The organism is Saccharomonospora sp. NPDC046836 (assembly GCF_040645195.1).
In the GTDB taxonomy this organism is placed as follows: Bacteria; Actinomycetota; Actinomycetes; order Mycobacteriales; family Pseudonocardiaceae; genus Prauserella_A.
In genome coordinates this window covers 1-48,599 of the sequence record NZ_JBEYXW010000042.1, presented here as the reverse complement: position 1 = coordinate 48,599, position 48,599 = coordinate 1, and the positions used below count along the sequence as shown (strand labels likewise).

The following is a 48,599-nucleotide window of genomic DNA, read 5'->3' as shown; positions in this document are numbered from 1 at the left end:
TCACGTAAGGTGCCCGCGACCACCGGCAGTTCCGCCGGCATCGGCGCACCAGAGGTACTGACCGAGGGAGTAAGCGCCCGGGCGTGGGCGACCATCCGACGAGCGTCGACCGGATTGAGGTTGAACATCTCCCGCACCAGCCCACCCACGCCGACATATCCCAGTGTCCCGGCCACGCCACGGGCATCGATCTCCGCGATGAACGCCAACTCCCGGGCATAGCTCTCCCGACGGCCCTGCTCCAACTCCCGCAGGCCGTCGACAAGTTCCTTATCCCCCAACGAAGACTCGGGGATCGCGTTCCCGATCACGCATCCAGTGTAGCACAGGACTCGAACATGTGTTCGACAAATCTGCCATGGTGTGCGTCAGACTTTGTGGCAGGGTCCGCGATTGGGGTCACGGAGGGTGCCAGGGTGAGCAGACAGCGCAAACCGTCCCGGCAGGTGCAGGTGGACGAGCAGATCCAGGTCGTGTTGGCGGTGTTGAGGGCGAGCTGTCGCTGGCCGATCGAGGTGGACACCGACAGCGGCCCGTGCTTCCGCGGCGGCACCTTCTTCGAGGCGTTCACCGGTGACGACCCGCTGCTCCGACACGTCCGTACCAGGGTGAGGAGGCCGCAGACCAACGGCGTGGTCGAGCGGTTCTTCGGCACCCTGAAGTACGAACACCTCTACCGCGCGATCATCGGCGACGGCAATGCCCTCGCCGTCGAGATCAACCAGTTCCGCTCGGAACACAGCGCTACGAGATCCTTGGGTGGCCCGAAGCCCGGGCCGATCCGAGGTTGGGGTACTCAGCGCCTGGTCTGGTACCTGGTCAGGAGCACGCCGCCGGGGAATGTCCGGGTCTCCAGCAGGGTTAGGTTCACCCAGTTGTCCAGGGCTGTGAAGAACGGCGTGCCGCCGCCCACCAGGACCGGATGGGTGACGATCGCGTACTCGTCGATCAGCCCGGCCCGCATCGCCGCTGCGGCGAGTGTGGCGCCGGCGATGTCCATGGGGCCGCCGTCGTCGGCTTTGAGCCTGGTGATCTCGGTGACCGCGTCGCCGGTGACCAGGCGGGTGTTCCAGTCGACCGTGCTGATCGTGGAGGAGAACACCACCTTCGGCATGTCCCGCCAGCGGCGGGCGTACTCGATCGTCGCCGGTGTGGCACCCGGCTGCTGGTCGGCGGTCGGCCAGTGGGAGCTCATCCCCTCCCACAGTTTGCGCCCGTACAGCGCCAGGCCCGTCGCCCCCACCCGGTCGGACCACCACTGGAACCACTCGTCGCTCGGCACACTCCAGCCGAGGTCGTCGCCGGGCGCGGCGATGTAGCCGTCCAGGCTCATGTTCATGCCAAAGGTCAGTTTCCGCATGGCGTCAGCCTCCCGTGAGTCGGTATTCGGCGTACAGACCAGCACGGCGCGCAAAACTCATCGGTCAGGCCACACTCATGTCATGCGAGACCTCGACCCGTTCGGCTGGCAACAATGATGAATCCGGAGTCCCGGTGAACAGCACGCGCCACTATCGTGGACCGATGGCGTCGGTCAAGCAGGTCCAAGTCACCTTCGACTGCGCAGAACCTGAGCGCGTCGCTCGTTTCTGGTGCGAGGTGTTGGGGTACGTCGTACCGCCGCCACCGAAGGGTTTTGCTACCTGGGACGATTTCGATCGCTCCCTGCCGCCCGAGCATCAGGGTTCGGCGTTCGCCTGCATTGATCCCTCAGGTGTGGGCCCGCGACTGTTCTTCCAGCGTGTTCCCGAAGGCAAGGTCGTCAAGAATCGGCTGCATCTTGACGTGCGGGTCGGCACCGGGCTCGTGGGTGAAGAGCGCCTCGCCACACTCGAGGCCGAGTGCGCACGACTGGTCGCGCTCGGCGCGGTACGCGTGCGACTGCTGCGTGCCGATGGCGTCAACGAGTCGTGCATCGTGATGCAGGACATCGAGGGCAACGAGTTCTGTCTCGACTGAGGGGCCGCGAACGCGTCCTCGCTGGCGAGAGCGGTGTCGCGGCGCTGGCCAGGGTGGCGCGCCGGGACGGCGGCACCGGACCCGACACAGTGCGTCCCGCCGATCAGATCTGGACGCCGGGCCGGTGCTGGGGTCCGCGTGGGCCGTAGTCGACCTCCGCCATTCCGTGGCCGGCGTCGATGACGGCCTGCGGGGCGTCGTATTTGTCCATGACCGCCTCGATGAAGATCATGCTGTCGTGCGGGGCTGCCAGCGCTTCCTGTAGTTCGGCCGTGGTCCTCACGACGAATGTCCTGGCGGTCGTCCCCGGGTGCAGGACCTTCGGCAGTTCGGCATAGGCCCAGTTGGCGACGTCGTTGAAGTGCCCGTCCTTACCGCAGATGGTGCGCTCGACCGTGTAGCCGCCGTTGTTGATCAGGAAGATGATGGGCTTCAGGTCGTGCCTCAGCATCGTCGACACTTCCTGGGCCGTGAGCTGGAACGACCCGTCGCCCACGAAGAGCAGGTGGCGCCGCTCCGGCGCGGCCAGGAGCGTGCCCAGTACCGATCCGACCGTGTAGCCGATCGAGCCCCAGACGGCCTGGGTGATGAAGGAGCAGCGTGGCGGGAGCTGCAGCCCCCAGCCGCCCGCCTCGGAGGTGCCGTCCTCGGCGATGAGCACATCGCCCTCGCGAACGAAGTCCTGGATCATGGCCCAGTACGCGGCCTGCGTGAGTGGGCCGGACGGCACCGTCGTGGTCGGTTCGTGGGTCTCGTCAGCCATGCGGCGGGATACCGGTTGACGTGATGGGACGCTGTCGGCGACCCGGCGGAGCAGTTCCTTCAGGTAGACGGCTTGGTAGTTGTCCGGGCCGATGTCAACGGAGTCACCACGGGCGTCGATCCGTTCCGCGGGAAGAGCGTCGTTGAACCCGCCTGAGGTCGTGTCGACCCGCCGCACACCGACCGCCAGGAGGCCGTCGCTGGTCTCCACCGCGTCGCGGACGTCGGGCTTGCTGCCTACCCCCGCGTACAGGCCGAGGAAGTGCGGGTTGGTCTCGTCGATGACTCCCTTGGCGGTATTGATGGCGGCGATGGGGATCTGCAGCTTGCCGGCTATCTCCTCCAGTTCACCGCTCACACCGAAGCGGTCCGCGTCGAGGTCCATGAGGATCGCGGGCGAACGCGCGCTGGCGAGCCGGGCCACGATGGAGTCGGCGCACGTGCGCAGCCGTTCGGGATCGCTCGGCGGCATCGCGAGTTCCAGCGGCTCCGCCGGAACCTCGACATTCAGGTAGGCGATATCTGAGGGCAGTTCCAGGTAGACCGGCAACTTGCGTTGCCAGGCGGTGAGGATGAGCCGGTCGATCTCGGCCGCTGCGTTCCGTGGCGTCAACCGAGTCTGTGCCGCCGTGACCTGGGCGTAACCGCGCAGGACAGAGTCGTAGTCGGTGTCGGCGGTCGTGTGGTGCATCAGCAGGCCGCGGTCCAGCGACTTCAGCGGAAGCGACCCGCAGACGCAGACGACGGGGACGTGCTCGCTGTAGGCGCCGGCAACGCCGTTGATGGCGCTCCATGCTCCGACACCTTGAGTCACGACGAGACCCGAGAGGCCGTTGAGGCGCGCGTACCCGTCGGCCGCGTAAGCGGCGTTCAACTCGTTGCAGTTGCCGACCCAGACGAAATCGCCGCCGTCTTCCATCTGCAGCAGGAACTCGAGGTTGAAATCGCCGGCGACCCCGAACAGGTGCGCGATACCCGCCTCACGCAACCGCCGCAGCAGGAAGTCCCCGACGGTCTGGCTGGTCACTGTCGAGTGCGCGGTCGTAGTAGTCACGATTCCTCCTCTCACTCCCGCTCCCTGGGGGCAGGGTGGCATCGGCCACCGGACGTGACTCCACCTCTTCAGGGTGAGATACGGCTGGCCAAAAAAAACTTCGGCCGGCGATGTCGAGAACCCGCGACCGGCTCCGTCCCCGTGGTGAATGCGACCAGAATGGGTCGCACCAGCATCGAGGAGAAACACGATGGCCAAGTACTTGCTGCTCAAGCACTACCGCGGCGCCCCGGCTCCGGCCAACGACGTGCCGATGGACCAGTGGACGCCGGAGGAGATCTCGGCGCACGTGCAGTACATGAACGACTTCGCGGCCCGGCTCGAGAAGACAGGCGAGTTCGTAGACGGTCAGGCGCTCGCGCCCGAGGGGACGTGGGTCCGGTACGACGGCGAGGGGCGCCCGCCGGTCACCGACGGGCCGTTCGCCGAGACCAAGGACCTCATCGCCGGTTGGATGGTGATCGACGTCGACAGCTACGAGCGCGCTGTCGAGCTGGCCGGGGAGCTGTCGGCCGCCCCTGGGGCGGGTGGGGAGCCGATCCACGAGTGGCTCGAGCTGCGCCCGTTCTACGGCGTGTCGCCCACCATCACGGAGTGACCTCACCGATGGACGAGGCCCTGCTCCGAAGCCTCACGCCGAGCGTGCTCGGAATCCTCGTCCGCCGCGGAGCCGACTTCGCGGCGGCCGAGGACGCCGTGCAGGACGCGCTGGTGGAGGCGGTCCGCGCCTGGCAGGCCGACCCACCGCGAGACCCGAAGGGCTGGCTGGTCACCGTGGCCTGGCGCCGGTTCCTCGACGCGACCCGGGCGGACACTGCCCGCCGCCGGCGTGAGGACCTTGTCGACGCGGAGCGAGGCTCGCCGAGCGACCATGACGCCGAGCCGGCACCGACACCCGCGGTGGACGACACGCTCCAGCTCTACTTCCTGTGCGCCCACCCGTCGCTGACGCCGTCGTCCGCGGTCGCGCTCACGCTGCGCGCCGTCGGCGGGCTGACCACCCGCCAGATCGCGCAGGCCTACCTGGTGCCCGAGGCGACCATGGCGCAGCGCATCAGCCGTGCCAAGCGCACCGTCTCGGGCGTGCGGTTCGACCAGCCCGGCGACGTCGCCACCGTGCTGCGCGTCCTCTACCTGGTCTTCAACGAGGGCTACTCCGACAGGGCCGATCACGTCAACCTCGCCGCAGAGGCCATCCGGCTCACCCGGCAGCTCACGGCCGCGATCGACCACCCCGAGGTCGCCGGGCTGCTCGCCCTCATGCTGCTCCACCACGCCCGGCGCGCCACCCGGACCGCACCCGACGGCAGCGTGGTACCGCTCGTCGAGCAGGACCGCGGCCGGTGGGACACCGACTTGATCGCCGAGGGCGTCGAGATCCTGCAGGCGGCCCTCGCCCGCGACCGGCTGGGCGAGTTCCAGGCCCAGGCCGCCATCGCGGCACTCCACGCTGACGCGCCCACCGCCGAGGAGACCGACTGGGTGCAGATCGTCGAGTGGTACGACGAGCTCGAACGACTGACCGACAGCCCGGTCGTCCGGCTCAACCGCGCGGTAGCCGTCGGCGAGGCCGACGGACCGCGCGCCGGGCTGGCGGCACTCGCGGCGCTGAATGACTCACTGCCCCGCCACACCGCGGTGGCGGCGTACCTCCACGAGCGCGACGGCGACCTGGCGACGGCGGCACGGCTCTACGCCGAGGCGGCCGACAAGGCACCCAACCTCGCCGAGCGTCACCACCTGACGCGCCAAGCCGCCCGGCTCAACGCCCGCCGGTGACGTTGGCGGGTTCGGCGCCGCAGGCGACGTCGCGCCGCGGACGCTGCCCGGTGACCAGGAAGTTCGTGGCGGCGTCATTGGCGCACCGGTTGTCCAGGAACAGGTACGCGAGGTGGCCGCCCTGGTCGGCGGTGACCATCCGGGCCCGGTCGCCGAAGGCCTTGTGCAGCTCCCCGGCACCGGCGCCGGGTTGCCGGTGTCGAGCGCGCGCCAGATCTCGGCCAGCTGCGGCATGTTCCGGTCGTAGTAGAGGCTGGAGAACGTGACGAAGCGGAACGCCTGACCGTTGTAACCGTCCGGGTGTGGCTTCGCGTCCAGCCGCGCGGCGAGCTCGAAGTACTTCGCCCGCACCTGTCGCGGTGTCCGGCCGAGGCCGTACTCGGGGTGGGCGGCGGCGAACTTCGCGAAGTCCGGGAACCTGTCCTCGACGCCCTGCCCGAACATCCCCGCGAACGAGGAGTCCCAGCCGCGGGGGCCCGTCGCGAGCCCAGCCCCGCCCGGTCCGCCGGTGTTGGTCAGCAGCACGCCCCGGCGCTTGTCCGGGTTGGTGCTGGCCAGGCGGGACACCGCGATCTCGATCGTCTGTCCGTCGGGGTTGCGGTAGTCCAGTGGGACATCGAGTGTCGCGCACTCCAGACCGGGCTTGGCGACGTCCGCCGGGCACGCCCCCCAACTGAGCGTGCCCGGCGTCGTCGCCGCCGACGCGCTCGGCGGGGTCACCGTCGCCACCACAGCGGCGGCGAGAACGGCCAGGACCGGTTTGCGCATCGGTGCTCCTCCCGGGGCAATCGTGCTCAGCGGCGAGGTTCCCAGCGGAAGAGGCGGGAGGCGAAGACGACGGCGACGAGGACCCAGGCCAGGGTGGGCGCAAGCAGGAGCAGGGAGTCGGCGAGGGCGATGCCGCCGTTCCAGGCGTTCATGACGAGTTCGGTGGCCGAGCCACCGGGGAGCAGGCGCTTGAGCAGGGTGAGTTCCTCGGTGCCGGTGATGCCGATCCAACTGGCCACGGCGATGACGCCGAGGCTGACGGGCAGCGTGGTGACCTGGGCGTGCTCGGGGGAGTTGGTCAGCCCCGCGGTGGCCAGGCCCAGGCCGATCATCATGGCGACGGTGGCGACGACGGCCAGCGCCAGGAGCGCGATGTTGTCCGGCATGCCGGTGACCACGCCCAGCACGGTCATGATCACGGCCACCTGGATCAGCGCGATGACGGTGACCGGCAGCACCAGCCCGGTCAGGATGCCGGCATCCCCGGCGGCGGTGGAGCGCAGCCGCTTGAGGAACAGGTTCTGCCTGCGCGAGGCCAGCGTGGTGACCGCGCTGGTGTAGAGCCCGAAGGCGCTGACCGTGAACATCACGATCGCGGCGATGTAGCCGAGGCTGCCGATCTGGGCGAAGAGCTCGTGTTGGTAGACGAAGAACGCGCAGATCGCGATGGGCATCACGAAACTGGTGATGAGCACCGAGCGGTTCCGGAAGATCTGGATCAGCTCGCTCAGAGCGATCGAAAGCATGACTGAGGTCCCCCTTGTGGGAAGAATGCGATGGGCTAGCTGTTGTCGATGGCGCGGAACACGTCGTCGAGCCGGGTCGGGCCCGCCTCGAGCTCTCGCAGCTCCACTGCGTGGTCCTGCGCCCATCGGAGCAGGGTGAACAGGTCCTTCTGCAGGTGATGGGTCTCGATCAGAAACTTTTCGTCGGTCTCCCGCCTGCCCTGCAACGGCAGCGCCGGAGCCGACGGCGGAAGAACGAACTTGATCATCGCGGGCAGCGTCTGCGTCAGCTCGGCGACGGTGCCCTCCTGGTGGAAGGTTCCCCGGTGCATCAGGCCGATCCGGTCGGCGCGTTGCTGCGCCTCCTCCAGATAGTGCGTGGTGAGCACGATCGTGGAGCCGTCCTCCCGCAGCTTGTCCACCGCGTCCCACACCGCGTCCCGGGACTGGATGTCCAAACCGGTCGTCGGCTCGTCCAGGAACACCAGCTCCGGCGTGCCGTACACCGCCGTGGCGAAGTCCAGCCGCCGCTTCTCCCCACCGGAGAGCTGCGACACCTTCGTGTTCGCCTTGCGCGTGAGATCCACGACGCTGAGCACCCGCTCCACCCGGTCGGTGCGCTGGGTGAGCTTGCCGATCAGGCGGACCGACTCCTTCACCGTCAGATCCGGCGAGAAGCCGCTCTCCTGCAACATGATGCCCATCTTCGGGCGCACGGCAGCCCGGTCCTGCGGGCTCTTCCCCAGCACCCGTACCGTGCCCGACGTCGGAGCACGGTGCCCTTCGATGGTCTCCAAGGTCGAGGTCTTACCCGCCCCGTTCGTGCCCAGCAGGGCGTAGAACTCGCCCCGCCGCACCTGAAAGGACAGATCCTTCACGGCATGAAAGTCGCCATACTTGAGATTCAACCGGTCAACGTCGATCACTGGTGTGGAGTTCATGTCTAGATCTCAATGGCACCAGCCCACATCTGCCAGTGCAACCACGTCATCACTTCCCCATGACATTCCTTGGGGTGAACATATGACGCAGCGTCACTGGTGGCCACCGCAGATCGGAACAATACTGGGGAGGCTGACCGTGGACCTGGCTGATGTGGACAGTCGCGGTCCGACTGCGCAACCCGACCGCTCGGCAACCAGGTGAGGAACAGTGAGCCCGACACATGCGGTGTCCGAGGACACCGAGCCGGCGCAGGGACAGCTACGCAAACTCAACCTCACCTTGTTTATCCCGCTGCTTGCCGTCGTCGGGGTGCTGGTGGTGGCCGTCGACGCCCGGTCCTGGTGGGAAGCCCTCGTCCTGGGTGCGGGCGTGGTGGCGGCCCTGGTGGCCTTCGTGCGGTGGGCGGCAGGCGAGGTCTTGCGCGTCGCGCTCCCGTGCCTGGCCGTCACCGCGGTGATGTGGGTCTTCGGAGTGCTGGCCGCCGACAGTACGGCGGCGTTCTACGGCCTCGTCGTCGTGGGCCCCCTCGTCATCCCCCAACTGCCGCGCCACCGAGGCGCGGCAGCCTTTGCGCTGGCTGGCTTCGTCGCCGCAGTAGGTGCGGCTGGGTTGCTGGTGTCGGAGGAGGACTTTCCCGGTGGTCTGATCCAGTACGTTCTCATCCCCACCGGTGTCACGGCGGTGGGGACCGGACTCATGTTCCCCAACAAGCGTTTCTACGACGTCGTCGCGGAGCTGGAGGAGACGAGGCAGCGGGAAGCGGAGCTGGCGGTCATCCGCGAACGCGTCCGGTTCGCCAGCGACCTGCACGACATCCAGGGCCACACCCTCCACGTGGTGAAGCTGAAAACGGCGCTCGCCCAGAAACTGGTGGACAGCGATACCGAGCGAGCCAAACAGGAGCTGCGGGAGATCCACGCCCTGGTCAGCGACACCATCACGCAGACAAAGGAGCTCGCCTACGCACAGCGGCGGCTCAATCTCTCCGCCGAGCTGGAGAACGCGAGGAACCTCTTCGAGGCCGCGGGCATTCAGGTGCGCATCAACCGCGAAGCAGACGTCGACCCAGGCGCGAGCGAACTGCTCGGCCAGGTCCTGCGCGAGACGACGACCAACATCCTGCGTCACGCCCAGGCGACGCGGGTGCGGATCACCCTGTCGGAGTCGAGCATCACCATCGTCAACGACGGAGCTCAGGAAGCGCCGCTGCCCGAGCTGCGGGGACTGGCCGCCCTCGAACAACGCGTCGCCGCCGACGGAGGTGAACTGACAGTCGAACAGGACAACGGAAAGTTCCTGACAGCCGCGGCCTTCTGTGTCAACCGCAAGGTCAAGTCAGGCCGAGTGCTTCGCAACCGCACCTCAGGGGAACGTGACGCGAGCCAGCCACAAGTACGTGACCAGACAGAACCTCCGTCTCCCAAAGCAACCAACACATTGAATTCCGGGGAGGCGGAACAGTGACCACTGTGGTGCTCGCCGACGACGAAGCCTTGCTCCGCAAGGCAATGGCCGCGCTGCTCCCGCTGGAGGGTGAGGTCACCGTGCTCGCCGAAGCGGAGAACGGCGAGCAGGCCGTCGATGCCACCCTGCGGCACCAACCCGACGTGCTCGTCATCGATCTCGAGATGCCGGGTGTGGACGGTCTCGGCGCCGTCGCGGAGATCCGCCGCACCAGGCCGAACCAGGTCATCCTCATGCTGACCCGCCACGCCAAACCCGGAGTGCTCCGCAAGGCCCTCAAGCTCGGGGTACAGGGCTTCGTCAGCAAGTCCGCCGAACCCGCGCACATCACCGCGGTCATCACCGCACTGCACGAAGGCAAGCGCTGGATCGACCCGGATGTTTCCGCGCTCGCCGTCGTCGACGACTGCCCGCTCACCGACCGGGAGATCGACGTGCTGCGCGCGACCAGCGAGGGCTACTCGGTCGCCGACATCGCCACCCAGCTCCACCTCGCACAGGGCACGGTGCGCAACTACCTCTCCAACGCCATGCAGAAGACCCAGACCCAGACCCGGCACGAAGCGGCCCGGTACGCACGCCAACAGGACTGGTTGTAAGACCGAGAAAACGGGGGAGAACATGCAGAACGACATGCTGCTCGTCGAGGACCTGATGATGCTGCTGCTCGACGACGAGACGGGGACCCCTGCCGCGGCGGGCACCCTGCACTACACCCTCGGCGGCGCCGTGCTCGTCGAGCTGGCGCTCCGCGGCAGGGTCGAGACCGAAGGCGGCGAGGGCCTGAACGGCCCCAAAGTCCTCGCGGTCGGGGATGGTTCACTCTCGGACCCGCTGCTCCAGTCCGCCTACGAGAAGGTCGCCGAGCGACCTCGGCGCGTCCAGCCACTCCTGCTCCACATCGGGGGCGGCCTCCGGAAGCCGGTGATCGACCGGCTGATCGAGCGTGGCCTCATCCGTCGCGAGAAGAAGCGGGTACTGGGCGTGTTCCCCATGACCATGCTGCCTGCCGAGGACACTGGGCATGAGGCGGAGCTCCGGCGGAAGATCCGTGCCGTGCTGGAAGACGGCGAGAGCCCTGACACCCGCACCGGGGCGCTGATCGCGCTGCTCTCCTCGAGTGGCGCCCTGCCCGCTCTGCGGCCTCCGATCAAGTGGTCGGGCAAGGTCTACAAGCGAGCGAAGGAAATCGAGAAGGGCCACTGGGGTGCCGAGGGTGTGAGCACCGCGGTGACCCGGACCGCCGTGGCGATCGCAGTGTCGACCGCTGCGGTCAGCATCTCCGTGGTCACGTCAGCGTCAACACAGTAGGGGTGGGCGCTCGCGATCAGGTGTCCTAACGCGACAGACGCGGCGATCACGAGCAACTATTTAGATTCCTTCGATGGCCGGGGCCGAGCGCGCTGCTGGGCTGAACCTGTCACCCGGCAGGAAGTTCACCGACGTCCTGGAATTCCGGGTCGTCGAGCAGCGCTAGCAAACTGATCGAGTTGGCCCTTCATACTTTCGCCTCGTTCTTTCTCCCGAGTACGGCGACGACGAACCCGGCGGCCAGTATCACGATGGCCCCACCGACGCCGGCAAAGGTCTGTAGTCCGTGGGCGGCGGCGTCCTGGACTGTCCGAAGGAGTTCCGGCAGGTTCTCGCCGGCTGCGATTCCTTCGTGAATGCTTGATTGAGCCGCTGCCGCAGCTGTCTCCGGGGCGTCCGCGGGGAGATTGCTGGTCAACGAGGCGCGGTAGGCCAACATTCCGACCGCTCCGCCTACGGCGACGCCGAGTGCGCTGCCGAGTTCGCCCCCGACTTCCTGGGCTGCCGCCGCGGAGCCGGTTTTTTCCGCTGGGGCACTGGAGATGATGAGGTCGCTGATCAGTGCCATGGCCCCGCCCTGACCGAAGCCGATGAGCGAGATGGCTCCCACCAGCACTGGAAGCGCCGCTCCGGTGCCGGCCAACAACGCGAGAGCCCCGGCTCCGATGGCGGCGATGACGATCCCGCCTGTCACGACCGTGGCCGTGCGCAGCCGGTTGGCGAGCACTGGCGCCAGCATCGCTCCGGCGATGTTGAGCACGATGTAGGGCAGGGTCCACAGTCCGGCGTGCAGTGGGGACAGGCCGGCAACCCATTGCAGGTACTGGGTGAACAGGTAGAAGATGCCGACCACGCCGACACCCACCAACAACAGGGTCGCCAGCGATACCGTCATGCCGGGGTTGCGCAGGAGCGCCAGGTCGAACAGCGGGTTGTCGAGGCGGCGCTGGCGGCGCGCGAACAGGGCGAGGATGCAGACACCGAGGAAAGCGATGGCGAGGTAGGACCACGCGGAGCCGGTACCGGTCTCGTGTCCGGCTGCGAGTTCCTGAAGCCCATAGACAACCGCAAGCATCCCGGACACGGAGAGGAAGACGCTGATGAGGTCGATGCGTGCGGGGTTGCCGTCCTGACGCTCGGGCAGCAGCCTCGGCCCCGCGATCAGGAGCAGGACCAGTGGTGGGACGTTGATGAGGAACACCGATCCCCACCAGAAGTACGCCAGCAACGCCCCGCCCAACAACGGACCCACCGCGCCGCCGACCGAGAAGGCGCTGAACAGGATGGCGATGGCGAATCGTCGCTGGGTGTCATCGCGGAACATGGTGCGCAGGAGGGAGAACAGTGACGGCATCAGTGTCGCGCCCGCAATGCCGAGTGCGGCGCGGGCCGCGATGAGCATGCCTGCGCTGGTGGAGTACGCGGCCACCACGGAGAGGGTGGCGAAAGCCGCAGAGCCGATCAGCATGAGGCGACGGGGACCGATGCGGTCGCCGAGCCGTCCTGCGGCGACGAGGAAGCCGGCGATCAGGAAGCCGTAAATGTGAACGATCCACAACGCCTGGGTCGCGCTGGGTTGCAGGTCGGCGGAAAGCGTTGGCATGGCGAAGAAGAGCACCGTGACGTCGGCCGCCACCGCCAGCATCGGCAGCACCAGTAGTGCGAGCCCTGCCCACTCCCGCCCGGTCGCCCTGGTCGGCGCTTGGTGAGTTCGGTCTGTGCCTGGTTCGCTCATCGTGCTGACCTCCCAGAGAAACGTTCCGTATCGATACGTAACGGTACAGGATTACGGAACGACCCGTAACATTGACTTCATGGCCGATCCGAGCGACACGAACGCGCGCCCGGGAGGGCGACCCCGTGATCCGCACATCGACGCGGCCGTGCTGGCCGCCACCCTGGGGTTACTCGACGAGGTCGGCTACACGAACGTGAGTCTTGAAGAAGTCGCGCGCCGCGCGGGAACCTCGCGTCCGGCGATCTACCGACGTTGGTCGAACCGGCCCGCGCTGGTTCTGGCAGCGATCGGCAGCCGCCTCGACGTGCCGACAGCTCCCGACACGGGGTGCACGCTGTGCGACATCGGCGACAGCTTCAACATCTTCCTCGCGGCCTATCGAACCATTCGCCCGGATGCCTACATCGCGCTGTACTCCGAGTGCGTCCGGGATCCAGAACTCCAGCAACGCTATGTGCAGACCGTGGTCGAACCATCTCGCGACGCCGTGCGGGAAACCCTGCGCCGCGCCGTCGACCGTGGCGACTTACGTGATGACGTCGATGTCGAGCAACTCCTCGACGTCATCGCCTCGCTCGCGCACTACCGTGTGCTGTTCGGCCAGCACCTGAGCGACGACGAGGCAGAGAAGGTCATCGAGACGCTCCTCCAGGGTGCCGCCGTTGACTACGCTGCTCTGCTGGCGCACAGCGAAGCACTGGAACGCGAGCATTTCGACAGTTCCGGAGCCCACCACGTGAGCACCACGCACACTTGACGCTCCAGCCCCGCTCGGCTTTCGCAAGAAAGGTCCAACCTTCTACGGAACCATTGACGGCACCCGTGCGTCGTGGTGAATGTTAGTGCTCAACTGAGCAGTATGTTGTGGACGATTCACCAACGAGGTTGACGAGGGGGCTCGGGCAGGTGACGGGTTTCGGTGCGGTTCCCGATGAGCTGCGGGAGACGGCGGGCAGGATCGGCGAGGCTGTCGGTGGCGTGGCGAGCATGGTCTGGAGAGGACCGAGCGGCGACTACGGCCACCCCGGGGTTCAGACCGGCTGGGAGCAGTTCGTCGAGCAGCTGAAGGCACAGGTCGAGGCGTTGCGTGACCAGGCCGAGGAGTTCGGCAGCAACCTCGGCGTAGCCGCTGGCCGGTACCAGGAGACCGAGGCCGGGACCGGCGCCACACTGGCCGGGTTCGGGGACATGATCGCGGACTACGGCGGTCCGGCCGTCGGCGGCGCCATTGGTGGCGCGGCGGGTGCGGCAACGAGCGGCGCGATCGGGAGTGTCCTTGGCGGAAACGCCGACGGCGACGCGAACTCCGGGAACGAAGGAACTGTGTGATGGTTGAACTGGGGCAGACCAACAATCCCAAGGACCTCATCCCGGGCGAACCCGAGGTGATAACCAGCGACCTGCGGGAGCTGATCGGCACCATCACCACGGCCGACGAGATCGGCGGAAGCCTGGGCCGGATCGATCCCGTGCAGTGGGTGGGCGAGGCCAGCAACGCGTTCCGGTCGGCATTCGGCAACGAACCTCCGAAGTGGATACGGGCGGTGGAGGCCGCAGGCCAGGGCGGGCAGTCGCTGTGCGACTTCGGCGATGTGCTGACCTGGGGCCAGGGCGAGGCGCAGCGCGCGATCGAGCTGTACCACCAGGCGCAGGCCGCGAGCCGGGCCGCGGCGGCACGGTACGACGCACTGGCCCAGGTCGCGCAGTCGGTCGGCGAGGCCATCGGCATTTTCCAGGATCCGGGCCAGGCCGCCGCGCAGGAGGCACAGGCCATTTTGGACGCTGCGCGTCAGCAGGTCGAGCAGGCAGGCGGTCTTGTCGCGCGGGCGCTCGGGTTCGAGTCGGACGGTGAGGGCGGGTACACGCGCCCGTTCGGGGAGAACGAGTGGGGCGCCGGTCAGCGGCAGACGCAGCGTCGCTGGGACCCGGAGACCGGGCAGTGGGTCGAGGAGGATCCCGGCGGCTGGCAGCAGAACCAGCACGGACGCAGCTACCAGCGCGAATGGGGTAGCCAGGCTGACGGCCTGCTGCACGACGAACTCCGCGACACGCTCGCCGAGTTCGGCATCGAGATCCCATTCTCCGAGATGCTCGGCCTCGAGGAGGGGCGCTGGGAGAACGGAACCGGCATCGAATGGATGGGCGGCTCCGCCGAGGGTGACTTCGATGCCGGCTGGCTCTCCGGCCGTGGCAAGGCGGAGGGCTCGCTGCTGGGAGCCAATGCCGGTAACTACTACGAAGTCACCGCGGATGGGATCAACGCGGGTGCCAACGCCGAGGCATACCTGGCCAGGGGCAGCGCCGAGGGAGAACTGGACTTCGGCGGCGGAGTCACCGCGGAGGGACGTGCCGAGGGCATGGTCGGCGCGTCGGCAGGGGCCGAGGGCAGCGTCGATGCGTTCGGTGCGCAAGGCAGCGCGGAGGCCTTCGTCGGCGCACGTGCCGAGGCGGGCGGCGAGATGAACTTCGGCGATCACGGCAGCGTGTCGGCCAGCGGCGAGGCGATGGCCGGTGCCGAGGCGTCCGGCCAGGCCAGTATCGGCCTGACCGGTGTCGAGGCCGGTGGTGAGGCGTTCGCCGGGGCGCGGGCCAGCGGGGAGGTCGGCGCCGAGGTGGCCGGTGTCGGTGCCGGTGTGAACGGTGAGGCGTGGGCCGGTGTCGGTATCCAGGGCAGCGCACAGTTCGGTATGGGCGATGACGGCAAGTTCCACATCGGCGCCTCGGGTGGCGCGGCCCTTGGTGTGGGTGGCAAGGTCGGCTTCGATGTGACCATCGATCCCGGCGGGGTCGTCGACGCGGTCGGCGATGCTGCCGGCGCGGTCGGCGACGTCGCCTCGGGTGTTCGCGATGCTGCCGGCGCAGTGGGCAATTTCCTCGGCTTCTGAGCCATTGCCAGAGATTGACGAGAGAGGCGAACAATGGCCACGACACTTCCGGTTCCGATCGAGTTCTCCCTGCCGGAGGGCTGGAGATCGGTCGATCCGGACGAGATCGGTACCCCCGAGGCGGCCTTTGTCGCGCTGCACCCGGCATCCGGCGGTGGCGGGTTCACGCCGAACGTCACGATCACCGGTGAGCTGCGTGAGGCCGATGTCCCGCTGTCGGTGGTCGCGGAGGAGTCCGTCGAGCGGTTGCGGCTGGGCGCGCGCGAGGTGAAGGTCGGCCGCACCAGCGAAGGCGGCACGGCGGAGAACCCCGTTCACACGCAGGCGGTCCGCCTTGAGGTGACTCTGTCCGGACAGCAGCAGTACCTGGTGCAGTACCAGGTCTTCATGGGTTTCGGTGACGTCGCGGGCACCGCGAGGCGGGCGGTGCTGCAGACCGTGCTGACCTCGCGGCTCGACCAGTTCCCGCAGGTGATCGACGACTTCCAGAAGTTCATCGAGACGATCAGGCCAGAGCAGGGCGGGACAGCACCGGGAGGCGTGTCATGAGTGAGACGGCCAAGAGGCTGGTGCGGCGCATCGAGGCGATCGACACCGCGGCCGCGGACAACCGCGCGCGTGCGGAGACCTACCAGCGGATGACCGAGGAACTGAGCGATGTCACGGGTACCGCGACGTCGCCGGACGGCGTGGTGACCGTGGTCGCCGGGCCGGATGGTGCGGTCAAGCGGGTCACCTTCTCCGACCAGGTGCGGGCGGTGCAGCCCACGGCTCTGTCCACCAGCGTGGAGCAGACGATCGCGCAGGCACGCGTCGCCGCGACCACGGCGCAGGCGGAGGTGGTGCGCCGCGCGATGGGCGACACCGACCTGCTGGACAGGGTGCTGGCAGAGGACGCGCGGATGTTCGGTGATCAGCGGCCGGTCGCGGTTTCACCAGCCCGTCCACAACGGACGGATGACGACGACTTCGAGGACTTCCGGGTACTGGGCCGGTAAGCCACAGGGCAGCGGCGGAAGGGGAAAGGTGAGTACGGGCGTCGTTCTCGCGATCGTGATCGGTGGCACCGTGCTGGTGTTGGGTGCGGTGGCAGCACTGGTGATCTGGATCAGACGGTCCTTTGTGAACAACTCCAGGGCGTCCCTCGACCGGTTGTACCAAACGGCCGTGAGTCGCGGTTGGACATTCGCCGAGCGGGACGACTCCTATGTGGCGCTCTACGACCGGCAGTACGACCGGCGCAGCCGGTGGGAGCCGCTCACCCATCCGCCGCGCGCGAAAAGCGCGCGTGACGTGGTGACAGGGACGCACAGGGGCCGACCGTTCGTCGCGGCCACGTTCGACACCGTCTACCAGGGCAGGCACCTGCCGGAGCGGGCGATCTGGGTGGCGGCCCCCGCGGCGCATCCGATGCTCAGCATCCAGCGCGTGGTGGCGGCGCAGAACGTGGTCAACCGCGCGCTCGGTCTCGGCGGCATAGTGACCGGGAACCCCGAGTTCGACCGGCGGTTCGAGGTGCTCACCGAGGACGACCGGTTCGGCCATGCGGTGCTGGGCACCGCGCTCGTGGAGTTCCTGCTCACCGACCCTCGCGAGTTCCGTGGTGTCTACCTGCGCGGCGAGTACCTGGACGTGCTCGACCCCGTTCAGGACCACCGCGACCCGGATGAGTTGGTGCCGGCGCTGGACCTGCGTTGCGACATCCTGGACCGCATGCCCGCGTGGTCGTGACTCAACCGTCACGGCGAAGCCCGCCTCCGCGGGAGCGGAGGCGGGCTGACAGTTACGGCGCGCCGCGCCGTGAGGAAAGGGCGCGCCGCTTTTCAGTCCTCAGATGACGCGCACGCCCTGAGCCTGCGGTCCCTTCTGACCCTGTCCCACCTCGAACTCAACGCGCTGGCCCTCATCGAGAGACTTGAAGCCGCTGCCCTGGATCTCCGAGTAGTGCACGAAGACGTCCGGACCGCCGCCATCCTGTGCGATGAAGCCGAAGCCCTTCTCGCCGTTGAACCACTTCACACTGCCTTGCGCCATGCCTACATCTCCCTGCGGCGCCGTCTTGTCCCCACGGTGAGGCCAGCCGACACCAGATTACGAAGGTACCAGCATGGCAGGCTTCTCTTCGGCCCGCTGGAGCGGGTTCACCGGAGCTTGCCGGACGCGGCATCCAAACCGAGCATGGCCAGCAGTTGAGAGCAGTCCTCCACGTCGGCCGCGTGATCGGCGACCGTCCTGGCCGCGCGGGCGTTCTGGATAGCGCTGTGGCGGTCTTCGACTGCTCTGGCCTGCGTGATCCGCGCCGGGGGCGGAGCGCTCGTGTGTCGAGCCAAGGTCATCCGGCACCTTCCCTGTTCCGCCACATTCACGTGGCTGTCATGACGGGAACTCGCCGTCGCGATCCGTCCCAATACCCATCGTGACAGGCGGAGGCCGCCTCCACTAGTCCTGTTGGATGTCGGTCACCGAAGATGTCAGCCTCGGTCACGTGCCAGTGAGGCCGCCCGATCGCGTCGTTCCTCGAACCGGCGCGCTTGGGTGTCCAGGGCGGTCAGGAAGTCGGCCAGCTCCTTGCGTGCTGCCTCTCCGGTAGCGCCCAGACCCTCGATGTCGAACACCCGCCAGTGCCGCAGCAACGGCCACACCACGTCGTCGTGATGGATCCGCAGGTCGTAGATGCCCGCCTTGGCGATCGTCACCGCCTTACGGGCGAAACTGGGAATGATACTGCCGGGCATCTGAAATCCGATGACCTCGTCGGTGATGGCGCGTAGCGTCGCATCCGGTGCGATCTCCAAGGCCGCCTTGACCAGGTTGCGGTAGAAGACCATGTGCAGATTCTCATCCATCGACACGCGGGTGAGCAGCTTGTCGGCCAGCGGGTCCTCGGTGAACCGCCCGGTGTTGCGATGTGAGATCCGGGTGGCCAGTTCCTGGAACGACACGTAGGCGAAAACGTTGAGCATCGGCTTGTCACCGCTGTCGTAGCCGGCCTGCATCGTCTGCATCCGGGCCCGCTCGAGCTCCTCGGGGTCGACGGCTCTGGTCACCACCAGATAGTCGCGAATACAGATGCCGTGGCGGCCCTCCTCCGCCGTCCACCGGTGCACCCATTCGCCCCACGCGCCGTCCCGCCCGAAAGCCCGCTCGATCTCGCGGTGATAGCTGGGCAGGTTGTCCTCGGTCAACAGGTTGACTTCCAATGCGACGCGCGCCTCCGGGGATACCCGGGACTGCTCCGGGTCCCACGCCTCGCCACCGAGGTCGGCGAAGTCGCGGCCCTGTCCCCATGGCACGTACTCGTGGGGCATCCAATCCTTGGCGACGCTCAGGTGCCGGTTGAGGTTCTCCTCCGCCGTCGACTCGAGATCCAGCAGCAGGCGAGTTGGGTCGGGATGAGTCATGGGCACTCCTTCGAAGAGACTCCAGCCTAACCTACGCAACCGTAGGTTAGTGTTAGGTGAGCGCGAGGCCGATCGTGAATCTGGCCCCGGTCGGAAGACGGAGCCGCTGAACATCCCGGCGCGAAGCCCGGGTGTTTTCGCATGCTCGGTGTGTTCGATGCAAATCGCAATTCGCCGGTATTACGGAATTCTTGTAACGGAAGAATCGCTTTCCGTGGCTGTCCGGCTTGTCGCAGCGAAGGGTGCGGCTTGCCGATCGCTGGCGCTCATGCCGCTTGTGCGTAACTGTCTGACCTTGGAAACGAGACCCGGGTACGGTTAGGCTACGGGAACGTGCCAGGCCCGTAGTTTGCGCTGTTTCGCTTCTTGGCTGTAAATAGCTCGATTTATGTCCGGGCTTGGTTGTTCGCGTAACGGAATCGAACGTGTGGTGGTCACCGGCGCGGGAGTCGTCGCGGCGAATGGAATCGGCACGCTCGAGTTCTGGGAGTCGCAGCTGGCCTCCCGCAGCGGTCTCGGGAAGCTGTCTCGATTCGAGCCGTATGGCCCCTTCACCCCTGTGGTGGCGGAGCTGGAGATTCCCCCTCGCCTTCGGCTCGCCGACGACGAGATCGCCCGGACCGACCGTTGCACCCAGCTGGCTGCGGCAGCCGCCCAGTTGGCCATTGACGACAGTGGTCTGAGTCAGGTCGACCCCGCCGCAGTCGGTGTGATGCTCGGCACAGCCTATGGCGGTATCGAGTCCCTGGAGGACAGTCACCGGGCACTGCTGGAAAGCGGACCGGGTGCCGTGCAGGCGCGCTTCGTCCCGATGTCAATGCCCAACAACGCGCCCGCGTGGATCGCGATCCACCATGGGTTCACCGGACCGACAGGCGTCACGACGAGTGCCTGTGCGTCCAGCGCCGACGCCCTCATCGCGGCGCGTCAGATGATCGTCTCCGGAGAGGCGGAGGTGGTGCTGGCCGGGGGAGCGGAAGCACCGATCGTGCCGCATGTGATGGCAGGCTTCGACCGCCTCAGTGTGATGTCCACCTGCGACGTTCCGGCGGAGGCGTTCCGGCCGTTCAGCCGGGACCGCTCGGGTTCTGTCCTTGGTGAGGGCGCCGCGCTGCTGGTGCTCGAGTCGGCTTCTCACGCCGCTGCCCGGGGTGCGGCCCCGGTGGCCGAGTTCGCCGGATACGGGCGCACCAGCGACGCCTATCACATGTGCCGGCTCGACCCGGCCGCGGTCGGCCCTGAACAGGCGATCGTCAAGGCGCTGCGTTCCGCGGGACTGCGGCCCGAGCAGGTCCAGCACGTCAACGCGCACGGTTCGGGCACGCGGCTCAACGACGCGGTGGAAGCACTCGCTCTGCGCAGGGTCTTCCGCGATCGAGACGCACGCCCGGCGGTCGTCGCGAGCAAGTCGCTGACCGGCCACACCCTGGGTGCGACGGCAGCGCTGGAGGCCGTGGCGACGGTGCAGGCGATCGCCAACGGCGTGGTTCCGCCAACGCTGGGCGCCGACCCGGTCGATCCCGAACTGGACATCGACGTGGTCACCGGGGCGCCAAGGGAGGTCGCCGTGCGCGCCGCACTCACCAACTCGTTCGGTTTCGGCGGCCACAATTCCGTGCTGGCGTTCACCGCACCATGAACCAGGATGTTCTCACCGAGCGACGCGGGCCGGTTCTCGTCATCACCCTCAACCGGCCGCGGACCGGTAACGCGTTCGACCGCGCGATGCTGGGCGAGCTGGCCCGCGCCTTTGACCTTCTGGAAACCGGTTCCGACCTCGCCGCAGGGGTCGTTACCGGGACCGGCCGGGACTTCTGCGTAGGAGCGGACCTGCGAGCGGGCGAGGAGGCCCTACGGGACATGGTGCTCGACGTCGGTTCCGGCGTGCTCGGTCGCGAAGTGTCCAAACCGCTGGTCGCCGCGGTGGAGGGCTATGCGCTGGGGGGCGGACTGGAACTGTGTCTGGCCTGCGACCTCGTCGTCGCGGCCCGTGACGCCAGGCTGGGGCTGCCCGAAGTCAGGCACGGTGGGATCGCGGCGGGCGGAGCGCTGCTGACGCTACCGCGCCGGGTGCCCTATCAGATCGCGGCCGAACTCGCTTTGACCGGCGATATCCGCCCGGCGGAGTTCTTCGCCCGCTGGGGTCTGGTGAATGAGGTCGTGGACCCTGGCACGAGCTTGACGCGAGCAATGGACGTGGCGGGGCGGATCTGCGGCAACAGTGCCATCGCGACGTCCGCGACCAAGCGGATTCTGCAGCAGTCCACCGCCTGGCCACCGGGCGAGGCGTGGGAGCGGCAGCGCGCTCACGTGGAGCCGGTTCTGCGCTCGGCCGGGTTCACCGAAGGCCTGCGGGCGTTCGTGGAGAAACGTGAAGGGATGTCGCCGGCATGAGACTCGACGGAACAGCCGCTGTGGTCACTGGTGGAACCTCCGGCCTCGGCTTGGCCACCGCGCAAAGGCTGTTGCGTGCGGGCGCGGCGGTGGTACTGGTCGGCCGGGACGAGCGGCGCGGCCGGGAGCTCGCGGCGGAGCTCGGTGGCCGGGCCCAGTTCGCGCCCGCGGACACCCGCTGCGCCGAGGCGGTCGCGGCGGCACTCGACCTCGCCGCTACGCAAGGTCCATTGCGGACTGTGGTGAACTGCGCCGGCATTGTGGCGAGCGCGCGGACGGTCGATCGTAACGGCGTCGCCGCCTCGCTGGAGGCGTTCAACGAGCTGATCCAGGTCAACCTGGTGGGCACCTTCAACGTGCTCCGTCTCGCGGCCGAGCGGATGGCCGGCAACACCGTTGACGCAGGGGAGCGAGGGGTCGTCATCAACACCGCCTCCGTCGCCGCGTTCGAGGGACAGCAAGGTCAGGCGGCCTACGCGGCGGCCAAGGCCGGGATCGTCGGCATGACGCTTCCCACGGCTCGCGATCTCGCGCCGGCGTTGATCAGGGTCGTCACCATCGCTCCGGGGTTGTTCGACACCCCGATGGCGGCGGCAGTGCCGGAGCGGCTACGCACGTCCTTGGTCGAACAGACCGCGCATCCGAAGCGGATGGGCATGCCGGACGAGTTCGCCGCGCTCGTCCAGCACGTTGTGGAGAACCCCATGCTCAATGCGGAGGTCATCCGTCTCGACGGCGCCGCACGGGTGGCCGCCGGATCCGGCGGCTCTCCCGGGAACACCGCCTCCCGTTGACCGAAAGAGGTTGTCATGGACGAACTTTCCGAGGTGCTCCGCACCGACGGTGCACCCGAGCTGATGCGGGCGGCCGCTGTGCCGCCCGACTACGTCGCCGCTCACTTGCGGCGCGAGGACGAGGATCTGTTCCGCGGTGTGGCGGACAAGGACGTCCGCAAGGCACTGCACGTGGGGCGGGTACCGATGCCCGAGCTCGCGCCCGATGAGGTTCTCATCGGGGTGATGGCGAGCTCGCTCAACTACAACACGGTCTGGTCGGCGACCTTCGAACCGGTGTCGACCTTCGGGGCGCTGCGGCGGCTTGCCAGAGGCGGTGGCTATGAAGCCCGCCACGACCAACCGTTTCACGTCGTCGGTTCGGATGCCGCGGGGGTAGTGGTCCGTACCGGCGCCGGCGTCCGCCGGTGGCGGGTGGGGGACAGGGTCGTCGTCAACGCGGCCTATGTGGACGATCAGGATCCCTTGACGCACATGGACGGCATGCTCGGCGTCGACCAGAAGGCGTGGGGCTACGAAACGAACTTCGGTGGGCTCGCGCATTATGCGGTGGCTCGCGCCAGCCAGCTGCTCCCGAAACCCGCTCACCTGACGTGGGAGGAGGCCGCCTGCGTTCCGCTGTGCGGTGGCACGGCTTACCGGATGCTGGTCAGCGACCGGGGCGCCCGCATCAAGCAGGGTGATGTCGTCCTGATCTGGGGCGCCGCGGGAGGGGTGGGCTCCTTCGCGGTGCAGCTGGTACGCAACGGGGGTGGTATCCCGATCGGGGTGGTCAACTCCGAGAGCAAGGCCGAGGCCCTGAAGCGGCTCGGCTGCGACATCGTGCTCAACCGCGCGGAAATCGGTCTCACCGCCGACGAGGTGTCGGCGGAAACCACGGTGCGGCTGGGTAAACGCCTTGGCAAGGCGATCAGGGCCGAGGTGGGCGAGGATCCGCACGTGGTGTTCGACCACGTCGGCAGGCAGACCTTCGGAATCTCGGTGCTGGTGGCTCGCCGCGGAGGGACCGTGGTCACGTGCGGATCCACCACCGGGTACGAGCACACGTTCGACAACCGCTACCTGTGGATGGGCCTCAAGCGGATCGTGGGCAGCCATGGGATGAACCTGCACGAAGCGGACGAGATGATGCGGCTGTGCCGGCTCGGCGCCATCGCGCCCACCCTGTCGACGGTCTACCCGTTGTCGGAGGTCGCGGAGGCCGCCCGCTCGATGCAGACCGGTGGGCACGTCGGCAAAGTGGGTGTGTTGTGCCTTGCTCCCGAGCCAGGGCTCGGGGTCACCGACCAGCAACGGCGAGCGAGCCTCGGCGAGGCGTGGCTGGGGCCGTTGCGACGCTGAGCGAAGTCGACGGCTCAGCGCAGCGTCTGGACTGCGTCGTGGGTGAACGGGGTCAGCTCGCTCCCGCGGCCGTCGAGGATCTTCTGCGCCCATTCCGGGTCGGCCAGCAGTGCGCGGCCGACCGCGACGAGATCGAACTCGTCCCGCTGCAGGCGGTCGACGAGCCGTTCGACGCTCGTCACCCCGGCCCGTGCCCCGGGGGCGAAGGAGCTGGTGTCGAAGACGGCGTCCAGCCCGACCGAGCCGACGGTGATGACCGGCTTGCCGGTGAGCTTCTTGGTCCAGCCGGCCACGTTCAGGTCCAGACCGGATTCGGGGAACTCGGGTTCCCAGTAGCGGCGGCCGGAGGCGTGGAACGCGTCGACGCCGGCCTCGGCCAGCGGCTCCAGCAGGGCCTGCAGCTCATCAGGGTTTCCGGCGAGCCTGGAGTCGTAGTTGCCGGCTTTCCACTGCGAGAACCGCAGCAGAACCGGGAATTCGGGGGAGACCCGCTCGCGGATGGCACGGATGATGTCGGCCGCGAACCTGGTGCGCGACAACGGGTCGCCACCGTAGGCGTCGGTGCGACGGTTGGTCCGCTCCCAGAGGAACTGGTCGATGAGGTAACCGTGCGCGCCGTGCAGCTCGATGCCGTCGAACCCGAGCCGCTCGGCCTCCTGCGCGGCATCGGCGAACGCTCGGATGATGTGGTCGATATCTGTGAGCGACAGCGTCGCCCCGGCCCCGGTGGTGCCGTCGAGGGCGACGCCGGAGGGACCGACCGAGGGAGCCTCGGGGAAGGGCGGGTTGCCGGGGCGGCGCTGGATGCCGATGTGCCACAGCTGTGGCATGATCGTGCCGCCTGCGGCATGCACTGCGGCCACGACCTGGCTCCACCCGGCGAGCTGCTGGTCGCCATGGAAGCGGGGAACGCTCTCGACGTCGCCCGCCGAGGGGTGGTCGACGTAGGTGCCCTCGGTGATGATCAATCCCGTTCCGGCCGCGGCCCGGCGCGCGTAGTAGTCGGCGACGTTCTCGCCGGGGATGCCGCCAGGGGAGTGGGCACGGGTCATCGGGGCCATGACGATCCGGTTCCGAAGCTTCGCCGAGCCGAGTGCGAAGGGCCGGGCGAGGGACTGGGCCGCGTTAGAGGGCATGCTGTCGAACTCCTGAGGTAGGTAGCCGGCCAACAAAATGCGCCCATCAAAGATACAGTTGAAGCCGCGAAGTGCAACTGTGACGATTGCTATTGCGGTCGCCAACGATGGAGGGTGGTGCGCCCAGTGCTGGACATCAGGTTCTCCAGTGCGCTGAAGGCGCTGCTGCTCCTCGCGGTTGCTGCCGAGGACGGTTCCCCGATCCTGAGCTCCGCGCAGCTCGCCGAAGGGCTGAACACCAATCCCAGCCTGGTCCGGAAGCTGCTGGTTCCGCTGGTACGTGCAGGACTGGTGGAGTCGGCGAAGGGGCGCGCCGGCGGTGCACGACTGGCGCGGCCCGCGCAGGACATCACCCTCGCCGAGATCTATCGCTGCTCCGTTGGCGACAAACCGCTGTGGGCCTGCCGCCCCGAGGGCGAGCACGTGTGCCTGGTGACCGCGCACACGGGGGAGTACTTCGCTCGCCTCACCGAACAGGCCGAGCAGGCCGTGCTCGGGGCGCTCGGTGACCAGACACTGGCCGACAGCCTGCGGGAACTTCGTAGCATCCAACGGGAATCCGGAAGCCGGTGCTGAACAGATTCATCCGACGAGGTACGTCTCGTAGGTCACGCGGGCGCATGACCTCCTCCAACAGCTGTGTTCACGAGGAGACGAACTGCTGCCCACCGTCGATGTCGTACGTCGCGCCGGTGAGCGCGGTGTTGGCCATGATGTGGACGGCGAGCGCGGCGACGTCGGCGGGGCCGACGACGCGGCCGATCGGGAGCGTTGCCCGCAGCTCGTTGCGGCGCTCCTCGAGTTGGTCTCCGAGCAGCGACGCCGACAACGGGGTGTCGACGAAACCGGCGGCGATGAGGTTGACCCGAACCGGCGCGAGTTCGAGCGCGAGGGCGGCGGCGAACGGAGGCAGCGCGGCGGTGGCGGCGGAGGCGATCCCGAGGCCCTGACCGACGCGCCGGGCGCCCGTGCCGCCCATGAACAGCAGCGTGCCCCCTGGCCGCATCTTGCCGACGGCATTGCGCGCGACTTCGAGAGCCAGCACCGCGTGGTCGCTGATCGCCTCGCGCACCTCAGCCGAGCTCATGTCGAGCAGCGGTCCGTAGCGTGGGCCACCGGCCGTGACCAGCACGTGGTCGATCGGTGCAGGCAGGTCCTGGAAGAACTTCTCCAGTGACGTAGCGTCGTTGGCGTCGAAGGCTGCCGTGCGTTGCGCGCCGACCTCCGCCGCGGCTTGCCTGAGCCGGTCGGGATTGCGGCCGGTGAGGATGACATCGGCGCCCTCAGCCCTGGCACGCCGAGCTGTCTCCAGCCCGATACCCGCGCTACCGCCGATCAGGACAACGGTCTGTCCGGCCAGTTCCGCCATCCACTCGATGCTACGCCCCAGCTCCGCGGCAGGGCGGTTGATCAGATTTGTGTCATTTGTGGTGCCTTGTTCATCTGCTGGCCCAACTGGCGATATGTCTGCTCTTCAGGCTCTGCGTCGCCCGCATTCGGGCACCTACTTCTGGCTGATTCGAGGAGACCTGCGTGCCTGTGTCCCGAGCCTCCGGGTGGGGTGTGGTCGCGTCCGTCGCGGCCGTCCTCGCCGGTTCGGTGTTGATCGCCCAGCCCAGCGCGGCGGACGATTCGTACGCCGCCACCGATGATCCGTCGCAGATCTCGATGCTGTCCGGCCCGGAGGGGTCGGGGCCGGTGTCGATGCGGTTCAGCTGGGTCACCGAGCCCGACGTCACGGACACGGTGATCGAGTACGCGACGAAGGAGTCCTTTGCGGACACTGGTGAGTTCGCGGACCGGGCCGAGGGACGGTGGGAGCGCGCCGACATCAACGTGGCGACGAGCCGGCCGGTCAACGGGCACAAGGTCGAGATCGAGGGTCTGCTGCCGTCGACGGAATACGTGTACCGGGTGGGCGACGGCGACGCGCACATGAGCGACGTGCACGGCTTCACCACGCGGGACGCCGAGGTCGGCGAGTTCGCGTTCCACTGGTACACCGACGCCCAGATGAACGACTACGAGGGCTATGCGGATACGCTGATCCCCGCGATGGACCGGGCCTTCAGGGAGGCGCCCGACCCGGCCTTCATGCTGTTCACCGGCGACCAGGTGAACCACAGCTACAAGTCGGAGCAGTGGGACGGCTTCTTCAGGGCGCTGCAGTCCAGGTCGACGTCGGTGCCGACGTACTTCACCATCGGCAACCACGAGTACGAGGGCAACCCCGACGACGGATACCTCGACTGGGAGTCCCCGGACCCCTACTTCACCAACTTCGCCGCGCGGACGAACATCCCGCCGAACGGGCCCGCCTATTTCGGGGCCGCAGACGGGAAACCGACCGCCGTCGGCGAGGAAGCGAAGACGCTGCGCAACACCGCCTACTACTTCGAGCACGGCGATGCGCTGTTCATTGTGCTCAACCACTTCGACCAGCTGGACGACGCCGCGTTGCAGCCGCAGCTGGACTGGCTGAAGACCGTGGTTCAGGCCTCGGACGCGAAGTGGAAGATCGCCGCCTACCACCACGGGCCGTACCTGGGCAGGCGGAACCACCCGTCGAACTACCGCGACATCGCGAAGGCCTTCGACGAGGCTGGCATCGACCTGTCGCTGTCCGGGCACGACGGGATGTACCTGCGCACGAACCCGCTCAAGGACGACGTGGTGGTCGGTGACGGCGAGGGCACCACCTACGTCACGGGCGCGGCAGTCGGCGACGGCCAGGGGTACACCTGGAACCCGGACATCGCAGGCCGCTACACGGCCGTCTACAAGGACAACCAGGAATCCAGCTACCAGACCGTCTCGGTGTCGCCGGAGAAGATCTCGATCACCTCGACGAGTCGTGACCCGAAGACGAAGGCCTACAGCGTCAACGACACGTTCGAGATCACCAAGGCGCTGACGCCGTCGCTCGACGACTGGGTGCCGCCGCCCGCGCCGGAGCAGGTCCACGACGAGGACTATCCGCCGCTGGTCGACGGCACCTACGAGATCAGCACCGCGGCGCAGCTGATGTACCTCAGCAACAACCTGGGCAACGGCTTCGACAAACTGCCTGCCGACGGCGACTACCGCCTCACCGCCGACATCGACCTGCAGCGGCTGCGCGGGTTCCGGCCGCTCGGGCTGTCCTCGGGCTTCACCGGGACGTTCGACGGGAACGGCCACACGATCTCGAACCTCTACCTCGACTACGACCAGGGCTGGGAGCTGGACCACCAGCCCGCCGCCAGCGGCTTCGTCGCCCGCCTCGGCGAAGGCGGCCGGGTACGCGACCTCGGGCTCGCCCGCGTCGAGTACCGCGACGCCGAAGGTGCCGTCGGTGGCGTGGCCGGCATCGTCGACGGCGGCGAGATCGAGCGGGTCTACGTGACCGGCACCGTCGAGTCCACACAGGACACCGCAGGCGGGATCGTCGGCGTACTGGCCGGCGGCGGCGTCGCCGACTCGTACTCGACGGTGCACCTCGACGGCTCGGCAACGGCCGGTGGCCTGGTGGGTGAGATCCCCGCGGGCGCCACCGCGACGGTCGAGCGGAGCCTCGTGACCGGTGCGGTCGTCACCACCCGCGAGTTGGCGGGCGGCGCGATCGGCCGGCTGGCGTCGGCATCCGGCCGGATCCACGACACCGTGGCCGCCAACCGCCTCATCACCGGTACGAACGCAGGCGCGCTGGTCGGACAGGCCGACGACGCGGCACGGGTGGACAACAACGTCGTGTGGGCCGATGTCCCGGTGACCGGGACGCAGACCGAGCAGCGCGGCGTCACCGAGCTGACCGAGCCGGACTTCATCGCCGAGAGCACGTACCGCGACCTGGGCTGGGACTTCGAGACGGTGTGGGCATGGCAGCCCGCGACCCCGGCGCACCCGCTGCTCGCAGGGATCTCCAGCCAGCTGAACCCGCTGCCATTCACCAACAAGGACGCGCTCGCCGACCTCGTCGCTACGGTGACGGGCGAGAACGCACCTGACGAGGCCGGCTATACGCGGTACAGCTACCGGTTTTTGCTTGACGCGATCGACGCGGGCCGCACGGTGCTGGCCAGCCCACTGGCATCACAGACCGAGGTCGACCAGGCACACGACCGGCTTCGGGCCGCCATCGAGTTCCTCAACCCGATCTCGGCGGAGCGGCAGTACAAGGCGGGCAGCATCGCCGAGTTGCGTTACCGGATCGCCGAGATCGGTGACGGCGAGGAGGACGTCTGGCTGACCCGTGACTTCGACGCCGACGACGCAGGCGGCCCGCTCCGGTTCGAGCAGGGCGCGGTGCGGCTGCGGGCCGAGACGCCGACGACGCTGCGGGTACGGGGCAACGTCTACGTGGCGGTCTCCGGAGCCGAGCTCACCGTGGGCCCGAACGTGACGCTGCTCCAGGACGCCGAGAACACCGCGCGCGCCGCGTTCGTCAGGGTCAGCTCGGGCGGTCACCTCGGTGTGGAGGACGCCACGATCGACTCCGACGCGACGATGTCCGGTTCGCAGGGCGTCATCGTGACGGACGGGTCGAGGGAGTCGGTGACGATCGAGCGGTCGAGGGTGTCCGGTGTCGGCGCGCGGACCATCTACGCTTACAGCGCGGGCCCGTTGTTCACGATCACGGACAGCACGATCACCAACACCAACACCGCGCTCTACCGCAGCCACTACGTGCTGGGCGGAAAAACGGTGATCGAGGGCAGCATCGGCGGCGGCGCCGTCCTGCACGACTTCCGCGACAGCGCGGTCGAGGCGACGGCCGACGGCAACGTGGTCACGCTGGCCAAGTCGGGCACCGGCCCGGCGGTGAGCGACCCCGCGTACGCCATCTCCTACGTGGTGTCCGAGGGGGCACTCGGCGACTTCGGCGACCCGGTGCCGTACACGGGACCGATCACCGTTCCGGCCGGCAGCACCGTGCACGCCGCGCTCACCCATCAGGGCTTCCACGGCCCGGTCGCGTCGTTCACGGTCCCCGCTGAGCCGACCTGCCGGCCGCCGGGCCCACCGAGCCACAAGCCGGGACCGCCGACCGACAAGCCCGGCCCGCCGATCTGTAAGCCACAGCGCTGACAACGGCTCACCGACGACGGGGTTGCTGCCCGGCCAGGCTTTGTCCAATGTGGATATAGCCAGCCTGGTCGGGCAGCGGCACCGTCACCGTCCGATCGCCGCGACAGGCTCCTGTGGGCGGCCGCGCGGATGTAGCGCGTTGGCTGCGAACAACCGGTGGAGCAGCTGAATCGCCACCGAGCCCTCACCAACTGCGGACGCCACACGCTTCACTGAACCGGCTCGAACGTCGCCGGCCGCGAAAACACCCGGCATGCTCGTCTCCAGCAGCAACGGACTGCGATCGATCGGCCGACTGTTTTCGTCGCGGAGATCGGTTCCTGTGAGGACGAAACCGCGCGCGTCCCTATCGACCTCCGGTGGCAGCCACTCGGTGTGCGGGCGCGCTCCGATCAAGATAAAGAGTCCGTCGGCGCCGATCGTCTCCTCGCTTCCCGTCATGCGATCACGAAGCACGAGGTGCTCCAGCCAGCCGTCGCCCCCACCGCCGACGATCTCGGTTCCCAGACGGACCCGCAGTCTTGGCGTCGCCTCTGCCTCACGCGCCAAGTAGTGCGACATCCCGGCGTCGAGCGACTCAGCACGTACCACAAGCGTGACGCGCCGGGCGTAACGAGCGAGGTACAGGGCAGCCTGTCCGGCCGAGTTTCCACCCCCGAGGACGTAAACGTCGCGGCCGGACATGGCAGGTGCCTCAGAAGTCGGACCGCCGTAGAAGACGCCGGCACCGCTGAGTGCCTCGAGCGTCGGCACGCCCAGTCGTTGATAGCTGGCGCCCGTCGCGAGAAGCACCGCGCGGGAACGCACGTGGACGCCGTTGGAGAGTGTGACTAAGAGCCCGTCGTGCGCGCCCTGAAGATTGATCGCCCTCTGCATGAACGCGAACTTCGCTCCGAACACCCACGCCTGGTCGTACGCCTGCTGGGCTAGGCGGCGGCCGCTGATGCCCCGAGGAAAGCCGAGATAGTTGCGAATCAACGAGCTGGAGGTTGCCTGGCCCCCGAGCCCGCCTTCGTCGACTACCAGAGTGCTGAAACCTTCCGATGCGCCATACATGGCCGCCGACAGACCAGCCGGCCCCGCGCCGACGATCACGAGGTCGAACTCCATGCGCTCCGGATTCACCGGCGAGCCCGACGCCATCGCGATCTCGGCATCGGTGGGATCTGTCAGAACTCTACCGTCGGGGAAGACGACGATCGGCAGTTTTACCCCCTCGCCCGCCTCGGCAATTCGGGCGCGCCCCTCACTCGAGTCGGCCAGGCAGAAGGAGTGCGGGATCGCGCAGCGCCCAAGAATCCGCCGCAACTCATAAGCCCGGCCAGACCACGACTCGCCAACCACATAGATTGTGTAGGGCGAGGTTCGCGTCGCTTCTGTCCACTCCAGCAGCAGACTCGAGATCGCCTGGTGGAAGAGCTCGTCCGGTGACGTTGAAGGCCTGAGCACGTAGTTGTCGATATGTCCACGAGCAATCGAGTCGAAGATCGCCTCACCCATCGCGCGGTCCCCCCACTCACCCCACGCGATCACGAGCCCGCGCTTGGCGTGCGGATGAAGCCGGCGCGCGTGATCCAACAGTTCGCTTCCCGTCATCCCGGACAGCCACTGTCCTGAAAGGACCAAGGCGACCGCCTCATTGGCTTCGGCAAGCTCCTCGAGACGGGCACGCGCCTCATGCGACGATTGCATACACACTACGCGGTAATGGTGCGAATAACGCTCGCGCAACTCCCGCTCGACGTCACGCAGCACACCCGCGTCCTCGTCGACGGCGACAAGCACTGCGCCGGACATGCCCCCACTGTAATGGCAATCCGCTGGAGCGTAGGGATTTGGTTTTCAGGGGGTCACCGTCTGAGCGTCGCGACCTTGCCGTGGAGTGCTTTCAGCGCGGTGACGTAGATTTCCGAGAAGGTGGGGAAGGGCTGGATCGTGTCGCGCAGCACGTCCAACGGCACGCCGGCGCGGATGGCGAGCGTTGCCTGCTGCAGCCACTCCCCGGCCTCGGGCCCCAAGGCGTACGCGCCGGTCAGCCGTTCCCCGTCGGACAGGAGGGTGAGAAAACCGTTCGACTTCGCGTAGGCGCGGGTATAGGTGGCCGTCTTGGCCACCTCGGCCACCGGGGTAGTGGCGCTGAAGGCCGCCTCGACGGCGCCGACCGCCGCCGCTTGCGGGTCGGTGTACACCACGTCGGGGATGGCCTGGTAGTTGGCCGTGCGGGGCTCGCCGAGGAGGTTCCCGGCGACGACCTCGCCCTGGTACTTGCCGACATGGGTCAGCAGCCGCACGCCGGTGACGTCGCCGATGGCCCACAGCCGCTCCCCAGCGCGCAGGTGCGCGTCGACAGGGATGCCGTGCGCGTCGGCGTGAACGCCGACCGTGTCCAGGCCGAGCCCGTCCACCCGCGGGCGTCGGCCGGTGGCGACGAGCAGGTGGTCGCCGCGCAGCTCGCGGCCGTTGTCGAGGGCCAGGACGTAGTCCGCGTCGTCGCGCCGCGCGGCGGTCGCGTGCGTGCCGAGGAACAACTCGACGCCGTCGGCTCGCAGGACCTCGCCGAGCGCGTCGCCCAGCGGCGCGGGTTCGCGGGCGAGCACGTGCCCGGCGCCCTCGACGAGGGCGACTTCGCCGCCCAGCCGGCGCACGGCCTGTGCCATCTCGGCGCCGATGGGCCCACCGCCGAGGATGAGCAGGCGACGGGGGATGGCTTTCATGGCGGTCACCTCGCGGTTGGTCCACACGCCCGGCAGCGCGCGCAGCCCCGGGACGGGCGGCACGACCGGGTCCGAGCCGGTCGCCATCACGACATCCCGTGCGGTGTAAGGGACACCGTCGACCTCGACCACGCCAGTGCCCGCGAGCCTGCCGACGCCGCGCAGCAGGTCGATGCCCTTGCCCGCCAGCCAGCGTTCCTGCCCGGCGTCGGAGTGGTCCGACACCATGAAGTCACGCCAGGCCAGTGCCGCCTCGACGTCGACCTGCGCGGTGGCTGCCGCCTCACGCGCGTCGTGGGCCGCCTCGCCGGGACGCAGGAGCGTCTTCGACGGGATGCACGCCCAGTAGGAGCACTCGCCGCCGACCAGCTCGCGCTCAACGAGTGCTACACGCAGCCCTCCGTCGGCCAGCTCGCCCGCGCAGTGCTCGCCCGGCGAGCCGGCACCGATGACGATGACGTCGTAGCCGTTGTTCACGGGTCCGTGCCCGGCCCGGGAGCGCCGGTCTTCTCGCGGACCATGTACTGCGCATACCAGTCCGGCCAGTCCGCGTCGGGGTGCCCGAGCTCCTTCTCGTACTGGCCGTGCGCGGCTTCGGCCCGGCGCATGGCCTCGGCCAGCTCGGCCACGGAATCAAAGGTCACTTGCATCTCGAGGAACTCCTCTCTCGCGAAGGCGAGTTCGAGCTTCGTGTCCGTGATTTGTGGCTTCCCCGGCGGACGCGGTTGTATTCAAGCCGGCCCGGCTACCGTCGTAGGCTGCCGAAGCTTCCCGGAAAAGAAAGTTCGGCGAGTGTGTCGATCGACGAGATGTCTCGTTCGACCTAGGGGTGAGCGGGCCCGAGTGGGGCCCGGTTAACACAGGGAGAAGCCAGTCATGAAGTACATGCTGATCATGCGCGCCACCGATGAGACCTACAAGTCGTTCCAGGACGTCGACTTCAACGAGATCATCGAGACGATGGGCCGCTTCAACGACGAGATGATCCGGGCCGGCGTGCTGGTCGCCGCCGAGGGCCTCGACGACGCCGCACAGGGTGTGGTTGTGGACTACTCGTCCGAACCGCCGGTGGTCACCGACGGTCCTTACGGTGAGACCAAGGAGCTGTTCGGCGGCTTCTGGATCCTCAACGTCGCCTCCAAGGAGGAGGCCATCGAGTGGGCGAAGCGGGCGCCGATGGCCGGGCCGGGCGCCAAGGCCGAGATCCGCAGGGTCGCCTCGATCGACGAGTTCCCGCAGGACAACGAATGGATCCAGAAGGAGCGGGCGTGGCGCGAGGCGACCGGTCAGCTCTGACACCCGAGGCGGGCGACCACACCGGCCGGGAGGCCGTCGCCGCCGTCTGGCGGATCGAGTCAGCGCGGATCGTCGGTGCGCTCGCGCGCTACACCGGCGACTTCGCGCTGGCCGAGGACCTGGCACAGGAGGCGCTGGCCGAGGCGCTCGTGACCTGGCCCCGTGAGGGCGTGCCCCGTAACCCCGCGGGGTGGTTGCTCACCGTCGGCCGGCGCCGCGCGATCGACGCGTTCCGCCGGCGCTCCGCCCTTGACGAGAAGTACGCCGTCCTCGCCCACGACCTGGGCGAGGACGGCGTCGGCCAGGGAGCCGACGTGGACGTGCTGTGGGATCCGGACCAGATCGACGACGACGTGCTCGCGTTGATGTTCATGTCCTGCCATCCCGTGCTGTCACGGGAGGCGAGGGTGGCGCTGACCCTGCGGGTGGTCGGCGGTCTGACCAGCGATGAGATCGCCAAGGCCTTCCTAGTCCCGACCGCGACCGTGCAGGCTCGGATCACCAGGGCGAAGAAGACACTCGGCGCGGCCAGGGTGCCGTTCGAGGCGCCGGCGGCCAAGGAGCGGACAGAGCGGCTCGGCTCGGTGCTCAGCGTGGTGTACCTGATCTTCACCGAAGGGTCCTCGGCCAGCTCCGGTGACGACCTGATCCGGTTCGACCTGGCGAGCGAGGCACAGCGCCTCGCGCGGGTGCTGACCCGGCTGGTGCCGGACGAGCCCGAGGTGTTCGGCCTGCTGGCGCTGCTCGAGCTGACCGCGGCACGGTTTCCGGCCCGTACCGGGCCGGACGGCGAGCCGGTGTTGCTGGAACACCAGGACCGCAGCCGCTGGGACCGCTCCGCGATCGCCAGGGGACGAGCCGCATTGGGCCGCGCGGCACAGGTCGGCCGGGGCCTCGGCGCCTACGGTCTGCAGGCCGCGATCGCCGAATGCCATGCCATCGCCGTATCGGTCGACGCGACCAACTGGGAGCGCGTCGTGGTCCTCTACGAGGCGCTCGGTCGGCTCGCGCCGTCACCGGTGGTCGACCTCAACCGGGCGGTCGCGGTCTCCATGGCACAGGGACCGTCCGCGGCGCTGCCGATCGTGGACGAACTGGCTGCCGCCGAGGCGTTGCCCAACTCCCACCTGTTGCCCAGTGTTCGCGGGGAACTGCTCACCCGCCTCGGACGCACCGACGAGGCACGCACCGAACTGGAGCTCGCCGTACGGCTGTGCGGCAACGAACGCGAGCGGGTGGTACTGGAACGCAAACTCGCCGACCTCGGCTGACGACATACGCTGGCGGCGATCGTGGGAACAGTGACCGACCGGACGAGGGGGAGATCTGGCCATGGCGTTCACCGATGAGGAAGTCGCCTACGTGCGCTCGCAACCGCTTGCGCGCGTCGCGACCGTCGGCAGGGAAGGGCAGCCCGACGTCGTGCCGGTTGCGTGCGAGTTCGACGGCACGTCCTTCTGGATCGGCGGGCCGGGGGAGTCGTTCCTCGGCACCCGGAAGGCGCGCAACGTGACAGCCGGTGGCCGAGATGTCGCGCTCGTGTTCGACGACCTGGTGTCGATGGACCCGTTCATCGCGCGCGGCCTTCGCGTGTACGGCCGGGCGGAGCCGCCGGTGGAGCGCACCGGGATGGTCGGGCCTGGCTGGTACCTGCGGATCACGCCGACCGTGTCGTGGAGCTGGAACATGGCGGGCGAGCCGGTGGGCGACACGTGGTATCCGGCGAGGCGAGCGGTGCACGACAGGTAGCCCGCGTCGGTCACTGCGGTGGGCGGCTCCAGGCAACTCTGACGACAGCGGCAGTGACCGCGAGGATCACGGCGAGGCCCAGCAGCCCCAGGTTCAGGGTGCTGGCGACGGCGATCGCGCCGACCAGCAGCGGGCCGCCTGCGTCGCCGAGCTCGCGGCCGACTTCGGCGGCTCCCATCGTCTGTCCGAGCCGTTCGCGGGGCGTGGTGGCGGCCAGATGTGCGAATCCGAGTGGCGTCACCAGCCCGGTGCCGGCACCGATGGCGACGGCGGCCAGTGCCAGCCCGGCGACGCCGGGCAGCATCGTGGCCACCACTGTGCCGAGGGCGGCAAGCACCAACCCGGTAGCCATGCCTGCGCTGTCGCTGATCCGTCCCGCGTCGCGGGCGCGGCCGGCCCAGAACTGGACCAGTGCAGCGGTGGCGGCCAGCAGGGATACCACCGCGCCGGTTGCCAGCGGGCTGAGCCCGTGGTCGGCGCCGGCGACTGGGAGGAATCCGACACCGACAGCGAGGGCTGCGGTGGCGCCCGCGAGTGCGAGCGTGGGCCGCAGGAAACTCCCGGTCGCCAGGCGGCGGGCCAGGTCGAGCACGGTCTGCCGGGCGCGTGGCAGCGGCGGGACGGTGGGGACGGCGAACGTGGCCCATGCCGCGACGGCGAGTGCCAGCAGGCCGAGAGTGGCGAACAGCAGCGAGTAGCCGCCGAGGGTGATCAGGACTCCGCCGATGATGGGGCCGAGCGTGTAGCCGAGTCCCTTCCAGGCGCCGTAGCCGCCGAACGCGCGGCCGTGCCGCGTCTGCGGGGACAGCCGAGCCACCAGCGCGCCGGCCGCAGGCGAGAACGCCGCGGCGGCAGCACCTTGGCCGAGGCGGGCGACGCCGACGAGCGCGGGGTTGCCTGCGAGGACGAATGCGGCCGAGGCGACGGCGAAGGCCACCAGCCCGCCGAGTAGGACCGGGCGCGGCCCGATCCGGTCGGCCAGCGACCCGAAGATCGGTTTGAGGAGCACTTCGGCGCCGTCGTACACCGCCAGCAGCAGCCCGAGGGTGAGCAGCGAAGCGTGTTCGGATTCGGTGTAGCCGCCGAGGCTGGCTGCGATGCTGTGTGCGCCGAACGCGGTGACGAACCCCGCCGCGTACAACGGGAACAGTCGGGAGCGCGCTGCGGTGGCGGTGTGCTCGTGGGAGTCGGTGTCCATTGTGGTCACATCTGGTGCAGGGCCTGGAAGACCTGCTCGGTGTAGTCGGCCAGCCGGTCGGCGCAGTGCTTGAGCTGTTGCTCGGCCTCGACGGCGGCGGGGGCGCCGAACACGTCCCGTGCCTTGATGTCCCGATACCAGCGGCGTAGCCGTTCCAGGCTCTGCTCTTCCTCTTCCAGTTCGGCCATCGTGAACTTGCGGTTGCGGATCTCTTTGTCGATCTCGGCGTCGAACTTGCCGCAGTCGGCAAGGAACTCGGCCCATTCCTCAGCCCGCTCCGCGGTGAACAGCTCCTCCAGCCGGGCCGCGTCCGGCTCGGCTCGCCCGGCGGCGTCCATCACGACGACTTCGCCCTCGCCGCGCTGGGCCAGCTCGATCACCCGTGCCACCCCGTCGGTGAACACCGGCGCGTCCGGCACGACCCAGGCTCCCTGCCCGAGCGAGAGCGCCGCGATCCTGCGCAGCTCCCGCCACACCGCCACCCGATGCCGTGACGGTTCGGCAGGCACCCGCACCACCAACACCAGCCACCGGGCTGGAACACGTTCAGTCACGAGAAGGAATGTAGCAGCAGTTACATCGATCATGGTGACCGCTGAGCCACTGGTTCACGTACGGTGACGTGATCGATCCGCGCTGCTAGCGTGGCAGCGCACGCGCGTCAATCGAGCGTCCAGGGGGGGCGGATGAACCTCGTCGGAGCTGCGGCGGAGGCTGCGGTGGGTGAGGCGGCGAGGCTGATCGCCGCGCAGGCGCTCGGGTCTCTGGGCCAGGCAGGCACTCGGCTGCTGTCGTTGTTCCAGCGCAAGTGTGGCCAGCCAGGTTTGAGTCTGGTCGAGGTGGAGCGCCAGGTGTTCGCCGCGGCGCGGGAGGATCCGGGCTGGGCCGTTGAGTTGGTGGAGGTTCTCGCGGAGACCACCGGCGGTGAGCCGGTGCTGGGTTGTGAGAGCCTGCTCCATCCGTTCCGCGACCGGCGGGACGCGCTCGCTCGGGTCCCCGAAACCGGCGTGTTCGTCATCGCGGGCGCACCCGGAAGTGGGCGGAGGACGCTGACGCGGAAGATCGCCTCGGACCGCAGGGACCGGTTCCCCGGCGGATGCCTCGCAGTCGACACCGACCTGTTCCGCCGTGGGCGTGGTGAGCTGGCGATCGGCGACGTGCAGCGGCACATTCTGGGGCAATGTGGCGTCAGCCGTGACGATCAGGCCGATGCCGTCGCTGATCTGGCCGCGCAGTTCACGCGGGCGATGGCGTCGCGGCGCCTGATGCTGATCCTGCACGGTCTTCGCGGAGCCGACGAGGTGCGCCCGTTCGAACCGGGCTCGCCGCTGAATCTCGTGCTGGTGACCACCGGCCGGCTGGGTGACGATCTGCGCTCCCGGTACGCGACGGTGCTGCTGCGTGGGCTGGACCCGGACGGCGCGTGGCAGTTGCTGGCGGACAAGTGCGGACCCGACATGCTGCTCGCGGAGCAGTCGCAGGCGCATGACCTGCTCACGATCTGTGACTATCTTCCCGAGCCGATCACGTTGGTCGGCGGCAGGCTGAGCGCGCACCGCGACCGTCCCGGCGCGGTGGGTGCGATGGTGGCCCGGCTACGGTCCGGCGGCCTCGCCGGGACGTTCGATCCAGTGCGGCGGACAGTGGAGGAAAGCCTCGCTGAACTACCGGATGAGGCAAGGGCCGCCTGCGCGTTGCTGGCCGCGCATCCGGGGCCTGACTTCGACCACCACACCGCGAAGGCCCTCCTGGGCGTCGACGACGCGCAGCCGGTGCTGGACACGTTGGATGACGCCGGAATGCTGGTCCCGGCGGAACATGGCCGAGCGCGGCTGCGGCACGCGTTCCGGGAACATGCCGCCGCTCCGGAGCTGCCCGAAGCCGCCTTCACGAGGTTGCTTCGTTTCCTGCGCGATTGCGCGGTGGTTGCCGACCATGCTGAGGACCGGTCGGGCGAGCAGCGGTTGCGCGTCTACCCCGGCGGTCACGGCCCCGCGCCGGTGTCATCTGCGGTGCACCTGTTCGACTATCTGGACCAGCAGCGTCACGTGCTGCTGGAGACGGTTCGGCATGCGTATGCCCGGGGCCACCACGAGGAGGTGTGCCAGCTCGGTGGAGCACTCGAGGTCCTGGTCACCAAATACGGTGGCTACGAGTGGTATATCGCGGTGAACGAACTCGTGCTCGCCAGTGCGCAGCTGCGGCTCGCCGAGCACGATTCGGATGAGCGCCGGAAGATGGTGGTGCGTGCGCATGCCATGCATGGCAGAGCGCACTTCCTGCTACACATCCTGGACCGTGCAGAGGACTCGTTGCGTTGTGCGCGGGACGAGCTGGCGAAGCTGCGTACGCGGGACGCGCGGCTAGAGGCGTCACTGTGTGAGTTCTGGGGCCGTTTTCACCAGATCAGCGCCGAGCACGCACGGGGGCCTGGTCTCCATGCCGCGATCACCGAGTTGGCTGCCGCCTTGCGGCACGATCGGGAACTCGGCGACGAGCGCGCTGTTCTCATCCACGCTCGGATGCTGGCGAACGTGCTCATCGATGCGGGCAGGCTGCGTGAGGCATGGCCACTGCTCGACGAGGCCGCCGGGACCCGCAACGCCCACGGCCGCAACCTGGCGCGCGTGCAGATGGTGCGTGCCAAGGCCGCCCTCCGCGAGGGAGCCTTCGAGCACGCACGCTGGTGGTGGAACCAGGCGCGAGAGCTGCTGGGCGAGAAGCCGGGGCCCTACAGGTGGGAGCTGGCCGAGTTGGACGCGGAGCTCGTCACGGCGACCGGTCCGGTCGAGGTGGCCCGGCAGCGCTGGGGCGTGCTCGCTCAGGAGGCGTGGCAGTTCAGTCATCCGCGGATGTACCGGTATCTGGGTGAGCTGGAGCGACTGAACGCACGTCGATGACCCGCTCGCCGAGACGGAAGGTGTCGGTGTCCGGGATCCGGCCGACCTGCTGGAGCCGCACGTAGGCGAGCGAAGCGGCCAGCCGCGGATCGACACCGCCGGACATCGTCAGAGCCGCCGTGGTGCCGTCGCGGATCAGCAGTTGGCAGCTCCTGCCGCGTGCGGCGGCCGCCAGCAGCGCGTGGGGCCACTGCCTGAGCGCTTCCGCGGCATGGGCGGGGAAATCGGGTGCGTCGGGGAGGAAGACCACGCTCGCCGCGGACACCTCGGACAGCCGGGCGTGCTCGGCCTCCGCGACGAGATGCGGGTAGCTCCAGTCCTTGTCGACCGGCCTGGCGGGGAGCCGTTCGAGTGACGTGCTGCCGTCGGCGTGCATGGTGGCACCGACGAACAAGGCGTGGATACCCGCATGCTCGGGACCCGGGGCCGGGAGCGTGGGGAACTCCGGCGATCGGTCTGGTTCGGTCAGCTGCAACAGTTCGTAGAGCAGGGCACGGAGTGGCCGGGCGCAGTGCCCGGGGTTGTCCACCGCTTGCTTGGTGATCGCGGCGTAGGCCCACGGCGTGTGCGTGTGAACGGCGCTGTCCAGTTGCGCGCGAAGATCGCCCCGCGTGTCCAGGTGCGGTGCCTGCGCGGTGAGTGAGGCCATTGGCGAACCTGGCACGGTCGTGGCCGAGTTCTCGCGCGTCAGGAGCACGGGAGTGTCCGTCGCGGCCGCGTACAGGGACAGGCTGCCCCGGTCGGATACCACCAGGTCCGCCGCGAGCACGGCGGCCCGCCAGTCCTCGTGGGCGGGCAACAGGACGAGGCCGGCCTCCCTGGCACGGGAGAGCCACGCCCGCACCTGCCATGGGCCGTGTGCCCACACGCCCGCGTGCAGGGACATCGCGACCCGGTACTCGTCCACCGGCAGCTCGGCGAGGAGCCGTTCGGGCAGCGTCGGATGGAGGCCGAACAGCGAGTCGGGGCCCCAGGTCGAGGCCAGCAAGATCAGCGTGCGGTCTGTGGCACCGAGCGTTTCCCGGTACCTCCGCGCCATGTGCCCGCTGGCCAGCATCCGGTCGAGGCAAGGGTCTCCGACGACGACACCTGTGGAAGACGCCTCCGGGCAGGAGTCCGCGAGTTGCCGATACTGGTCCGAATGGGACAGTGCGATCGCCGAGAGTACCGGCTGACCACGATGGAGAAGCCGCTGCGGATTCATTCCCGCGACTGTCCTGCTACCGGGGTAGTACTTCTGGAAACCCAGTCCGTGCGGCAAAAGCAGGACGGGCGCAGCCAACTGGTGGAGGTGATCGTTCTCGCTGGCGGCGATAGCGAGATCGAACCGTGTCCGGATCGCCTTGCTCCATGGGACGACCGGAGCCCGCAGCGAGTCCATGGCCTCGTCCAACCCTGCCGAGAAGATGGCCGGGCTGGCGGGATCGTGGGTGAACACGATCTGAACCCGTTGGTCCGCCTCCATCAGCGAGAGCACGTCCAGCAGGCGCGTCAGTGCGGTGGTCGTGCGCGCCACGACCAGCACGGTGCGTTCGCACGACGTCGTCCGCCACTGCCGGAAGCGTGCGTCGACGGTGATCCGGCTGAAATCAGAACGGGGGGGGGGTACCACTTAGCGTCCTCGCCGGCCCCACTGATATGTCCTCATGGGGACCGAGGTTACGCGTCACCCAGGGGCGCCGCCCGCGCTGCACGCCGGGGCGAAGATCGTCGAGCTGGTACAACAGGTGTGGTGAACGAGTTCTATCACCTGTGTTTCGCAGTCCAGGACATTCAGCGTGCGACCGAGGACCTCACCCGCGTCCTTGGCGTGCGCTGGAGCCCGATCCGCACCGGGCAGCTCGGCGAGTGGGAGTACAGCATCGTCTTCTCGGTTGAAGGCCCGCCCTTCTTCGAGGTGATCCAGGGCAGCGCCGGCAGTCCGTGGGATGCCACCGATGGGTCCCGCTTCGACCACATTGGCTACTGGTCCAGTGACATCACCACGGACAAGAGCCGACTGGAAGCCCGTGGAGCGCCGATCGACTTCGACTCCTGCCCTTACGGTCGATCCTTTACCTACCACCGCATCGACAGCATCGGAGCCCGGGTGGAGCTGGTCGATCTCGCGGTCCAGGAAGGGTTCCGCAAAACCTGGAGCCCAGGCGGTGCACCGATGCCGGCCCTCGATCTCGACAGGCCATGACAGCGGCGATCAGCGCGCGTCGGCTCGATTTCTCCGCCGGTACGTGTGGATCGCCAACGCGGCAACGACTGAGGCGCCGGCCAACCCGGCGACGAGCCACTGCCACACTGTGGTGCCCGAACCGCCGCTCGCCGGTTCGGCACCGAAGGTCCACGTCATGACCGCGTGCTCGGCGGTGTAGAGAGATCGGTCGGGTGACGTTGTCCCGTCCCCGAGCGCCACGATCCGGTACGCCGCGTTGACGTCGGTCAGCGTCGACACCCCGATCTCGACGCTCTCGACCGCACGTGGGCAGTCGAAGACGAGTTGGGCGCCGTCGCCGACCAGCTCAGCCAACTGGACATCGACCGGGCACGAGACGCCCTGCTGCCGGACCGACACGCGTTCCGCGAGATAGGCCGCCACCTCATCGGAGGCGATGAGCCGGTCGGCGTCGGTTTCGCCGACCGGCTCCGGTGAAGCACCTGGGCCGACGTCGAAGGCGATGCTCCTGCGCTCAGTCAGTGCACCGACCAGGCCGCCGAGGAGGAGCAGGTCGTCGGCTGGTGCGGACCAGCGCACCGTCACGGTGGAGCCGGCTGCCGACAGTTGCACCCGCTGCGGTTCTCCGAACGGATGCGCGCCGGCGGCCGGAACGCTTGGCGCGAACACGACCAGCAGCACGGCCGCGACGACGCTCCACCGCACGCCTACGACCTCCTCGCCGCGAACGTCGAGACGGGCGACAGGGCGTCGCGTCCGCCGCCGTCCGTCGAACGCACGTACCAGGTGTAGGACGCGCCGGGCCGCAGTCCGGGCCAGTTCACCGTCGCCGTCTCGCCTGCACCGACTCGCACAGTTCCCAACTCCACCGGCGCCGACTGCAACGCCACCAGATCGGTCTCGACCCGCTTGTCGTAGATGTCGTTGAGATCGACTTCGATGGTGAACTCGTCGTCGGTGTCGTCGTAGCGACCCTCCGGGTCGTACTTCCACGCGTTGTGCTCATCGTAGGCGGGGGCATAGGTGTTGACCGCCATCCGCTTGGCGTCGATGTCCACTTGCAACAGTCGCAGGAAGCCCGTGTTGGGGTGCCCGTCACGCAGGAAGTTCTGGTAGTCCGCCATCATCTCGACGACGACCCGACCCTCGACGCCGCCGACATCGCGCTTGATGTTGAGCGCGACGCCGTGGAAGTGGCCGGACAGCACCATGAACACGTTCTCGTTCGGCAGGACCAACTCGTTCCAGAACCGTTGCCCCATCGACGTCCACCGGTAAGTGTCCGGACTGGACAGTGTGCCATCGGGATGGATGTACTCGTGGGTGGCGAAGATGACGTTGTGGTCCGGGTGCGCCGCCAGCACGCCGTTTGCCCACTCGATCGCGTCATCGCCGGCGAAGTAACCCAGGTAGATCATCAGGAACTTCGCCCCGTTGATCTCCATGACCTCGTAGTGGTTCTGGCTGTCGTCTTCCTTCCAGGTACCGCCGGACCACGGTTTGCCCGCGAGACGCTCTGGCGGGAAGAACTCGTTGTACAGCTCCTTGTCGCGCCCCCACTTGTCATCGTGGTTGCCGGGGGTGACGCCGTAGGGATGGCCCGCCTCGTCGAGAATGCCCATCGCCGACGAGGCGAACTCGTACTCGTCGCGGGCCCTTGCCTCGCCGTGTGTGCCGTTGAGCCAGTTCTCGATGAGATCGCCGGTGTGGAAGGTGTACGCGATCTTCCTGGCTTCCTGGTTCTTCACGATCCAGCGGTTCATCTCGGCGAACTGCGACCGGTAGCCCTCGTTGAGGAACTGCGTGTCCGTCATGTACCCGAACGAGAAGTCGTACTCGGCCGGGTCCTTGAACGCGCGGTTCGGCTCGGCGGCATCGTCGTGGAAGGCCCCGCGCGTTGCGGGCCCGTCCTGGACGAGGATGTCGATCGTGCGCCCGCGGGTGTGAACGCCCTTGTCCACCTTGCCGATCAGAGTGATCTGCTCACCGCCGATGCCTCGGCCGGCGGCCAGCAGGTCCCAGACCTCGGCACGGTGGTTCCAGGCGTAGAGCTGCAGTTCGTTGTTGCCGGTCGAGCGGCCGCTCCACGCGATTTCGAGCTTGGTGCGAAGGTTCTCGGTCGCGACGAGCTCGAACCGCTGGAACGGGAAACCCTTGGTCGCCTCGGTCACGAGCGAATCGGCCGCGTCCGGCAGGCCGCCGCGTTGCAGCTTCTCGCCCTTGGTCACACGGGTGGCAGGCGGCGCCTGGTCGGTCGCTCCTGTGTAGACGCGCGCGGCCCGCTCGTTGACCTGAATCCGTTGCGCACCAACAAAAGTGAGGTCGGCGTCCTCGCCGGTGGTGTGACCGGCGGTGGCGCTGAGGGTGGCGTTGGTGCGGCCGACCGTGCTGCGTGGGTCGGTCGCGGGCGCCGGCCTCGGTGCCGGCTCGACGTCAACGGGCGCGAGTTCGGCGTCGGTGTTGCCGGGGCACCCGTGACGCCGACGCGCTGGTAGGTCTGGGCCCTCCCGCTGTCGAGGTTGTTCGGCAGCGGGGTGCTCCCCATGGCACATTCGCTGTCGGTCGGCGCCGCGTAGACGGCCACCGAGTCGACCAGCCGCCGATCGGCGTCCTCGAGCCACGCGCCGAAGCCGGCGTTGGCGAGGCTGACGTCGTAGCGGGCGTCGGCGTGCTCGAACGTTGCGGCCTGGTGGGCGATCACGTACGTCTCGCCGGGTGCCAGCTCGATCTCCCGCAGCGTGGGCACCTGGGGGTCGTACACCCGGCTGCCGTTGGCACCGCAGCGGTAGATGGTCCAGCCGTCGAGGTCGGCCACTTCGTCACCGAAGTTGGCGATCTCGATGAAGTCGTCCGAGCTCCCGCCTGGCCCAGCGCTCGCGAGCTCGCTGATGCGCACGTCTGGGCCAATGGCCGCCACTGCCGGCGCACCGGATGCGACGACGAGGCTGGATGTGACCAGTGCTGAGAGCGCTAGCGCAGCGACAATATGCCGGGAACGTCGGTGTTTACGCGCGGACAAATGGACCATGGCGGGCACATTGACCGAATTCGGTTAACCCGCGGTGTCCATCTCCCAACCGATACCCGACGTCGAGCCTAATGTCTCGGGAGCTCCAGTGCGGGACGTATAGCGGGTTGTTTATGTGCTGTACCGCGGGCGGCCACGCCGGTGTCATCGCGTCGAGGGATTAATCGTTTGGGGTAGGCGCGAACAGGGTTCAGGCCGCGGCGCGACACTGCCGCGGCACAGGCGAGGAGTGAGTGCATGAGCGAGCAGGACAAGCGGCGCGGGCTGAGCAGGCGGGCGTTGCTGCAGGCAAGTGGCGGTGGTGTTGCCGCTGCGGCGATCGTTGGGCTCGGAGCTCAGCCCGCGATCGCGCAGGGGACACCGGCGGCCGCGCGACCGGTAGGGCCGCTGACCGCAGCTGAGCCGCACGCGTTCACCGTTCGCACCAGGACCACGGCCGCGGGCGAGCCGGGCACCGCGAAGGTGAAGATCCTGCCGATCGCGCGGGCGAAGTTCCTCGCCGGCGGACGGTTCGACCTGCGCGTGGAGGTCACCGGGATCGACCCGGTGACCGCTCGCATCGACATCGACGTCACCGGCCCACAGGGTCCCGCGAAGATCCTGGTGGGCGAGCCGCAGCGCACGAGCTCGGCCGCCGACAGCCTCGAGGTGACCTACCGCGGCGTCGCCTACTCGCGGCCGGGCGAGTACCGGGTCCGGGCCAGCGTCCGCTCCGGTGACGGCCGCGCCAGCGCCGAGGTCAACCACACGGTGGTGCTCGCGAAGACCCCGGGCCGCAAGGCGAAGAACGTCATCTTCTTCCTCGGCGACGGCATGGGCCAGCCCGCGATCACCGCCGCGCGGATCATGTCCAAGGGCATCACCGAGGGTAAGTACCACAGCCTGCTCGAGATGGACCGGATGGAGTACCGCGGCCACGTCGGCACCTCCGGCGCCGACGCGCTGGCCACCGACTCCGCTAACTCCATGTCGGCCTACATGTGCGGACACAAGTCGTCGGTCAACGCGATGGGCGTGTACGAGGCCAACGACCCCAACCCGAACAAGCACCCGCATGTGGAGACCATGGCGGAGCTGCTCAAGCGCACCCGCGACATGGCCATCGGCGTCGTCACCACCGCCGAGGTCCAGGACGCCACCCCCGCGGCCGTGTTCGCGCACACCCGCCGCCGTTCCGAGTACCTGGAGATCATGAACCAGGCACTCAACCCCGCCCAGATGCCGGACGTGATCCTCGGTGGCGGGCTCGCCTCCCTGCTGCCCCGGTCGCAGAAGGGCTCGCGGCGTAACGACGACCGCGACCTGGTCAAGGAGTTCCAGGACAAGGGCTTCGCCTACGCTCAGACCCGCAAGCAGCTCAACGAGGTTCTCGACGGCAAGACGCCGGACAAGCTGCTCGGCATGTTCCACACCGGCAACCTCAACGTCTACCTCGACCGCCAGCACAACAAGAAGCCCGAGGTCCTCGGCGCCTGGGACGACCAGCCGACGCTGCCGGAGATGACCGAGGCGGCGCTGAAGGTTCTCGAGAAGCACGACAACGGCTTCTTCCTCATGGTCGAGGGCGCCTCCATCGACAAGATGGAGCACCCGATGGACGGCCCTCGCGTCGTTTACGACACGATCGAGTTCGACCAGGCCATCGGGGTCGCCAAGAAGTTCGCCGAGAAGCATGGCGACACTCTCGTCGTCGTCACCGCCGACCACGGCCACTCGATGAGCATCGTCGGTACCCACGACCGCCGCGACGCAGCGGGCCGCCCGGGTAACGGCGTCTACGGTGACGCCACCTATCCGACCTATGTGGACAGCAACGGCGACGGCTTCCCCGACGACCCGGACCCCGATGTGCAGCTGTTCTTCGGCTGGTCCAACCACCCGGACCACACCGACGACTTCCAGCACAACGAGGTCTTCGCCCAGCCGGCCCTGCTCGACGCCACCGGCAAGGCGGTTGCCAACCCCAACCGCGACCCCGGTGCCGAGCTGCAGACCGGCAACCTGCCCTTCGATCAGACCAACTGTGTGCACACGGTGGAGGACGTGTCCGTCTTCGCTTCCGGCCCGGGAGCGCAGGGGTTCAACGGCTTCCTCGACAACACGGAGGTCTTCTTCGGAATCGTCAACGCGCTCGGCATTGACGCCCGCCGCTGACACTCGCGGTTGACCCGGTGCCCCCTGGCGTAGGCCAGGGGGCACCGTCGTAGTTGGAGGGTCTTCGAGGCTTGGGTTCTCACGACGCACGGCTCGGGGCCGCAGCCACCGAGGTCTTGCGCCTGCGCGACCGTCACTTCCGCAGGCTTTGCTTGGTACACCACGACTCGCGGCCGCCGCACGCCGGGCACGCGACCCCCTCTGTCGCCGCGCGAGCTTGTCCAAACAGGACTCCTCACTCGAGAGCCACCGCCACAGCTGCCATAACCGGAGGCGGCGCAAGATGCGGACGACTCGCACTCTCACGCACTGGCCACGCGAACCCGCTCGGCTAGCACAGCCGCGCAAGATAGTCCAAACAGGATCTCTCATTCGAGAACCACTGCTGCAGTTCCTCGTCATTGGTTCATATCACCTTCTCAGTCCAACGAGATCAGACTACGACACTCGACCAGATTTGTCGAACACATGTTCGAGTCTTGTGGTAGGCTGTGTTTGTGTGTGAGAGCGTGATCTCCCCGATGTCGTTGGGGGATAAGGAACTTATTGACGGCCTGCGGGGGTTGGAGCAGGGCCGTCGGGAGTCCTATGCCCGGGAGTTGACGTTTATCGCGGAGATCGAGGCGCGGGGTCTGCCTGCCGAACTGAACTGTTCCGGTGTCGGGGCGTTGATACGGGAGATGTTCAACCTCAACCCGATTGATGCGCGGCGCATGGTTGCCCACGCCCGCGCGTTGCTGCCCTCGGTCACCACGTCGGGTGCGCCGGTGGCGGCGGACTTGCCTGTCGTCGCAGACACCTTGCAGAGCGGCAAGATCGGACCTGAGCACGTGGAAGCGATCCACAAGGCGATCCACCAGCTACCGCTTGACGCTACCGACGACGACCGGGCCGCAGCGGAGAAGATTCTCTGCGAGGCGTCCACGGTAAGCGAACCCCGGATCATCGCGAGGCTGGGTCGGGAGATTCGGGACCGATTGGACCCTGATGGCGCCGAACCCAAAGATGAGGCCCTGATACGGCCGAAACGATGGCTGGACTTCCGGGAAACCGCCAACGGCGTCACCGGCACGTTCGGGCTGGACAAAGAAACCGGCGCGCTGCTGGCCAACCTGCTGTCCCCGTTAACCGCTCCCCGGTCCAGTGATGATGGGCCGGACCTGCGCAGCCGGGACGAACGTTGTGGCGACGCCTTCGCCGAGATTCTGGCGTTGGCCGCTCGCTGCCCTGATACCCCCAACCGAGGCGGGGGAACCGGTCACGTTGCTGGTGTCGGCCACCCTGGACCAGCTCACCACCGGGATCGGTCAGGCTCTCGTGGATGGTCACCTCTCGATGTCGGCGGGGCAGATCCGGCGGATGGCCTGCGATGCGAAAGCCGCTCCCATGGTGTTCGGTACCGCCAGCGAGGTCCTCGACGTCGGACGGACGATCCGCACGGTTCCCCGGAGCCTCCGGCGGGCCCTGATCCACCGGGATCGCGGCTGTAGTTTTCCGGGCTGCGACCGTAAGGCCAAGTGGTCGCAGGCCCATCACATCGTGGAGTGGAGCAACGGCGGACCGACCACTTTGGACAATCTCACCCTGGTCTGTCAGCATCACCGTGTGTCTCGAATGCGATTGAGAGGTTCTGATGTAGAAGCCAGAGTCGCTTGAAAGCAATGCTGTGTCGAAGATGAAGGCAGGCCCTTCGGCGTCGTCCTGCAGGGGATGGTGTCAAACCGCCCTGGGCTGCTGCGGTGAATGAGTCGTGGTGGTGAGCGTCAGGGAAAAGTCACACAATGATGTGGCAGGTGTGGTCCGGGAAGGCGAACGACAGTGAACCGTCGATGACGTGTCGTAATGCATGAGATGACATCAAAACCGGGGA

45 protein-coding genes and 3 pseudogenes are annotated in these 48,599 nt (G+C 68.1%); 27 read left to right on the top strand and 21 right to left on the bottom strand.

The genetic code is table 11. The features are described from left to right. The coding region (locus ABZ863_RS30825) for a DUF222 domain-containing protein (RefSeq protein ID WP_358542826.1) at positions 1–311 on the bottom strand (311 nt) is incomplete at its 3' end. 204 nt (positions 312–515) lie between these two features. Here ABZ863_RS30825 and ABZ863_RS30820 point away from each other — a divergent pair. After that, positions 516–683, top strand: a pseudogene (locus tag ABZ863_RS30820) (integrase core domain-containing protein); the annotation flags it as partial. Positions 684–796: 113 nt separating this feature from the next. On the opposite strand, the gene ABZ863_RS30815 reads toward ABZ863_RS30820, so the two are convergent. Beyond that, a complete protein-coding gene (locus ABZ863_RS30815; RefSeq protein WP_358542824.1) occupies positions 797–1,360 on the bottom strand; it encodes a dihydrofolate reductase family protein in 564 nt (187 codons plus the stop codon). A 164-nt stretch (positions 1,361–1,524) separates the two neighbouring features. On the opposite strand from ABZ863_RS30815, the gene ABZ863_RS30810 reads away from it, so the two are divergent. Next, positions 1,525–1,959, top strand: coding sequence for a VOC family protein (locus ABZ863_RS30810; protein WP_358542822.1), 435 nt, complete (start codon positions 1,525–1,527; stop codon positions 1,957–1,959). A 103-nt stretch (positions 1,960–2,062) separates the two neighbouring features. Here ABZ863_RS30810 and ABZ863_RS30805 read toward each other — a convergent pair whose 3' ends face one another. Beyond that, positions 2,063–3,775, bottom strand: coding sequence for a thiamine pyrophosphate-binding protein (locus tag ABZ863_RS30805; RefSeq protein ID WP_358542819.1), 1,713 nt, complete (start codon positions 3,773–3,775; stop codon positions 2,063–2,065). Positions 3,776–3,965: 190 nt separating this feature from the next. Between ABZ863_RS30805 and ABZ863_RS30800 the strand changes: the two genes are divergently transcribed. Further along, positions 3,966–4,373 (top strand): YciI family protein, encoded by a 408-nt coding sequence (locus tag ABZ863_RS30800; RefSeq protein ID WP_358542816.1) that lies wholly within the window; start codon positions 3,966–3,968, stop codon positions 4,371–4,373. A gap of 8 nt (positions 4,374–4,381) precedes the next feature. Then, positions 4,382–5,554: a sigma-70 family RNA polymerase sigma factor gene (locus tag ABZ863_RS30795; protein WP_358542832.1), complete on the top strand. Its 1,173-nt coding sequence runs from the start codon at positions 4,382–4,384 to the stop codon at positions 5,552–5,554. Here the strand turns inward: ABZ863_RS30795 and ABZ863_RS30790 are convergent. The 3 genes and pseudogenes from ABZ863_RS30790 to ABZ863_RS30780 form a co-directional block, all read right to left on the bottom strand. Then, a pseudogene (locus tag ABZ863_RS30790) lies at positions 5,538–6,322 on the bottom strand (alpha/beta hydrolase). The gene ABZ863_RS30795 and the pseudogene ABZ863_RS30790 overlap by 17 nt on opposite strands. A gap of 26 nt (positions 6,323–6,348) precedes the next feature. After that, a complete protein-coding gene (locus ABZ863_RS30785; RefSeq protein ID WP_358542813.1) occupies positions 6,349–7,068 on the bottom strand; it encodes an ABC transporter permease in 720 nt (239 codons plus the stop codon). A 35-nt stretch (positions 7,069–7,103) separates the two neighbouring features. Then, on the bottom strand, positions 7,104–7,988 hold the full coding sequence (locus ABZ863_RS30780) for an ABC transporter ATP-binding protein (RefSeq protein ID WP_358542811.1): 885 nt from the start codon (positions 7,986–7,988) through the stop codon (positions 7,104–7,106). A 211-nt stretch (positions 7,989–8,199) separates the two neighbouring features. Between ABZ863_RS30780 and ABZ863_RS30775 the strand changes: the two genes are divergently transcribed. Genes ABZ863_RS30775 through ABZ863_RS30765 form a run of 3 tightly spaced genes read left to right on the top strand, consistent with a single transcriptional unit; the run spans position 8,200 to position 10,767 of the window. Next, the gene (locus ABZ863_RS30775; protein WP_358542809.1) at positions 8,200–9,456 is read left to right on the top strand and encodes a histidine kinase; all 1,257 of its coding nucleotides are present in this window, start codon (positions 8,200–8,202) and stop codon (positions 9,454–9,456) included. Continuing rightward, positions 9,453–10,055 carry a response regulator transcription factor gene (locus ABZ863_RS30770; RefSeq protein WP_358542807.1) on the top strand — a complete coding sequence of 201 codons (603 nt, stop codon included), beginning with the start codon at positions 9,453–9,455 and terminating at the stop codon, positions 10,053–10,055. Before ABZ863_RS30775 ends, ABZ863_RS30770 begins: the two co-directional genes overlap by 4 nt. 22 nt (positions 10,056–10,077) lie before the next feature. Continuing rightward, a complete protein-coding gene (locus ABZ863_RS30765; protein WP_358542805.1) occupies positions 10,078–10,767 on the top strand; it encodes a GPP34 family phosphoprotein in 690 nt (229 codons plus the stop codon). Between the two features lie 187 nt (positions 10,768–10,954). On the opposite strand, the gene ABZ863_RS30760 is transcribed toward ABZ863_RS30765, so the two are convergent. Continuing rightward, the gene (locus ABZ863_RS30760; protein ID WP_358542803.1) at positions 10,955–12,502 is read right to left on the bottom strand and encodes an MFS transporter; all 1,548 of its coding nucleotides are present in this window, start codon (positions 12,500–12,502) and stop codon (positions 10,955–10,957) included. Positions 12,503–12,581: 79 nt separating this feature from the next. Here ABZ863_RS30760 and ABZ863_RS30755 point away from each other — a divergent pair, with 79 nt between their 5' ends. The 6 genes from ABZ863_RS30755 to ABZ863_RS30730 all read left to right on the top strand — a co-directional run bounded on the left by ABZ863_RS30755 (position 12,582) and on the right by ABZ863_RS30730 (position 17,121). Further along, positions 12,582–13,262 (top strand): TetR/AcrR family transcriptional regulator, encoded by a 681-nt coding sequence (locus ABZ863_RS30755; RefSeq protein ID WP_358542800.1) that lies wholly within the window; start codon positions 12,582–12,584, stop codon positions 13,260–13,262. A gap of 107 nt (positions 13,263–13,369) precedes the next feature. Next, the gene (locus ABZ863_RS30750; RefSeq protein ID WP_358542798.1) at positions 13,370–13,834 is read left to right on the top strand and encodes a hypothetical protein; all 465 of its coding nucleotides are present in this window, start codon (positions 13,370–13,372) and stop codon (positions 13,832–13,834) included. Beyond that, positions 13,834–15,390, top strand: coding sequence for a putative T7SS-secreted protein (locus ABZ863_RS30745; protein WP_358542796.1), 1,557 nt, complete (start codon positions 13,834–13,836; stop codon positions 15,388–15,390). The genes ABZ863_RS30750 and ABZ863_RS30745 overlap by 1 nt, the downstream gene beginning before the upstream one ends. Positions 15,391–15,423: 33 nt before the next feature. Continuing rightward, positions 15,424–15,939, top strand: coding sequence for a hypothetical protein (locus tag ABZ863_RS30740; RefSeq protein WP_358542795.1), 516 nt, complete (start codon positions 15,424–15,426; stop codon positions 15,937–15,939). Next, positions 15,936–16,388 (top strand): YbaB/EbfC family nucleoid-associated protein, encoded by a 453-nt coding sequence (locus ABZ863_RS30735; protein ID WP_358542793.1) that lies wholly within the window; start codon positions 15,936–15,938, stop codon positions 16,386–16,388. Before ABZ863_RS30740 ends, ABZ863_RS30735 begins: the two co-directional genes overlap by 4 nt. A gap of 28 nt (positions 16,389–16,416) precedes the next feature. After that, positions 16,417–17,121: a hypothetical protein gene (locus ABZ863_RS30730; protein WP_358542791.1), complete on the top strand. Its 705-nt coding sequence runs from the start codon at positions 16,417–16,419 to the stop codon at positions 17,119–17,121. A 99-nt stretch (positions 17,122–17,220) separates the two neighbouring features. Here ABZ863_RS30730 and ABZ863_RS30725 read toward each other — a convergent pair whose 3' ends face one another. From ABZ863_RS30725 to ABZ863_RS30715, 3 genes are all read right to left on the bottom strand, one after another. After that, positions 17,221–17,424 (bottom strand): cold-shock protein, encoded by a 204-nt coding sequence (locus ABZ863_RS30725; RefSeq protein ID WP_358542789.1) that lies wholly within the window; start codon positions 17,422–17,424, stop codon positions 17,221–17,223. 107 nt (positions 17,425–17,531) lie between these two features. Beyond that, on the bottom strand, positions 17,532–17,726 hold the full coding sequence (locus tag ABZ863_RS30720; RefSeq protein WP_358542787.1) for a hypothetical protein: 195 nt from the start codon (positions 17,724–17,726) through the stop codon (positions 17,532–17,534). 135 nt (positions 17,727–17,861) lie between these two features. Then, on the bottom strand, positions 17,862–18,791 hold the full coding sequence (locus ABZ863_RS30715) for an acyl-ACP desaturase (protein ID WP_358542785.1): 930 nt from the start codon (positions 18,789–18,791) through the stop codon (positions 17,862–17,864). Between the two features lie 427 nt (positions 18,792–19,218). On the opposite strand from ABZ863_RS30715, the gene ABZ863_RS30710 reads away from it, so the two are divergent. From ABZ863_RS30710 to ccrA, 4 genes are read left to right on the top strand one after another with little or no spacing between them, the layout of a single operon-like run. After that, positions 19,219–20,430 (top strand): beta-ketoacyl-[acyl-carrier-protein] synthase family protein, encoded by a 1,212-nt coding sequence (locus tag ABZ863_RS30710; RefSeq protein ID WP_358542783.1) that lies wholly within the window; start codon positions 19,219–19,221, stop codon positions 20,428–20,430. Then, on the top strand, positions 20,427–21,185 hold the full coding sequence (locus tag ABZ863_RS30705) for an enoyl-CoA hydratase-related protein (RefSeq protein ID WP_358542780.1): 759 nt from the start codon (positions 20,427–20,429) through the stop codon (positions 21,183–21,185). Before ABZ863_RS30710 ends, ABZ863_RS30705 begins: the two co-directional genes overlap by 4 nt. Then, on the top strand, positions 21,182–21,979 hold the full coding sequence (locus tag ABZ863_RS30700; protein ID WP_358542778.1) for an SDR family NAD(P)-dependent oxidoreductase: 798 nt from the start codon (positions 21,182–21,184) through the stop codon (positions 21,977–21,979). The genes ABZ863_RS30705 and ABZ863_RS30700 overlap by 4 nt, the downstream gene beginning before the upstream one ends. Before the next feature lie 15 nt (positions 21,980–21,994). Beyond that, positions 21,995–23,320, top strand: a complete 1,326-nt coding sequence (gene ccrA, locus ABZ863_RS30695) for a crotonyl-CoA carboxylase/reductase (protein WP_358542776.1) — start codon at positions 21,995–21,997, stop codon at positions 23,318–23,320. A 14-nt stretch (positions 23,321–23,334) separates the two neighbouring features. Here ccrA and ABZ863_RS30690 read toward each other — a convergent pair whose 3' ends face one another. Further along, positions 23,335–24,456 (bottom strand): NADH:flavin oxidoreductase, encoded by a 1,122-nt coding sequence (locus ABZ863_RS30690; RefSeq protein WP_358542775.1) that lies wholly within the window; start codon positions 24,454–24,456, stop codon positions 23,335–23,337. Positions 24,457–24,582: 126 nt separating this feature from the next. Here ABZ863_RS30690 and ABZ863_RS30685 point away from each other — a divergent pair, with 126 nt between their 5' ends. Next, positions 24,583–25,032, top strand: coding sequence for an Rrf2 family transcriptional regulator (locus tag ABZ863_RS30685; RefSeq protein WP_358542773.1), 450 nt, complete (start codon positions 24,583–24,585; stop codon positions 25,030–25,032). Between the two features lie 67 nt (positions 25,033–25,099). Here ABZ863_RS30685 and ABZ863_RS30680 read toward each other — a convergent pair whose 3' ends face one another. Next, positions 25,100–25,825, bottom strand: a complete 726-nt coding sequence (locus ABZ863_RS30680; protein WP_358542770.1) for an SDR family oxidoreductase — start codon at positions 25,823–25,825, stop codon at positions 25,100–25,102. A 164-nt stretch (positions 25,826–25,989) separates the two neighbouring features. Between ABZ863_RS30680 and ABZ863_RS30675 the strand changes: the two genes are divergently transcribed. Further along, positions 25,990–29,523, top strand: coding sequence for a metallophosphoesterase family protein (locus tag ABZ863_RS30675; protein WP_358542768.1), 3,534 nt, complete (start codon positions 25,990–25,992; stop codon positions 29,521–29,523). Positions 29,524–29,607: 84 nt separating this feature from the next. Here the strand turns inward: ABZ863_RS30675 and ABZ863_RS30670 are convergent, their stop codons facing one another. From ABZ863_RS30670 to ABZ863_RS30660, 3 genes are read right to left on the bottom strand one after another with little or no spacing between them, the layout of a single operon-like run. Then, positions 29,608–31,320, bottom strand: coding sequence for an FAD-dependent oxidoreductase (locus ABZ863_RS30670; RefSeq protein WP_358542765.1), 1,713 nt, complete (start codon positions 31,318–31,320; stop codon positions 29,608–29,610). Positions 31,321–31,373: 53 nt separating this feature from the next. Beyond that, the gene (locus ABZ863_RS30665; RefSeq protein ID WP_358542763.1) at positions 31,374–32,714 is read right to left on the bottom strand and encodes an NAD(P)/FAD-dependent oxidoreductase; all 1,341 of its coding nucleotides are present in this window, start codon (positions 32,712–32,714) and stop codon (positions 31,374–31,376) included. After that, the gene (locus ABZ863_RS30660; protein ID WP_358542761.1) at positions 32,711–32,887 is read right to left on the bottom strand and encodes a hypothetical protein; all 177 of its coding nucleotides are present in this window, start codon (positions 32,885–32,887) and stop codon (positions 32,711–32,713) included. Before ABZ863_RS30660 ends, ABZ863_RS30665 begins: the two co-directional genes overlap by 4 nt. Before the next feature lie 226 nt (positions 32,888–33,113). On the opposite strand from ABZ863_RS30660, the gene ABZ863_RS30655 reads away from it, so the two are divergent. The 3 genes from ABZ863_RS30655 (at position 33,114) to ABZ863_RS30645 (ending at position 35,282) form a co-directional block, all read left to right on the top strand. After that, entirely contained in the window at positions 33,114–33,533 is a 420-nt protein-coding gene (locus tag ABZ863_RS30655) for a YciI family protein (protein WP_358542759.1), read from the top strand. Continuing rightward, positions 33,530–34,804 (top strand): RNA polymerase sigma factor, encoded by a 1,275-nt coding sequence (locus tag ABZ863_RS30650; RefSeq protein ID WP_358542830.1) that lies wholly within the window; start codon positions 33,530–33,532, stop codon positions 34,802–34,804. Before ABZ863_RS30655 ends, ABZ863_RS30650 begins: the two co-directional genes overlap by 4 nt. Before the next feature lie 61 nt (positions 34,805–34,865). Beyond that, complete coding sequence (locus ABZ863_RS30645; protein WP_358542757.1) at positions 34,866–35,282, top strand: PPOX class F420-dependent oxidoreductase; 417 nt, start codon at positions 34,866–34,868, stop codon at positions 35,280–35,282. A gap of 10 nt (positions 35,283–35,292) precedes the next feature. On the opposite strand, the gene ABZ863_RS30640 is transcribed toward ABZ863_RS30645, so the two are convergent. Then, positions 35,293–36,480, bottom strand: coding sequence for an MFS transporter (locus ABZ863_RS30640; RefSeq protein WP_358542755.1), 1,188 nt, complete (start codon positions 36,478–36,480; stop codon positions 35,293–35,295). A 5-nt stretch (positions 36,481–36,485) separates the two neighbouring features. Then, complete coding sequence (locus ABZ863_RS30635; protein WP_358542753.1) at positions 36,486–37,034, bottom strand: Chromate resistance protein ChrB; 549 nt, start codon at positions 37,032–37,034, stop codon at positions 36,486–36,488. Positions 37,035–37,166: 132 nt separating this feature from the next. Here ABZ863_RS30635 and ABZ863_RS30630 point away from each other — a divergent pair, with 132 nt between their 5' ends. Further along, positions 37,167–39,380, top strand: coding sequence for an NB-ARC domain-containing protein (locus ABZ863_RS30630; RefSeq protein ID WP_358542751.1), 2,214 nt, complete (start codon positions 37,167–37,169; stop codon positions 39,378–39,380). On the opposite strand, the gene ABZ863_RS30625 is transcribed toward ABZ863_RS30630, so the two are convergent. Beyond that, positions 39,319–40,992, bottom strand: a complete 1,674-nt coding sequence (locus ABZ863_RS30625; protein WP_358542748.1) for a hypothetical protein — start codon at positions 40,990–40,992, stop codon at positions 39,319–39,321. The two genes, ABZ863_RS30630 and ABZ863_RS30625, sit on opposite strands and share 62 nt — an antisense overlap. 117 nt (positions 40,993–41,109) lie before the next feature. On the opposite strand from ABZ863_RS30625, the gene ABZ863_RS30620 reads away from it, so the two are divergent. Beyond that, positions 41,110–41,565, top strand: coding sequence for a VOC family protein (locus ABZ863_RS30620; RefSeq protein WP_358542746.1), 456 nt, complete (start codon positions 41,110–41,112; stop codon positions 41,563–41,565). Between the two features lie 9 nt (positions 41,566–41,574). Here ABZ863_RS30620 and ABZ863_RS30615 read toward each other — a convergent pair whose 3' ends face one another. Genes ABZ863_RS30615 through ABZ863_RS30605 form a run of 3 tightly spaced genes read right to left on the bottom strand, consistent with a single transcriptional unit; the run spans position 41,575 to position 44,464 of the window. Beyond that, positions 41,575–42,252: a hypothetical protein gene (locus ABZ863_RS30615; RefSeq protein ID WP_358542744.1), complete on the bottom strand. Its 678-nt coding sequence runs from the start codon at positions 42,250–42,252 to the stop codon at positions 41,575–41,577. Positions 42,253–42,254: 2 nt separating this feature from the next. Beyond that, entirely contained in the window at positions 42,255–43,775 is a 1,521-nt protein-coding gene (locus ABZ863_RS30610) for a metallophosphoesterase (RefSeq protein ID WP_358542742.1), read from the bottom strand. Then, positions 43,772–44,464, bottom strand: a complete 693-nt coding sequence (locus tag ABZ863_RS30605; RefSeq protein ID WP_358542739.1) for a lamin tail domain-containing protein — start codon at positions 44,462–44,464, stop codon at positions 43,772–43,774. The genes ABZ863_RS30610 and ABZ863_RS30605 overlap by 4 nt, the downstream gene beginning before the upstream one ends. A 348-nt stretch (positions 44,465–44,812) precedes the next feature. On the opposite strand from ABZ863_RS30605, the gene ABZ863_RS30600 reads away from it, so the two are divergent. The 3 genes and pseudogenes from ABZ863_RS30600 to ABZ863_RS30590 all read left to right on the top strand — a co-directional run bounded on the left by ABZ863_RS30600 (position 44,813) and on the right by ABZ863_RS30590 (position 48,385). Next, on the top strand, positions 44,813–46,729 hold the full coding sequence (locus tag ABZ863_RS30600) for an alkaline phosphatase (protein WP_358542737.1): 1,917 nt from the start codon (positions 44,813–44,815) through the stop codon (positions 46,727–46,729). Positions 46,730–47,250: 521 nt separating this feature from the next. Continuing rightward, a pseudogene (locus tag ABZ863_RS30595) lies at positions 47,251–47,970 on the top strand (DUF222 domain-containing protein); the annotation flags it as partial. Then, positions 47,876–48,385, top strand: coding sequence for a DUF222 domain-containing protein (locus tag ABZ863_RS30590; RefSeq protein ID WP_358542828.1), 510 nt, complete (start codon positions 47,876–47,878; stop codon positions 48,383–48,385). The pseudogene ABZ863_RS30595 and the gene ABZ863_RS30590, both read left to right, overlap by 95 nt. The last annotated feature ends 214 nt before the right edge of the window (positions 48,386–48,599 follow it).

What these genes read in the sequence shown, in the direction of transcription:
- ABZ863_RS30745 (WP_358542796.1), top strand. Translation starts at nt 13,834, where the DNA reads ATGGTTGAACTGGGGCAGACCAACAATCCCAAGGACCTCATCCCGGGC.
- ABZ863_RS30670 (WP_358542765.1), bottom strand. Translation starts at nt 31,320, where the DNA reads ATGTCCGGCGCAGTGCTTGTCGCCGTCGACGAGGACGCGGGTGTGCTG.
- ABZ863_RS30630 (WP_358542751.1), top strand. Translation starts at nt 37,167, where the DNA reads ATGAACCTCGTCGGAGCTGCGGCGGAGGCTGCGGTGGGTGAGGCGGCG.
- ABZ863_RS30705 (WP_358542780.1), top strand. Translation starts at nt 20,427, where the DNA reads ATGAACCAGGATGTTCTCACCGAGCGACGCGGGCCGGTTCTCGTCATC.
- ABZ863_RS30735 (WP_358542793.1), top strand. Translation starts at nt 15,936, where the DNA reads ATGAGTGAGACGGCCAAGAGGCTGGTGCGGCGCATCGAGGCGATCGAC.
- ABZ863_RS30755 (WP_358542800.1), top strand. Translation starts at nt 12,582, where the DNA reads ATGGCCGATCCGAGCGACACGAACGCGCGCCCGGGAGGGCGACCCCGT.
- ABZ863_RS30700 (WP_358542778.1), top strand. Translation starts at nt 21,182, where the DNA reads ATGAGACTCGACGGAACAGCCGCTGTGGTCACTGGTGGAACCTCCGGC.
- ABZ863_RS30760 (WP_358542803.1), bottom strand. Translation starts at nt 12,502, where the DNA reads ATGAGCGAACCAGGCACAGACCGAACTCACCAAGCGCCGACCAGGGCG.
- ABZ863_RS30655 (WP_358542759.1), top strand. Translation starts at nt 33,114, where the DNA reads ATGAAGTACATGCTGATCATGCGCGCCACCGATGAGACCTACAAGTCG.
- ABZ863_RS30765 (WP_358542805.1), top strand. Translation starts at nt 10,078, where the DNA reads ATGCAGAACGACATGCTGCTCGTCGAGGACCTGATGATGCTGCTGCTC.
- ABZ863_RS30640 (WP_358542755.1), bottom strand. Translation starts at nt 36,480, where the DNA reads ATGGACACCGACTCCCACGAGCACACCGCCACCGCAGCGCGCTCCCGA.
- ABZ863_RS30660 (WP_358542761.1), bottom strand. Translation starts at nt 32,887, where the DNA reads ATGCAAGTGACCTTTGATTCCGTGGCCGAGCTGGCCGAGGCCATGCGC.
- ABZ863_RS30810 (WP_358542822.1), top strand. Translation starts at nt 1,525, where the DNA reads ATGGCGTCGGTCAAGCAGGTCCAAGTCACCTTCGACTGCGCAGAACCT.
- ccrA (WP_358542776.1), top strand. Translation starts at nt 21,995, where the DNA reads ATGGACGAACTTTCCGAGGTGCTCCGCACCGACGGTGCACCCGAGCTG.
- ABZ863_RS30645 (WP_358542757.1), top strand. Translation starts at nt 34,866, where the DNA reads ATGGCGTTCACCGATGAGGAAGTCGCCTACGTGCGCTCGCAACCGCTT.
- ABZ863_RS30680 (WP_358542770.1), bottom strand. Translation starts at nt 25,825, where the DNA reads ATGGCGGAACTGGCCGGACAGACCGTTGTCCTGATCGGCGGTAGCGCG.
- ABZ863_RS30590 (WP_358542828.1), top strand. Translation starts at nt 47,876, where the DNA reads ATGATGGGCCGGACCTGCGCAGCCGGGACGAACGTTGTGGCGACGCCT.
- ABZ863_RS30795 (WP_358542832.1), top strand. Translation starts at nt 4,382, where the DNA reads ATGGACGAGGCCCTGCTCCGAAGCCTCACGCCGAGCGTGCTCGGAATC.
- ABZ863_RS30725 (WP_358542789.1), bottom strand. Translation starts at nt 17,424, where the DNA reads ATGGCGCAAGGCAGTGTGAAGTGGTTCAACGGCGAGAAGGGCTTCGGC.
- ABZ863_RS30720 (WP_358542787.1), bottom strand. Translation starts at nt 17,726, where the DNA reads ATGACCTTGGCTCGACACACGAGCGCTCCGCCCCCGGCGCGGATCACG.
- ABZ863_RS30600 (WP_358542737.1), top strand. Translation starts at nt 44,813, where the DNA reads ATGAGCGAGCAGGACAAGCGGCGCGGGCTGAGCAGGCGGGCGTTGCTG.
- ABZ863_RS30690 (WP_358542775.1), bottom strand. Translation starts at nt 24,456, where the DNA reads ATGCCCTCTAACGCGGCCCAGTCCCTCGCCCGGCCCTTCGCACTCGGC.
- ABZ863_RS30785 (WP_358542813.1), bottom strand. Translation starts at nt 7,068, where the DNA reads ATGCTTTCGATCGCTCTGAGCGAGCTGATCCAGATCTTCCGGAACCGC.
- ABZ863_RS30780 (WP_358542811.1), bottom strand. Translation starts at nt 7,988, where the DNA reads ATGAACTCCACACCAGTGATCGACGTTGACCGGTTGAATCTCAAGTAT.
- ABZ863_RS30815 (WP_358542824.1), bottom strand. Translation starts at nt 1,360, where the DNA reads ATGCGGAAACTGACCTTTGGCATGAACATGAGCCTGGACGGCTACATC.
- ABZ863_RS30715 (WP_358542785.1), bottom strand. Translation starts at nt 18,791, where the DNA reads ATGACTCATCCCGACCCAACTCGCCTGCTGCTGGATCTCGAGTCGACG.
- ABZ863_RS30800 (WP_358542816.1), top strand. Translation starts at nt 3,966, where the DNA reads ATGGCCAAGTACTTGCTGCTCAAGCACTACCGCGGCGCCCCGGCTCCG.
- ABZ863_RS30740 (WP_358542795.1), top strand. Translation starts at nt 15,424, where the DNA reads ATGGCCACGACACTTCCGGTTCCGATCGAGTTCTCCCTGCCGGAGGGC.